The sequence below is a fragment of the Aquirufa sp. OSTEICH-129A genome, assembly GCF_054558355.1.
In genome coordinates, this window is sequence record NZ_JBPXKC010000004.1 from 172,045 (window position 1) to 229,715 (window position 57,671).

The following is a 57,671-nucleotide window of genomic DNA, read 5'->3' on the forward strand; positions in this document are numbered from 1 at the left end:
TCCCTTGGATAATCAATTACGTACATTACATTATTTTGTTTTTCTTAGGAATAACCACCTTTACAGTCATTAAAGGCTATTTAAAAATGAGGCAATAATGGAAGCTTTTGGATATGTCGCGGCCTTTTTGATTGCAGGAATTTTATTTTTGGCATTCATACTAACCTTAGCCAAATGGATAAGGCCCAACCGCCCCAATGTAGAAAAATTAAGTACCTATGAGTCGGGAGAAGCTCCCGTAGGAAATGCCAATATACGGTTCAATCCCCGCTTCTATTTAATTGCCCTTCTTTTTGTTTTGTTCGAAATAGAATTAATCTTTCTTTTTCCTTGGGCCTCGGTTTTCCATCATCCTGACTTAGAAAAAGCCAGTCCCCTTTGGTCTAGTTATGCCTTGGTAGAAATGTTTATTTTCATTGGAATTTTAGCATTAGGACTTGCCTTAGCTTGGGTAAAAGGCTATTTAAACTGGGAAAAACCTGTATCCCCCAACCATACAACCGAAAGCCCGATTCCGGATCAAGCTTATCAAAAAATTCGAGATAAATATTCTGCTAAAAACGCTTAATGTGGCGTAGGAACTCCAATCTTATTATTTAAAGTAATTCCCAATACCAATTCATGAGAACCCATGGATTGATTTGCGAGGCCATTCAGATGCAAATCATAAGAATAAGACATGTGCATATTATGCCGCAGTTGTACTCCAAACATGGCAGAATATGATTCTTTATGACGATATCCCAAGCCCATCCAGAATTGTTGATTGAAATCAGCTTTAATATTGCCCTCAATCGACATGGTGCCAGCTTTATAAAATTTAACGATAGCTGCTGGAGAAATCGTGAACACTTTGGAAGTTCTAAAATGATAACCCACCATGGCAAACATATTGGGCTTCATGGTTCCAGAATATAAGGCCCTTGTCAAAACCTTATTATCGTCAAATTCTGAATTATTGGGCCAATAATACCTCCTACTTAGCGTATCCAAGGCAGAAGGATCTGAACGCTCGTAGGTAAAATTTTCGAATATCAATTGATTGGCAGATAGACCTAAGAAAAACTCACGATTATAATATAGCACACCAACATTAGCTAGCAATTGGCCCGCCGTAAGTGATCCGTAAGGAGTAGGAGCACTGGTAATGGGCGTTCCAGCTGGCGGATCTAAATATAAAATCAGTGGGTCTCCCCCGTCTTTGACATCGAAATTATTCATATTTAAACCCCGCGAATAATAACCCGCCGTAGCTCCTACTGATAATTTATCTTCCCCACCCAAGGAAACATGATACGCATAGGAGCCCCCCACAGAAAACGTAGACATGGGGCCAAACTGGTCAGCTTGAATCTGAAGGCCTAAACCTTGATGAAACTCCCAACGATAATCCTTCTTTCTTCTTCTGGTTGGATTAAAAGACCGACGAATCGTCTTGGACATATAAGGCGTGGGTCCAGTAGAAGTTCTATCCGATTTATCTATGGCCCAGTTGGCCGTCGCATAAAAGGTTTTCATTCCCTCGGCTAAACCTACCCATTGCTGCCTATACCCTACTTTTATATCATTATAATCCTCAAATCCTGCAAAAGCAGGATTATACAGATAACGATTCATCATGAATTGAGTAACTTGAGGTGTTTGTTGAGCTAGGCCCAATTGTGCAACTAGAAATAATAAAAGAAAGACGAAAAATCTCATTAGAAAAATTAGTACCTCAAAAATCTGTTAAATATATTTAATTTCGTTCGAACTTTCTGGAAAACAGTTGGGTTTTTATATATTAACGGCCCTTTCTATTCAACCATATGCCTACCCAAAGCTACCCGCTATCTCATCTTTCTGGTTTCAATTCCTTACTGATTGACTATTTAGAAGAGAAATCTAATTTAAAAAACTTATATCAAAATAGTCCGACCATCTCGGGCTTTAAAAATCAATTAGAAGATAAAAAGCCTTTCCCTTTAGAGCATCGGAAAATATTGGTAAAAGTGTTGGAAGATCAATATCAAGGTCTTGATAACGTTCCAGCTTTGGGAAAATTATTGGATGAAAAAACCTTTACTGTTACCACGGGTCACCAATTAAATTTAATGACAGGGCCCTTGTACGTCATTTATAAAATCGTGTCAACGATTAATCTGGCAAAAAAATTGAAGGCCGAATATCCAAGCTACCACTTTATTCCGGTGTATTGGATGGCGACGGAAGACCATGATTGGGATGAAATTAATCATGTACACCTTCAGGATGCTACTTACGCATGGAATACAGAACAAACAGGGGCAGTAGGAAGATTTTCATTGGAAGGAATGCAAGACTTCCTTCAATCTTTACCCTTTTCTTTACCTGTTTTCCAACAAGCCTATACCCAAAGCAAGACCTTAGCTGAGGCTGTTCGATGTTATATGCACGAACTATTTGGCCAGGAAGGTTTAGTATGTTTAGACGCGGATGATGCGCGATTAAAATCCTTATTTCTCCCTGTGATGGAAGCTGATTTAATGGACCATGTGCATGAATCTTTAGTAGAAAAGCAAAATCAACAGTTGAATAGTTTGGGGTACAAGACTCAAATTAATGCCCGCGGAATCAATTTATTTTATCTACATGATGGCATTAGGGAGCGCATTGAAAAGCAAGGTGATGTATACAAGGTACTAAATCAAGCTATCCAATTTAGTTCACAAGAATTAAAAAACGAGCTAAAGCTACATCCAGAGAGATTTAGCCCGAACGTGGTACTTAGACCTTTGTATCAAGAATATATTTTACCCAATTTGGCTTACTTAGGTGGCCCCGCCGAAGTGGCGTATTGGTTGCAATTAAAAGGCATTTTTGACCAGCATCAAATACCTTACCCCATTCTATTACCCAGAAATTTCGCCCTACTTCTTCCGGGTGTAGAGCAGAAGAGAGTCGAAAAATTAGGTATTTCTATCCCCGATTTATTCCTAGATGTGTCTTCCTTAATTCGGAAATATGTGCTGGACAATACCGTTTACAGCCTAGATTTTAAACAAGAAATTGAGGATGTTAATCCTATACTAGAACAAATGATCCAGAAAGCCATGCAGGTAGACCCCACCTTAGAAGGTCTGATTTTGGCAGAAAAACAACGTTGGCTTAATGGATTAAATCGAATGGAGAAAAAATTGAAGCGGGCGGAGGAAAAAAACCATGAAATGGCCATTCGACAAATCAAAGAAGTAAAAAATCGTTTATTCCCGCATGGCCAATGGCAGGAAAGGTATAATAATCTCCAAGATTTTTACCCAGAAAAACCTAGCCTCATTCAAGACCTTCTGGCCAGTTTTGACCCTTTGAATTTTGAACTTTACGTGATTCCCTTAAAAACTTCCAATGCCTGAGAAACTTAGCCCCGTGGATTTCATCTCCGCTTCTTCCGAAGGGGTTATTTTAGATGTGCGGTCACCTGGAGAGTACGAAAGAGCGCATATTCCAGGTGCCATATCCTTTCCTATGTTCAGTAATGAGGAAAGGGCAGCGGTAGGAACCTGCTATAAAAAAGAAGGAAAAGATAAAGCGGTAGAATTAGGTTTATCCATCGTAGGACCTAAACTTGCCACTTGGGTAAAAACAGCTAAAAAATTAGCTCAAGGAAAACCTTTGCTCGTTCATTGCTGGCGTGGTGGCATGCGCAGCGGTAGTATGGCATGGTTATTAGAAACAGCGGGCCTGCCGGTCAAATTATTGATTGGGGGTTATAAAGCATATCGACATTTGGTTTTAAAAACGTTTGAGGCCCCTATTCCCCTGCGAGTTTTGGGAGGAAAAACAGGAAGTGGTAAAACGGAAATTTTGATTGAAATGAAAAAACGAGGCATACAAGTCATTGATTTGGAAGGTCTCGCCCATCATCGTGGTTCAGCATTTGGGCATTTGGGATTGGCCCCGCAGCCCACCAGTGAGCAATTTGAAAATCTTTTGTTTCATGAATTACGTCAAATGGATTACCAGCAATCTATTTGGGTGGAAGACGAAAGTCGACACATTGGTAAAGTATTCATGAATTTAGAATTTTATAACCAACTTAGAGACGCTCCTGTGTTATTTTTGGACATTGATGCCCAATACCGACTACCTTATTTGGTAGAAGTATATGCCCAATATCCTAAAGAATTGTTAGCTGAGGCCATTGAGAAAATAAAAAAACGACTGGGGGGCCAACATTATCAGAGAGCCTTGGCTAGTTTGGAAATGGGTCAATTTGAAGAGGTGGCAGCAATCACCCTTCAATATTATGACAAAGCCTATTTACACGGATTAGAGCAAAGAGATAAGAATAAAATTCAACGATTAGAAATAGAATCATTAAATACGCAGAAACAAGTTGAGGCTATACTACCTCATTTATTGCAGGCCTAAAAAATTAAGAGCTTATGTTGCCTTCCAAATTCCTAGATACCATTTTAGCCAAGCACGAGCAAACTCGTGATTTTCCTGCTACTTCGGATGTAAAGAAACTATTTACAAAAATTATTCTGACCTTATTTCCAGAACAAACCCGTAAACATTTTTCACAAAAAGAGGAATTGGTAGCGGTATGGGAAAGTATTGAGAATGGATTAGAATCCATGTTACATTCCATGAAGAGTGAATTACCCACGGACCCTCATAGCCTTACTCAATCCTACATGGCTTGTATTCCTAAGGTCTATGAAACCTTATTGACTGATGTAGAGGCAATGGTCAACGGGGATCCTGCTGCCAACACAGATTTTGAGGTCATCCGAACCTATCCTGGATTTTATGCCATGGCATTTTACCGCCTAGCTCATGAGCTCTGTGCTCTGGGTGTTCCTTTAATTCCTCGTATATTGACTGAATATGCCCATTCAAAAACGGGTATTGATATTCATCCAGGGGCACGTATTGGTAGATATTTCTTTATGGATCATGGTACCGGAATTGTTATTGGTGAAACCTGTATCATTGGCGAACGCGTAAAAATCTACCAAGGTGTAACCTTAGGAGCATTGTCCGTGGACAAAAGTATGGCATCTACCAAAAGACATCCAACCATAGAGGATGATGTGGTAATATATTCAGGCGCCACAATTTTAGGAGGGGATACCATTGTAGGCAAAAACTCCGTTATTGGCGGAAATGTTTGGCTCACCAGAAGTGTTGCACCGAACACCAAAATATACCATCAAGAAAATACAAAAGTTATCCTAGACTAACATGAGCACGCTTTTAGACTTAGTAGGTAATACCCCTTTAGTCGAATTAAATAAATTGCACAACCATAGGAATGTGCAAATTTTTGGAAAACTAGAAGGCAATAATCCAGGTGGTTCTGTCAAAGATCGAGCTGCAAAAAACATGATTGAGTCTGCCTTAAATCGAGGAGATATCCAACCTGGTATGAAGCTCATCGAGGCTACTTCAGGAAATACGGGTATCGCACTAGCCATGATTGCCCGTTTATATAATTTAGAAATAGAATTGGCTATGCCAGCTAATTCCACGAGAGAACGTGTGCTTACCATGGAGGCTTTTGGTGCTAAAGTAACCTTAACCAAGAGTATTGAAGCCGCGCGCGATTATGCTGTTGAAAAAGCTGAAACAGGTGAATATATTTTACTCAATCAATTTGAAAACCCAGATAATTATCTGGCCCATTATAAAACCACAGGTCCTGAAATTTTTCGGGATACTCTAGGTAAAATAACCCATTTTGTAAGTTCCATGGGCACTACTGGAACCATTATGGGGACATCCATGTACTTGAAAGAACAAAATCCCAACATCCAAATTGTGGGTTGTCAGCCTACAGAGGGCTCTTCAATTCCAGGGATTCGCAGATGGCCTGAAGCTTACCGACCAAAAATATACCAACCTGAGCGCGTAGACCGCATCATGGATATTGCTGAGGAAGAGGCCGTGAATATGACTAGAAAACTAGCAAAAATAGAGGGGGTTTTTGGAGGAATGAGCAGTGGAGGTGCCGTTGCAGCGAGTCTCCGATTAGCCGAAGAATTAGAAGAAGGCGTGATTGTTTGTATCATTTGCGATCGAGGAGACCGCTATTTATCAAGTAACTTATTTGGAGAGTAATACCCCTAATAATTTATAGTGGGTAGCTTTGGCCCAGCGTAATTTTTGACTCCCTTCAATGTAATAGGTTTGTACATGTCCATCTGAAAATGTCATGTGCATATTTTTACTAGTTTCAAATAGAAAGTTCTTTTGAGATACTTCAATCTCCACCCTGGTAGGTCTATTCAAGTCATCTAAATGAACCATGAATTTTTTTACTGGTAAACTTTCTCCCAATTTCAAAGAGTACCAAATCATATCAGGCTCAGATAAATTATCGTAACTTTTTTCAAATGCTGGTTTATTCAAATCAGCCTCTAAAAACAAGGCCCATTCTTTGGACCAATCAATATCCGATACCACTTTTACCTCTTTGGCTCCATCCAAGAATACGGTTTTGTGTACCTTGGGCTTAGTGATTTCAAAAGACTTGATATGGGAATTAAGTAAATCTGCCCAAGCAAAATAGGTGTTTTTCGGACTTGTTTTACCCGATTCTGTACAAGAAATAAATAGTAAACCCATCAATAAATAGAATAAGGGGGCAAATTGACGGGTATATGAATTCGGATTTCTCAAAACAAGAAGATTGTTTGATGCAGGCATAAAGGTACGGATAATACCTAAATAAGAAATAGAAAAGCCGGCATTTGAAAAGCCGGCTTTCACTAGGTATGGTATCAACTGGCCATAACTTCTTCCAAAGGTATCTTAAGCACCTTGGTCAATTGAAAAATTTTTGTCGCATTGGGATAATGTTTACCAGATTCCCAATAATTATAAGCGCTTTGGCTTACTCCTACGGCACTGGCTACTTGTTGTTGGGTAAGTTGTAAAGATTGCCTTGATTTTATCAAAGCAACAGAAAATAAATGTTTGGTTTTCATACTTTTGGTTGGTTAGGTTACACTTAATAGGTCAAATGTTTCGAATTGATTGATAAATTACAAATGCAGATAAAAAAAATATCATATTTTATGATTTTTTTGATATTCACCCCACATCTAATGCAAAAAAATAGCCTGAAATGAGAATTTCAGGCTTATTAGTAAAATCAATAATTTGGTATTGATGCAATGTCACCACTACTTGATTTGATATTTATATTTATACCTTTCAAACAACTGGGTATGTTTGTTCTGTAAATCTATAGCTCTGCCTTGTATAAATGCATGAGTCAAAACACTGGATTTCATATCCAATAAATCCCCTTGACAAATCAAGATATTAGCATCTTTACCATTTTCAATACTTCCAGTTTTTTTATCTACTCCTAAAATCTTGGCTGGATTTAAGGTAATAACCTGCAATGCCTCCTCTTTCGTCAAGCCATAAGCTGCTAAAGTTCCTGCCATAAAGGGCAAATTTCTTTGCTGGGTATATCCATCACCTGAATCTTGGCTAATACTAACTAAAACACCAGCTTTATATAAAATAGCCCCTGTTTTATAAGGCTGATCTACGGCATCATCTTCTGTAGCTGGTAAACTGTGAGGCTCAGAAAGGATAACACTCACCTGGTTTTCCTTTAAAATATCTGCTATCATCCAACTATCCGCTCCACCTGCTATGACTAATTTGAAATTAAACTCTTTGTTTAATTCGATAGCCGCAAGCATTTCCTTCACTAAATCACAATGAATGTAGAGCGACTGGCTGCGATCAAATAATCCTTTTACTGCCTCAAACTTCAAATTAACCTCTGCATGGGATTTTTCACTCAAATAGGCTTTGGCTTCCCTAAAAAAGCCTTTTGCCTGCTCAATGCGTGCTAAACCCGCTCTGACAGGATCTCCGTTGGCCGCTCCCCTTCGGCTTATGGTATTACTAGGTCGATTAATCAAGGCTGGCATGGTCATATGTATTCCTTCATCTACCAAATAAGCCGCATCTTCCCAGTTCCAAGCATCCAATTGTACTACACTGGAGCTACCAGTTATCAATCCGCCTTGTGGTACAATTTGTGCCATTAAAATACCATTCGTTCGTAAGGTATTAATCACTTTACTATCTGTATTATACGCTACCAATGAGCGAACATTAGGATGAATATCTCCCAACTCGGCATAGTCTAGAGTAGCTCTAGTGGAGCTTACTTCTACCAAACCCAAGTTCGTATTGGGTGCTATGATACCAGGATAAATATGTCTACCTGTGGCATCAATATGCTCTACGTCATTTCCTAAGCTAGGAGTGCCGTTTTCTATTTTCAATTTCCCCTTCTCAATGATCACATTACCCGATTTAATCACCTGCCCATTTCCAACGTGGATGGAGGCTCCTGTAATCACTATTTTCTTTGATTGAGCAGGAGCTGGATTCATGGTTTCCTGTGCTTGAAGCCCCAAGGAAATCATACTTATTATAGCTATGAATATTTTTTTCATGTTGATGTCTATTAGTTTTCAGTCAAAACCATACGAGATTGAATACGCTCCCAAAGGCTTTTGTCGTGTTGATGATCTTCTTCGCAATTATTTAACTCTTTGAAGGTGGGTGCAGCCGGACGTGTACTGGCTCCTCCCTTTTTAGCATTTGCCATTTTTTGAACCAAGCGCTGTTTTTCTGCTTTCAAATTCGCTTGTAAAGTCGCGTCCAAGTCACGATCAAAAACAATCATTCCGTCTACAATCGTCTTTTCAGATTTGGCATAAATACTCAATGGATGCGCAGACCACAGCACTAAGTCGGCATCTTTTCCTTCTTTAATACTTCCCACTCGATCAGCCACATGCAACATCTTAGCTGGATTCAGAGTAACCATTTTTAAGGCATCCTCCTCACTCATTCCTGTGTATTTCACAGATTTAGCCGCTTCTTGATTCAATCGTCGAGCCATTTCAGCATCATCTGAATTGATGGCTACATTTACACCATTCTTTTGCATCAAATAAGCATTTTGAGGAATAGCGTCTAATACTTCCATTTTATAATTCCACCAATCACTGAAAGTCGAGGCATTGGCTCCATGCTGTTTCATTTTATCCGCAACTTTATACCCTTCTAAGATGTGAGTAAATGTGTTTACGGTAAAATTAAAGCTCTCTGCTACCTTCATCATGGAATTAATCTCACTCTGCACATAGGAGTGACATGTAATAAATCGCTTCTTATTTAGAATCTCCAACAAGGTTTCCAATTCCAAATCAATTCTTTTTCCTGGCCCTAATTTTTCATATTCCCTAGCCCGAGTAAATGCATCAATCAAGACTTGCTCTACCCCCATTCTAGTATCTGGGAATCGGTTATTAGCGGTATTGTAAGAACGTTTCACGTTTTCACCCAAGGCAAACTTGATAAATGGATCCCAATTAGCAAACTTCATTTGCTCGGCGTTTTGTCCCCAACGAAATTTGATTAATTGGGTTTGACCACCGATCGTATTACAACTTCCGTGTAAAATATGGCTGCTGGTCACACCCCCACTTAATTGCCTATAAATTTCTACATCTTCTGGATCAATCACATCGGCCACGCGCACTTCCGCAGTTACAGATTGTGAACATTCATTGATACCTCCGGTGGCTGCCACATGGGAGTGTTCATCAATGATACCCGCCGTTACGTGCTTATTGGTTCCATCAATTACCTTGGCACTTGCATCCTTTAAATTTTTACCAATCGAGACAATTTTTCCATTCTTTACCAATACGTCCGTCTCCTTTAAAATTCCTTGTTTTTCATTGGTCCAAACAGTGGTATTTTTTATTAATATATTTTCCTGTTTGGGCTTACTCTTTTGACCAAAACCATTAAATGGATAAACCAAAGCGCCTAAGGATTCATCTTCTGTTTTCTTTTCCTTTTTATCTGATTTTGCCTCTTCCATAGCCCCCTCACGAGTAGCTTTCCAACTAACCCAATCTCCTGAGGCTAATTGCCCTGTACCAAACCAATTAGCCCCTTGTTGAGTCCCAGTCAAACGAACCCTTTTGCCTGCGTCTGCTTTCTTGCTAAATACTAAATTGACTAATTGATCTTTTTGGCTTAATTCAACCTGGATGGTATCGGCACCTTGTAAAGTAGCTTTTAAATCCGATTTGACTACCAAAGTATATTTTTCAGGTCCTAATTGGAAGGCATATTTCCCACTTAAATTTGACCAGGCGTCGATCTGTACCCCATAGCCAATTCCTTGGACCCAGTTCTCGACCATTTGGGTTTTATCTTGAAATATTGGACCCGTTGTAATTAAGAAATTGGCCAATTTCCCTGATTCTAAAGTACCAACTTGGTCAGCAATTCCCAAGAGCTGTGCAGGTGTGGTAGTCAAGGCTTCCATTGCTTTTTGCTCCGAAAGGCCCATTTGAATTGCCTTTTTTAGGTTGGCAAGGAAAGAAGTTGTTTCCCTTAAACCGTGTGTTGTAAGGGCAAAAGGAATGCCTGCCTTTTCAAAAGCCGCTGGATTGGTTGGAGCTAACTCCCAATGCTTTAATTCAGCCACATTCACAAAACGAGCGTCGGTTGGATCTTCCAAATCCATCGCTTGAGGAAAAGCTAAAGGCAAAATGAAGCTCGCTTGGGTTGTTTTAATATCTTCCATGCGCTGGTACTCATCACCTGCCGCTTTGATGATATATTGTATACCAAATTCATCTCCAATCTTGTCTGCACGTAAAGCCGACCATTTATCACTTACTTCAAAAATTTGAGGTAAAGACAAATGCTCATTAAAAGAGGACAAACTCAGGTTTAAGCCTTCTTTTACCGGTTTGGATTTATACCATTGGGCATCTAAAAAATTCTGCCTTAATAAAGCCACGCTCCCCATCAAGGAAGTTGGATAATCTTGGGTAGATGAACCTTTGCTAAAAGAATAATGAGCCGAGGCCTTTTCTTTTAAAATAACCAAGTTTTCTTTCTGATTAGCCAAGCTCACAATCGCACCAGCTCCTCTAGAAATTCCATCCATTTGATGCGTCAGTACCACACCAAAACCTGCTTGTCGCAATTCATTTGCTTTGGCTTCATTGACATTAAATAATTTCACGTGGGCTACCTCCGACTTTAAAGCTTGATTCCAAGAATAAGGCCCTTTGGTATTGGATAACATTTGAGATGGAGCTCGGTAGCTTGCTCCTCCACTGGAAATGGCTGGAGTTCCATAATCGGTATACATATCGATAAAGGAAGGATAAATAAACTTACCTTGGCAATCTAGGACAACGGCTTCCTTGGGGATTGGTATATTAACTCCTACTTGCTCAATTTTCCCTTGACGAATGATTAGAGTGGCATCAGTTAAGGTAGTTTTAGTATCCTTCACAATGGTTGCATGAGTGAAAGCATAGTATCCTTTTCTTGGATTGGCCACATCATTGAGTGGATAGGTTGTTTGGCCAAATATGGGAATAATAATGAGCCAAAGGTAGGCTAAAGCCCCCCAGGTAAAAAGGTGTTTCATGTTAAGTTTATTAATGAATTTTAAAGGTATTGAATGCTTAGAGTTTTATTAACCTGTATTGACATTCAATTGTTTTTAAGTCGAACTTGTTTTTTGCCATAATATTTGGCTATGCATTTACACCACAAGTGACTTGAGTCGCTAGAAATTTCCTCATTAAATAAAAAGGCAGATTTAGTTTGAATAGCAGGTATCTCCACCTGAGCGTCAGTAGTTTGTTGGATTGCATCAAACCTTGCTTTTTGCTCTTTGGCAAATTGAAAAGCAGTCCCTGAACTAATTTCAGCGGCCATCAGTCGAGCACTTTTACTGTAATGCATGTTGGGCAAAATTAGTAGCATGATCAAAACTTGGACGGGGAATTTAAACTTTTCTGGAAGTGTCCATGCTATTTTTTGGTGTAGGATAAAACTAGAATATCCTGAAGCCATCAACAAATACATAAACAATAGACTCAAAGTACGGTTAGGAATTCCTGATTCATCTAAAGCTAAAGAAATAGGCAAAAAGCTCAAATAATACCCCAAAGCAAATATACCCATCAAACCTAGAAAGCTAGTCCAAGAGATCACAGATGCCTTTTTTTGACCTGTACCGAATAAGATAATCCAAAGATTCATTAGCCAAAAAAGAGGCTCTTTTGAAAATAAAATAAGCTGTTTTCCTGCACTTTTAGCCGCCTCCAACAGGCCGTCAATGAGGGCAATATGTTTAGTAGCACGTATGGCATTCCCTGGAGCCAAAATGACCAATGCCAAACCAATGACCCAGACGATTCCCAAAAGCCAAAGTTCTGGTTCTATCTTTTTGATTTTTATCAGTCGATATAGCTGTAAACACCCAAATACAGTGGAAAAGAAAATCATGGTGATTTCACTACTACCAATTAGAAAAAATAGCACAAGGGGCAAAAGGAAAAAACGAATCACTTTCGCTTTTTCAAAATAATAAAGGTTGAAAAACAGGATGACCAGCTGAAAAGAAAGTGGGTAAAAGAGCCCAGAAAACCAAAAATACCATTCATAAAAGCCTGGAATGGTATACCATCCTATGGCTTGAAAAACCAAAGCACTCCAAAGTACCTTGGAACTCTGCCAAGATTGCTGATAGATGTTTTTAAATAAATATAGTGCATTGGCCAATCCCAGCACCATGAGCAGCCAAGTTCCCCATTTGAAATAGCCGAAATCTGGACTAAAAATTAATGGATTGAGATGTAACATGATGTTGCCAAAATAGCGGCCACTCCACCCGATATAATATTGATAGGCACCTCCAAAAACTCCATATTCTTTCCCAACCCAGGCAAAACAAAAATCGTCGGTAATATTGGGGCCGTTAGCTAATGCCATAGTCCCCATCAGATAGACCATCATTCCCCAAAAAATAAAGCCTAAGGAAAGAAGAGTAAGGGATTTAATCCGAGCTTTGGATAGGTTAGTTTGGGACATGTTTGAAAATATAGAACCCTGTAAAAGACAGGTATGTGGTAAAAATACGGATAAAAATCAAAAAAATTAAACCCTTGAAGAGTTTGAATCAGGATCTCATAATAAGAAAATGAACCACACCGGGGAATAAATTAATGGCGTATTGCACGGAAAGGAATGAATAAATTTAAAAATATTGATACCTTGTACAGGGTTTCCTAAATATATTTGTCAGAAGTTTTCAGCTAGGGAAAGAAAAGCATATCCATGATTCATCGAATTTTAATTTTTTGTTGCCTCTTAAGTTTTTGTATTAAAACAGAGTTGAGTGCCCAAAAAATTGGTGATTTTGTATTCAATAAATTACCTCAGAATTATCACTTTTATCCTAGGGACGATAAAAACAAAGCTGATATTCCTATCGTAGCCGATATTACTAATAAATCCATCACGGCGGTTTCAGTGAAGATTTTCAGAAATGGAAACTTATTTAAATACGATAAAACAGCCTTAACAGCCGGCAATCCTTATAAAAACAAATTTAGTATCAATGCGGAATTAGCAGAATATGACGTTGAGGTCTATCAGTTCATTGGCTTAGATTCTAGCTTGGTTGTCAAAAGGAAAAACATAGTCGCAGGAGATGCCTTTTTAGTGAGTGGGCAGTCCAATGCCTGGATTGGTCCCATTGATGATAAAGTATTTCAAGGAGAATATTTAAGGTCCTTTGGGGCGGTTCAAGCTCCGGATAATTATGGACCATATAAATTAGCCGATACCTTGTGGTCTTTGGCAACCGATCAAGCCAGAGTAGGCCCATGGGTTTCTGAAATTGCTAAATACTTAATCGAGTCCGAAAAAATCCCTTTTTGTTTTATTAATTCTGCTGCTGGTGGCTCCAACATCGATTTCCATTTAATCCTAGATGGTGATTTAAAAGCTCCTTATGGTGGAAATATCATGCTTTATAAAGCCATAAAAGCAGGGGTAATTGATAAGGTGCAGGCCATTATTTACCGACAAGGTGAAGCAGAATCTACCCTTCCGGCGGGCAGCCCTTTCGACTGGTGGTGGAAATTTGATCAGTTAAAAACGAAGTATAAGAAGTATTTCCCCAGTGCTAAGTATGTTTTTTGTCCTCAGACTAACGTTTATGAATTCCAATATTCACCCGCTGCTTTAGTAAGAGAAAACCAACGTGCCCAATATACGAACGACCTATATGTTAAGTCATTTGCTACCGTTGGAACCAAGCAATTTGATGGTTTACACTATGGAAATGAAGGTTATCGCCAAAGTGGATTTGAACAATTCCGAATCATTTCTGCGGAAATTTATAAGCGCCCTTGGGATAAGCAGGTCTATAGTCCGAATGTGGTTAAAGCCTATTTCAAATCAAAATCCGAAACAAGGAAGTTGTACTTGGAATTTGAGCAAGGTCAAATAATGGTGGCTCCTACTGATACCACCTTTATAGATCCAACAGGAAAAACTCAAAAGCGCATCATGAAAGATAATTTCTTTTATGATGGTATTAATGCGGTAAGTGCCGCCAAATACATTGACAATATCGAAGTGGAAGGGAATAAGGTCATTCTTAACTTAAACCAAGAATACCCAAGCGAGATTATCAGTTATCTACCAGATTATTTTAGGGAGTTTTATAATTTCAATAAAGCACCATTCCCGGGGCCTTTTCTTAGAAATAAGGCTGGTATGAGAGCTTTTGCTTTCTCTGGAATTCCCATTGTGCGCCTAGATCAAAACTTTGATTTTAGTATAGGACCTAATCCAGCAGTAGATAACATTACCATCCGCTGGCAAAATATGTCGACTGGTACTTTAAAAATCTATGACATGAAAGGTAATATAGTTTTTGAAGACACCTACCTAGCTGTTTTTTTCAAGGTGGTGGATTTATCCAAATTACCTGCGGCTAATTACTTTTTGAGTACCACGGGGCTTGATGGCTCAACTATCACCAAGCGCTTAGCGATAGTTAAATAGAGCTTTATCGAATTTCATTGACATCATCAATGAAAAAGCAATGCTCATGTCTTTGCATGCCAATTTTAGGATAATAGCCTTGAGCTGCAGGAGCCGCTAACAATATTAATTTGGCCCTAGGGTGTAATTTTTTCACTCGAATCAGTAATTCTTTTCCAATCCCTCGATGTTGATAGTCAACATCAACGGCTAAATCTGCCAAATAGATGGTGTAAACAAAATCCGTCATTCCTCTGGCTAAGCCAACTAATTTATCTCCATCATAAGCCCCCACATAAACGTTAGCATGATCTAGCATGGTTTGCATGGCTGCGAAATCGTGCATAGGTCTTCTTTGTCCTAAAGTAGACCTTTCCAAAATGTCCATAAAATCCTTTAGTTCAATTATTGGATTTTCTCGGTAGCTAATTTCCATTTGATATACATTTTATTCATTCAAATCTAGTTTCGGCCTTTGTGTAGCATTTTACCAAATCATTAAAAAATGATTTCAGGATTCATTTATTTAAAAATGCTTGTAAATTGAACAATCAAAACCTTTCACTATGAAAATACATTTTTCTAAAAGCCTTTTTTTAGGCTTAGCCTGCTCATTCTTGATGGGTCACCCAATGCTGGGCCAAGGTAGCAGCAAATTACAACAAGATTTACAAAAAAAGAGGGTAAGACTACCTAATGGCTGGAAATTATCCCCCCATGGAAAATCTCTTTCCCTAGGTGATTTGCCACTAAATTTAGCGGTAACGGCCAACAAACAATGGATGGTGGCGACTAATAATGGCCAAAGCATACAAAGTTTACAATTAATCGATACTCAATCGAACGAGGTAGTACATAGTGTAGAAGTAGCCAAATCTTGGTACGGCTTAGCTATTTCAAAAGACAATAAAACTGTTTATGCCTCCGGTGGGAATGACAATAAAGTGTTAAAGTTTGAAATAAGTAATAAACAACTCGTTGCGAAGGGTTCTATTTCATTAACGGATAAAGCAAAAGACATCATTTCTCCAACAGGCATGGCTTTGGATGATGAACGTGGAATATTATATGTTGTATCCAAAGACAATAATAAACTCTATTTGGTGGATGTTCGTCAGAATAAGGTAAGCGAATCATTTGCCTTACCTGCTGAAGGATTTACGTGTATATTAAGTCCCAATAGAGAAAAATTGTATATCTCCATTTGGGGAGGTGCTCAAGTGCTACCTTTTAATTGCCAGTCAAAAAGCTTTGACAAAGGCATAGCCGTAGGCGATCACCCAAATGAGATTTTATTGACCAAAGATGGTAAAACTTTGTTTGTAGCAAATGCCAACGATAATTCAGTTTCTGTAATCAATACAAGCAATCATCAAGTAATAGAAGTATTAAATGCTGCCTTATTTCCAAATGCTTTAGAAGGTTCTTCTACTAACGGATTGGCCCTGTCAGAGGATGAGGAAAGGCTATATATATCAAATGCAGACAATAACTGCTTGGCAGTATTTGAAGTGGAAAAGCCTGGAAAATCTAAATCATTAGGCTTTATTCCTGTAGGATGGTATCCTACCGCCGTAAAGGTAATTGGAAAAACAGTCTACGTAGCCAATGGAAAAGGATTTTCTTCCTTTGCCAACCCCAAAGGACCAAATCCATTAGCTAAAATTCAAAAAGTAACCTACCAGCAAGCAGATAATGAGAGAAAGGCAAAAGTAGAATACATTGGAGGCTTAATGAAAGGTACAATGTCTTTATTTCAAGAGCCAACAGGTGCTGAATTAGCTATACTTTCCCGTGCTGTGTATACCAATACACCCTACAATAAGCAGATTGAACTTCAAGCCAAAGGGGAAAAAGGAAACCCCATACCTTCCCGAGTTGGAGGAAAGTCACCCATAAAATATGTGTTTTATATTTTAAAAGAAAACCGCACTTACGATCAGGTGTTAGCTGATGTAAAGGGTGGTAATGGCGATTTATCTTTGCTTTTATTTGGAGAGAAAGTTACTCCTAACCAACATAAATTAGTGAAAGACTTTGTCTTACTCGATAATTTTTATGTAGATGGAGAAGTGAGTTCGGACGGTCACAACTGGTCTACTTCAGCTCATGCGACGGATTATTTAGAAAAAACATGGCCAACGGGTTATGGCGGAAGAGGAGGAAAATATGACGGAGAGGGGAATCGCAGCATTGCTAATCCTAAAAATGGATTTATTTGGGATTACTGCAAAAGAGCAGGTGTTTCATATAGAACTTATGGAGAATTTGCAGATGATTTCAAACCCAATATCCAGTCTATTGCTGGGCATTTTTGTCCAGATTTTCCTTCTTTCGACCAGAAAATCATGGATACGCTTCGTTTCCATCGTTGGAAAAAGGATTTTGATGCCTTATTAGCCAAAAACCAGGTTCCTCAATTTAATTCATTGAGATTCCCGAATGACCATACCGAAGGTCAAAAACTGGGTTCTTATACACCTACGGCCTTTGTGGCAGAAAATGACTATGCCATTGGTTTATTCGTAGAGCATCTATCAAAATCTAAAATTTGGAAAGAAACTGCCATTTTTATCGTGGAAGATGATGCTCAAAATGGATCAGATCACGTAGATGCACACCGAACTACGGCTTATGTTGCGGGAGGTTTTGTTAAAAGAGGTTTTGTAGATCATACTCCTTATTCTACTTCTTCTATGTTGAGAACCATGGAATTAATCTTAGGATTACCGCCAATGAGCCAGTATGATGCCGCAGCTACGCCGATGTATAGATGCTTTACTTCCAAAGCCGATCTTAGACCTTTCCAACATATAGCTCCTCAAGTAGATATTTTTGAAAAGAACAAAGCCGATACAGAAAGTGCTCGTTTAAGTGAAAAACTTGATTTCTCTAAGGAAGATGCTATTCCTGATTTAGTATTAAATCAAATTATTTGGAAATCAGTACATGGCGAGCATTCTGAAATGCCAGCTCCACGCCGAGCAGCCATTTTAAATACGAAAGAAGACGATGAGGATGAGGATTAAAATTTTCGTTTATATTTTTTTGATTTTAATGAGCCAAAGGGTGTCGCTATTTGCACAAAAAAATGCTAGCGACACCTTACAGAATATCGTTGTCAGTGCCAGTAGAAGCGCCCAAAACGCCCTAAAATCACCGTATTCCATTCAAGTTTGGACAGATTCTTCAATCCAACAAAAAAGTGCCAGGACTAGTCCTGAGCTTTTGATGAATATGCCAGGCATTTTCCTTCAAAAAACCAATCAAGGAGGAGGTTCTATGTTCGTGAGAGGACTAACGGGGAATCAAACCCTTTTGATGCTTGATGGCATCAGATTTAATAATTCCACTTTTCGGTATGGGCCTAATCAATACCTTAATACCATTGACCCCTTCACGCTGGAAAAAGTAGAAAGTGTCATGGGTTCTGGTGCAGTGCAATATGGCTCAGATGCTTTAACGGGAGTTATTCATCTATATAGCCAAAGGCCACAATTTAGTCCGAATCCCTCTTTACAAGTTAACTTACAATCGCGTTGGGCAAGTAGTGACATGGAAAATTCCTATCAAGGAAAAATCATGTATAGTGAGAAAAAATGGGGATTATTGGTTGCTGGATCTAGTAAAAAATTTGGTGATTTAATCCGCGGAAATCAATTAGGAGCACAAAGTCCAAGTGCTTATCGAGAGGGTTCATACATGTTAAAGTTTAGGCATCAAGCAAGCAGATTTTTTGAATGGGAGATCGGTCACCAACAATTGGTTCAATCCAATGTGCCCGTTTATCATAAAATAGTCTTGGAAAACTTTGCCATTAATGAGATGGAAAAGCAAAAATATGAACGTGTCTATTGGAAAGGAATTGTTACGACCCAACAAGCTTGGGCAAAAAAAATTATAGGAACTTTAGCCTATCAGTCTAGTTTAGAAAACCGAAGAGCACAGAAAAATGGCAGTAGTATATTACGGGTTGAATCTGATCAAGTGAATACACAAAGTGTGAGTATCGATATTGAAAGCCAATGGAGCAAGTATTGGTCTTCTACCTCAGGTTTTGAAATATACCATGATGCAGTAGGAAGCTCAAGGGCCGACATCAATCAAAATACCCTAAAAAACACTCCTTTGAGAGGGCTTTATCCCGATCAATCGAAATATGAGCAGAGCTCCATTTTTTCTTTACATCATATCCGAATTCCCCATTACCAAATTGAGTTAGGCTTACGATGGCATCAAGTCAAAGCCACCTTACCAGATACCACCTTAGGCTTAAGCATTGTTCAAAACCAAGCTATGGTTTATACTGCGGGAATAAGTAGATTTTTAGGCCTTAATTCTTCCATTTTTATATCTAGTAGTTCTGGATTTCGTTCTCCTAATTTAGATGATTTAGGAAGCTTAGGAATTGTTGATTTTAGGTATGAAAAACCAGCTTACCAATTAAAACCTGAGTACTCTTTAAACTTGGAAATGGGTTATAAATTTGAAAATTATCGTTTTCGTCAACAAGTTTCTGTTTTTAGAACTAGCCTAAGCAATTTAATTACCCGTGTGAAAACATCTACCGTCATACAAGGATATCCTGTTTATGAAAAAAGGAATGTGGAAGAGAGTTATTTAGCAGGTGGAGAATGGTCGGGATTATATAAAATCAATCCAAAAAGTGCTTTACAAGGACAACTATCCTATGTCTTTGGTCAAAATTTGACACAAAATGAACCTATGCGCCGAATCCCCCCCTTGCATGGATCTATTCAATATTTGATTCAAACGGGTCGATTTACTTCCCAAATAGAACAGGTTTTTGCCCTTAGTCAAAACCGCTTAAGTAGCGGTGATAAATCGGATAATCGGATGAATCCTTTAGGTACTGCGGGCTGGGGGATTGTCAATTTACAAACAACCTATTCCCGTAAGCATTGGCAATTAAGCCTTCAGCTTCAAAATTTAGGTGATGTAGATTACCGCATGCATGGCTCTGGCATCAATGGCGTAGGTAGAAGCATCTGGGGACAGTTTCAGGTATTTCTTTAGAATGAAGAATGTGGAATGAAGAATGTAGAATGTAGAATGAAGAATTATTATGGGTATACATACTCTCTAGGTGTAGTACTTCTATTTTCCAGCTAATCCCAAAATATACATTCTACTAAATAAAGCCGCAACCGGAGAGAATCAACTATTGCTAGAACTGAACAATAGAGAAAAATCTTCATTCTTCATTCTACATTCCTCATTCTTCATTCTACATTCCTCATTCCTCATTCTTCATTCTACATTCTTCATTCTTCATTCTTCATTCCCTACAATATTCTCACTTTTTTCCCCTTCGCAATGTTTATTTCCTGAGATTTTCCATTGACGAATAATGAAGTTTTACCACCTGGAACACCTTTGATGAATAATTGTACTACTTTACCATTTTTCCAGGCCATATCAATTTCAAATCCACCTCTGGCTTTTAATCCTTTCACCTCTCCCTCTACTTTCCATTCGTCTGAAATAGCAGGCAAAAGATAAATTTTATTCATGTCGGATTGTACTAACATCTCTGCTACAGCGGCCGCTCCTCCAAAGTTTCCGTCTATTTGGAAAGGAGGATGAGCATCAAATAAATTCGGGTAGGTTCCACCTCCACGGCGATACTCAATTTTAACACCGTCGGGTTCAACATACTTCAACAACTCACGGTACATTTTATAGGCATGATTTCCGTCTTTTAATCTAGCCCATAAATTAATCCGCCATCCTTTAGACCAGCCCGTTGTTTCATCTCCTTTTATTTCCAAGGTTCTTTTAGCGGCATCGGTTAATTTAGGCGTATTTTCCACGGTAAGATGGGTTCCTGGAAATAGTCCAAATAAGTGACTTTGATGTCTGTGAGTAGGTTCAACATCTTCCCAGTCAAAATACCATTCTTGCAAGTTTCCTTTTTTACCCACTTGATAAGGGTACAATTTCTTGATGGCATCCTGAAGCTGTTGACTGAAAGCCGCGTCTTGTTTTAAAATTTTATCTGCCTCAATCAGGTCTTGAAAAAGCTCACGAATCATGGCCAAATCAGCAGCTCCTCCATAAACTGTTTCTCCTTGGTATCCGCTAGGTGTGATGTAGCGGTTTTCTGGAGAAGTGGATGGAGAGGTAATTAAGTTTCCATTCTTATCTTGAATTAGCATGGCCAAACAAAATTCGGCTGCACCTTTCATTAGGGGATAAGCCTTCTCTTTCAAGAACTTTTGATCTTTAGTAAAACTATAATGTTCCCATAAATGGGTTGCTGCCCAAGCACCACCCATGTACCAGTTAGCCCAACTAGGGGAACCGTTTCCAAAATCTCCTACAGGATTTGTCATCGCCCAGATGTCAGAATTATGGTGCACTGTCCAGCCTGGAGCATCATAAAATGTTTTGGCCGTGATTTTTCCCGTTTTTTCTAGGTTCTCAATGAAACTTAAGAAAGGAACATGCATCTCCGATAAATTCGTATTCTCGGCAAGCCAATAATTCTCTTCTGCGTTAATGTTCATGGTGTAATTACTACTCCATGGTGGTTGGATGTGTGGATTCCATAAACCTTGTAAATTAGCTGGAACACCAGGAGTTCTGGAACTAGATATCAACAAATAGCGACCAAATTGAAAATACAAAGTCTCTAAATATGGGTCTTTTTCACCTTTGGCATACCTTTTTAATCGGTCATCGGTAGGTAGTTCGGGGGCTTGTTCTCCACCCAAGCGGAGATTCACTCGATTGAAAAATTGTTGGTAATCTTGAATATGTCGAGCGCGCATTTCCACGACTGTTTTTCGACTGGCCACTTGCAATTGTTCTTGGGCAATCGCGTCATCATTTAAACCTTGGCTATTAGGGTTTTTATCAAAGCCATTGAAGCTGGTAGCCAAAGAAACTAAAATGGTGGCTTCTGTGGCATTAGCTAGGCTGACAGTACTATCCGTTTTTGATACTTGTCCATCTGTGGATTGTAATAAGACATCAGCGGAGAAACGGGTCCCTTGATTTTCTTTAAAAATGATGGGATTCCCTTTTTTTCTGACATAATTAGGTTCTGCTCGAACAGGAGCCACACCTTGAAAATGCAAATGGTTGATCGTAGATTTCGACTTATATTTTAATTGCGAACCAAATCGAACACTAAAGTTGAGTCCTTTGGCTTGAGAACTTTTCAAGTGAATGACTAAAATTTTGTCAGGAGAGGACACAAAATACTCCTTAGAAATAGTTTGATTTCCTGCTTCATATTTCACGGAGGCAATTGCCTTTTCTAAATCCAATTCTCGATAATAATTCTTTACTGGACTTGATTTGAAATCAATGTATAAGTCGCCAAGCGGGGCATAAGACTCAGAAAATTTACCTTGTAATTTTCGAACCAAAGAATCTGCCAATTTATAGTTTTCATTTTTCAGCGCCTCTCGAACAGCAGGAAGATGTTTATAAGCTTGCGGATTCATATAAGGATCCATGGGCTCGCCTGACCAAAGAGTGATATCATTTAGATGAATCTTATCGGTTTCTGTGCCACCGTATACAGTTGCACCAATTCGACCATTTCCTAAAACCAGGGCTTCTTCAAAATATTGGGCAGGTTTATTATACCAAAGCTTGAGTTTTTTTGCGGGGGCAAGGTTAGCGGGTTTTAGCGCAATGGATCCAAAGGTAATTCCGCACAAGAGCGCTAGCAGTAAACTTAATTTTTTCATGAATTTGATTAAACTTTATATTGGGCATTAACTCGTTGAACCACGGCCTTCATTTTCTCTAGGCCTGTTTTTGCCACAACTAATGGATCTTGAGCGTAAAGCTGTTTATTAAATAATTCTAAGGAGAGTACTACGGGCTGAGCACTAGGTTTTAGAGCATGTACAATTTTATCAATTGGCGCTTCTCCATCACCCGCATAAATACGATCTGCATCTTTTATTTGTTCAGGCTTGATGGTAGTGACATAGTCATTGATATGAAAAATCTCAATGGAATTTTCTCCAACCAAATGAAGACTTTCATGGCTAGATCCTCCTTTATAAATATGAAATACGTCTAACAATAAACGTGCTTTAGCGTGTCCACTTTCTGCTGCAACGAATAGTACATCAGCTACCCGATGCAAATTTTTGGAATGGCCCCACATTTCTAATTGAGGGATTACATTCATTTGTTCTCCCAATTCTAATATCCTTCGGTAACGTTCTGCGGCAGCTTTTAAGTTTAAACCTGCTTCTAAAGTGGCTCCCATTGGAGGAGCAGCAGTACGTTTACAACCTAAATCAGCCAATATAGCCATTTCTCTTTTTAATTGCTCTATTCCCTTATTACGGGTTGTTGAATCATCCACTATCCATTGAGCAAAGCCAATTGCATTTTCAATGCTTAACCCTAGGTCGGAAATACGTTTTTTGGCATCCGCGATGGTTCCTCCTCCGGCTAAGTATTTTTCTAGGGTCGGCATCCAAATTTCCACGGATCGGAAGCCTGCTTGAGATGCCACTTCTAATTCTTTGATAAAACCTAAATTTTGACCCATGATGGTACTTAGGTTTAAACTCAAACGAAAGGTTTTCTTGTTTGGGGTGTTTTGGACAGAAGAAAGCTGAGGCAATAGCCCCAAACTAGCTGTAGCACTTGAGGCCTTCAATATGTCCCTTCGACTCATTTTCATAGTAATTATCAGGTTAAAATCAGTTTAGTGATATTATTTGCGCACCTATTTGACAAATGAATGGTAGATTTGTCTACTCAGGTTTATCGATTAAAGTTTGTTTGTTAGGGTTGTCAATCAAGGTTATCAATTAGGTTATCAATTAAGATTTGTCAATTAAGATTTGTCAACTTTTTAAAAGTTGACAAATCTGGGTTAACAAATCTGAGTTGACAAATCTCTAAAGCCTAAAATAAATAGCTAATCTAACAGAAACAAATCTAATCCAATATGTAGATAAAAAAAAGACCCCAACTTTCGTCAGGGTCTTTCTAAAATTGAAGTGGTAGAGCCCGGACTCGAACCGGGGACACACGGATTTTCAGTCCGATGCTCTACCAACTGAGCTACTCCACCTCAATTGCCCGATTGCTTTCGGGATTGCAAAAGTAGGAATATTTTTTAAAAATGGCAATCTCGCAAATAAAAAAAATGAAAAAGCTTGGAATGAGCAATCTGCTTGCTGACCCCAACTCTTTTCCCTATTTTTGAAATATGATCCTAAGAACAGAAAATCTGGTAAAAAAATATGGCCAACGTTTGGTCAATGACCACATTAGCTATCAGGTTGCACAAGGAGAAATCGTTGGACTTTTGGGGCCAAATGGTGCAGGGAAAACCACTTCATTTTATATAGCCACTGGATTGGTAAAGCCCAATGAGGGAAAAGTCTATTTGGATGATTTAGATGTTACCCACCTACCCATGTACAAGCGGGCAAGGCTAGGCATAGGCTATTTAGCTCAGGAAGCGTCTGTGTTCAGAACACTTACTGTGGAAGAAAACATTCTAGCCGTCCTAGAAATGACTTCTTTAAGTAAAAGCGAGCAAAAAGAAAAAACAGAGGTGCTTTTAGAAGAGTTCTCTTTGACCCATGTGAGAAAAAGTTTAGGACAAGTCTTATCAGGGGGAGAACGTAGACGTACTGAAATTGCACGAGCCTTAGCTGTAGATCCCAAGTTTATCCTTTTGGACGAACCCTTTGCTGGTGTAGACCCCATCGCAGTAGAAGAAATCCAAAGTATAGTTGCTAAGTTAAAATATCGAAATATTGGCATCTTAATTACCGATCATAATGTGGATGAAACTCTATCCATCACTGACCGTGCCTATTTGTTATTTGAAGGCAGAATCCTAAAAGCGGGAACACCACAAGAATTAGCCGATGATGAGCAAGTTCGTCGCCTGTATTTGGGTAAGAATTTCGAATTAAGAAAGAAAAACTAATCAGTTGTTAGGTATATTGAATGAAGTATGTAGAATGAAGAATGTAGAATTTCAATATTTATGAAAAAAGAAACCCTTGCCATACACAGTACCCATTTAAAAGATGAAACAGCGGCTTCTATAGCTGCTCCCATCTTTTTAAGCACCACTTTTGAGCGTTCTGAAGACGGGACTTATCCCAAAGGGCACATGTATTCAAGAAACTCAAGCCCCAACAGAGAAGTATTAGAAAAAGGTTTAGCTGCATTGGAAGGTGGCAGTCGAGCATTTGCTTTTAGTTCGGGTTTAGCAGCAGTCAATGCCGTATTTCAATGCTTAAAATCAGGTGATCATATTTTAATGCCTTCTGTAGGCTATTATGCCAGCTATAAACTGGCCGAAGAAATTTTAGGACCATGGGGATTACAAGTTTCACAGGTCGACATGACGGACCTGGTCGCTATTAAAAATGCTATTCAATCAAATACCAAGCTGATTTGGGTAGAGTCACCAGCTAACCCTTTATTAAGTTTGAGCGATATTGAGGGAATCTGCCAAATTGCCGGAAAATTGGGCATCAAAGTGGGGGTTGACAATACCTTAGCTAGCCCTATTTTACAGAACCCAATTGCCTTCGGAGCCGATATCGTCATGCATGCTACTACCAAATATATAGGCGGACACTCTGACATATTAGGAGGAGCCATTATCCTCAAAAATGATGATGATTGGGCGCACAGAATCCAGCGAGTTCAGATTTTAATGGGTGCTACGCCAAATCCGCTTGATTGTTACTTACTAGCCCGTGGCTTAAAAACACTCGCTTTGAGGATGAGAGAACACAGCAGAAATGCCGCCATTTTGGCAGAAAAACTAGAAAATCATCCTGCTGTAGAAAAAGTTCATTACCCAGGGCTACCAAGTCACCCACAGTTTGAATTAGCTAGAAAACAAATGCCCATCGGACAAAGTGGCATGATTGCTATTCAACTCAAAGCCACCGAAAGTACTACACAACATTTCGCTTCAACACTACAATTATTCCAACAAGCCACCAGTTTAGGGGGAGTTGAAAGCCTAATTGAACACCGAAAATCCATTGAAGGACCGCAAAGTACTACACCTGGAAATTTATTGCGCATATCAGTGGGATTAGAACATGTGGATGATTTATGGGCAGATTTACAAGCTGCGTTAGATAAATTATAAAAAGAAGATGTTCTTTTTATCGAGCATATTAGTAAATTAAGGGAATAGATTATTTTACAGTTCAATCTATTGCTTATTCATTGTATACATGCTTCTTTCTCTTCTATTAAGTTCTTTTATTGGTTTTAGTAGTACCCCAGCAATCAAAGATACCCTGAATCATACTTCGGTAGATTTCTTGGCTGTCGGATCAAGCGATTCCATGAATCCTTTTTGGACAAGAAGTTTACAGTATGGAACTGTACCCGTAGAAAATCCTACGGGAATTATTCGAGCTAGAACGGGCAAATGGTATCATCCCAAAAAAGATGTTGATTGGACCTTCCGGGTTGAAACAACTGGCTGGTTAGGAAAAGAATCCAAATTTTTACTTTCAGAAGCTTATGTTGGCCTCAAAAAAGGAGCATTTGAAATTTGGGCTGGATCCAAAAGAGAAGTAATTGGATTGGGAGATACTACTTTGACAGGTGGATTTTTTATTTGGTCGGGTAATGCCTTACCCATGCCCAAAGTCCATATAGGCACTCGAAATTATGTAAATCTTTTACAAGATTGGTTAGGAGTCAATTTTCAATTGGCACATGGATGGTTCGATAATCAAGGAGCTATTGCCAACTCTTATTTACATCAAAAATCCCTTTACTTGCGTTTGGGGCAGCCTCAATCTACATTAAATGTTTACCTAGGTTATAATCATCAAGCCCAATGGGGAGGAAGTAGAAAAGATCCCAAAGGAAGTATTTATGACGTATATCCTTCCGATTTCAACACATTTACCAAGGTATTATTAGGTACAGGGGAAGGCATTTTGCCAGATGATGATGAGAATAATAAATACGGAAACCACTTAGGTAGTTTGGACGTGGGCCTTCGCTATCAAAATGACTTTGTAGAAATTTTACTATACCGCCAAAATCCCTATGAATCGGATAGGATTTGGTCATTAAACACAATAGACGATGGTCTGACGGGCCTTTCATTTAAGTTCAAAGAAGCTAAAATCATAGAAGGCTTAAGTTTGGAATACCTGTATACGGGTAATCAAGGAACTTACCAGAGCATTTTGGGAAAATTATGGAATAAGCAGGATCAGGATTATCCCAATATGGTTAATTATTTCAATGTTCGAGGAAGAGATGGATGGATATTTCAAGGCAGAGGTTTAGGAACTCCATTTATCATCATGGATCAAGAAAGTCAACAAGGTGGAGGGCTTTCATTTTCTTATAATGCCCTTAGATCCATTTATGTAGGTATCCGAGGTACCTTAGCGCAGCAAATTCATTGGATGGCAAGGCTTTCCTCCACATCTTATGATTATCCAGTTATTCCAGCCAATAGCCCAAATTCTTATTTAAAACAAATCTCCGCTTCATTAAGCCTACAAAAACAAGTCAATAAACGGGTAGGGATAAGTATTCAGTTAGCCACTGACCAAGGAGATCGCACTAAAAATACCTTCGGAGGCACGCTCGGACTGAAATATAGTTTCCGTTAGAGGGTTATTTCCAAGAATCTTCGTGGGCTTTGATGTATTTCACTAGGCCCTGAGAGTAAACATAGGCCCCTCTACTGTTCATGTGGTTTTTGTTTTCCAAATGAGTTATTTGAGCAATTTCCGTTAGAAATTGAGCACTATATTCCCACTTCGATTCTACAGGAATTTTTAAAAAAAAACAGTGGTTTTTATGCTTAAAATCTCCTCTTGAATTAGCCGTAACAGGAAGCAAAAAGATGAGTTAAGATTTTTTATAAGTGTCTTTAAACCCAAATTAAGAATTCAATATAATATTTTAAAAATAGGACCGACCATTTAATAAGTGATCGATGATTTGATTGAAAATGCTGATAATAATGGCTTAATTTAAGCAATATTTGGATTGTAAAATTATGCTCCTCAAATCAAATAAAAGGCTTTTATCCATTGTTGCTGTTTATCTCACCTTAGTAAATTATTCTACGGCTTGGGGAAAATTGGACACTAGCATTCATGCGAGCATTGAGGCCCAAGTTTTAGCTTCTGATGCTGGTGTAACTCCATTTTGGATACGAAGTCTACAATATGGTCAAGTTCCCCTTGAAAATACAAGTGCTGTGCTAAAAGCTTGGTCTGGCAAAAACTACCATTTAAAGAAAAAATACGATTGGAAATATGAAATGGAAGCTACTGGTTGGGGAGGTAAACAGAATGATTTTTGGCTAACCCAAGCTTATATAAGTGGTAGAAGGGGCAAATGGGAATTATGGGCCGGTAGGAGAAAAGAGGTTTATGGATTAGGAGATACTACTTTAACTGGCGGGTTTTACGCTTGGTCGGGGAATTCCGTACCTATACCCAAAGTTCAAATCGGAACCAGAGATTACCTCAATTTTGCTAAAGGCTGGCTAGGGGTTCATATGACCTTTTCTCATGGGTGGATGGATAATCAAGGCCCGACCATCCATGGTTTTTTACATCAAAAAAGTCTTTATGGCCGTTTTGGCAAGCCCGATAGTTTCATCAATGTATTTGCAGGACTAAACCACCAAGTGATGTGGGGCGGAGAAGCAAAAGTAAAAACAGGAGGAGATTATGATTACTACCCTAGTGGTTTAAATACGTATTTTTATGTGGTGACTGTGCTAAAGGATAGAGACATTATCTCTACTGATACCATAGCAAAATATGATGATTTAGGTAATCAATTTGGAAATCATTTGGGTTCATTTGATGTAGCCATAAAATTCCAGCCTACTTGGGGAAAAGTTCTAGTATATAAACAATCTGCCTATGAGACTGGCAGAGGCTTTGCATTAACTCAAATCAATGACGGACTGACTGGAATTTCCATAAAAAATAAAAGTGGAGGCATCATAGATCAAATCACATTGGAATACCTCTACACGGCAAATCAAGGTAATTATGTATCTGGATTAGCTGAATTCCTAAAAATCAAAGACCCCCATCAAATAGAAATTGAATCCTATTTCAATAATGGAAGGAGTGGTTGGCAATATTGGGGAAAAGGAATTGGGACACCTATCATGGTGATAGACAATGAAAGTCAAGGAAATAAAGGATTAGGATTTACCCTGAATGCGATTAAATCCTATCACTTAGGTATTTCAGGCCATATTAGCGATACCTTTTCCTGGAAAACCAGAATATCACAATCTTATTATGCTAGTCCTAGGAACCATTTAGCCCCAAGATTAAGTGACGCAGATTTTATATCCCAATTTTCAGGGATGATATCACTTCAGAAAATATTGAATGAAAAGTGTAGTTTAAACCTTCAATTTGGATATGATGAAGGAAGACGAGTGAAGAATACACTCGGTGCTAGTTTGGGAATAAAATATTTGTTGTTTTAAATTTTAGTAGTTATCGTTCCCTCTAAGTTTAATGTTTTGAAAATCTTAACACAAGATTTTTTTGTGAATAAATATACTCAGGGAAATAATACTTAAAATAAAAAATACATTTGGATGAGCTAATTATTCAATTTTGAAAGGAATTTAGCCCTATTCTTGAATTGTTCCTCTAAACTCCTCCATTGTCGCATGTCCATCAGCACTTATTCCTTTACGCTGGATAACATTCAAAAAGGTCATCCATAAAATTTTAATGTCCATTGCAAAAGATACTTTTTCAACATACTCGACATCTAACTTAAATTTGTCTTCCCAGCTTATTGCATTTCGACCATTTACTTGAGCCCATCCCGTAATTCCCGGTCTCACATTGTGTCTTCTAGTTTGTTCTGGTGTATATCTCGTCAAATATTGAGTTAGCAGTGGTCTTGGTCCAACTAGGCTCATATCGCCTTTTAAAACATTAATCAGTTGAAGTAATTCATCAATTGATAAGGCTCTAAATAATTTACCTATTCGGGTAAGTCTAACTTCATCTGGCAATAGATTGCCATTTTTATCTTTCCCATCATGCATTGTCTTAAACTTTAATATTGTAAATGGAACGCTTTGAAACCCAGGTCTCACTTGAAAAAATAAAGCATCTCCTTTATTGACAATTAGAAGAAAGATGAAACAAGTTATAATTATAGGAGAAAATATCGACAACAAAATTAATGCTGCGATAAAGTCAAAAATCCTTTTTAAAAAAAACTTGTACATTAACTTTTTTAATACCTAGCAAAGATATAATCCAAGCTTTCGAAGATTCGATCAAACTCTTCATCTGTTAAGTTTGACCCACTGGGCAAACATAATCCTTCCTCAAATAACTTATCTGAGACACCATTATTATAGCTTTTACAACTAGCAAATATAGGTTGCTGATGCATAGGCTTCCAAAGAGGCCTAGATTCAATATTGTCTTCGTCTAATGCTAATCTTATTATTTCTCTTGTCAAACCTTTATTCAGTTTAGAATCTACAAGAATACAAGTTAGCCAACGATTAGAATAATAGCCTTCAGGCTCCTCTTGGAATTTTATGTTAAACCCTTTATCATTCAAACGAGAAAAATAAGAAACATATCGATTGTAATTTCTTCTTCTTGCCTCAACGCGATCGTTTAATACTTCTAATTGACCTCTTCCAATTCCCGCTAATACATTTGACATTCTATAATTATAACCGATATGTGAATGCTGGTAATGGGGAGCTGCATCTCTAGCCTGAGTAGCTAAAAAACGAGCTTTTTCAATCATTTCTGCATTATTAGATAGCAACGCACCTCCACCTGAAGTAGTGATAATTTTATTCCCATTAAAACTTAGTACACCAAATTCCCCATAACTACCACAAGGTTTATTATTGATATTAGACCCTAAGGCCTCTGCTGCATCTTCAATAACAGGAACATTGAATTCTTTTGCAACTGAGAGTATTTCATTCATTTTAGCTGGCATTCCGTATAGATGTACTGGAATAATTGCTTTAGGTAACTTACTATTCTCTTTTGCCTCTGAAAGTGCTATTCTTAATACTTTTGGATCCATATTCCATGTTTCAGACTCCGAGTCTATAAAAACAGGATTAGCTCCTTGATATGCAATTGGATTAGCAGAGGCTGAAAAAGTCATCGATTGACAAAATACAGTGTCGCCTGACTTAACACCCAACAAAACTAAAGCTAAATGAATTGCAGAAGTCCCCGACGACAACGCTGCTGCATGTTTAGATTTCGTTTGAACTTGAAGACCTACTTCAAAAGCGTTTACATGAGGACCAAGAGGGGCAATCCAATTAGTATCAAATGCTTCTTTTACATATACCTCTTCTTTATCTCCCATGTGAGGGGAGGATAGCCAGATTTTACTATTCATTTTGAAATTTTATAGGTTTCGCAGGAAAACCTACTGCAGTACAATAAGAAGGTAAACTTTTATGGACAAGTGATCCCGCTCCAATTTTGGTATATTCACCAATATTAATTCTATTTACTATTTTTGCGCCAGTACCACAATAAACATGTGATCCTATATTAACTTCTCCTGAAATGTTAACTGCAGGCATAAAAGATGAAAATTCTCCAATATTAGTATCATGACCTACTGTACACCCTAAATTTAAGATTACATGATTACCTATTTTTACATTAACTGTAATTATTACAGATGCACAAATTATACTTCCTTCGCCAATAATGACATCAATGTCACTAATAATCGAACTAGGATGTATCAATACAGGAAAGGAAACATAATTATTTGATATTGAATCAACTATTTTATTTTTAACAATAGGATCAGATATAGAAATTACAAGTAATAGGTTATGAGAATACATATTTAAATCTATAATCCCCCCTAAAACTATATCACTCCCAATATTTGTGCCTTTAGAAATTCCGTCATCAAAGTACCCTATAAAGTCATACTTTTTACTATCAGAATTAATTTGATCTATTAATGATTTGACTTCCCTTCCAAATCCTCCACAACCATATATAGCGATACGTTTCATAAAATAGAGTTTGATTTAACAATTACACTCCCCCAGGAATAACCAACTCCAAATCCCGTCAACATTAAATTTTGATTAGTTTTAATATTTTTTTTATTAATTAGTTTCTCTAAAACTAATGGTATGGTTGAAGAAACAGTATTGCCTGTCATTTCCAGTTCAATAGGGAATTTTTCTTCAGGGATTCCAATTTTTTTTCTCAAATGTTGCAACATAAATGCATTAGCTTGGTGAAATACAAACCAATTAACATCATCAAATTTTAAATTATTTATTGTTAAAGTATTTTTTACGAGGCCAGGGATCGATTCCAACGTAAAATTAAAAATTTCGCTACCATTCATGTATAAGCAGTTATTATCCCTTAATATTCCATTAATATCAATATAAGATTTGCACTCGTCTTTTGGAAAACGACTTCCTCCATTTTTAATAATTAAATTATTGGCTCCTTTACCATCTGTTCCTAGTTTAAAGTTATTAATTTCTAATCCAGTACCCGTTCCTATCCAAGTTGCTGTAGCCGCATCTCCAAAAATTGCTCTATTACTTTTATCTTCTATATTAATATGTTTAGAATAAGCTTCAGATGTAATTAATAAAATATTCTTTGCTATTCCAGCAGCAATTAACCCTTTTGCTAAAGATAAACCATAAATAAATCCAGAACAGCCTTGGTTAAAATCTAAGGCTCCTGCAGTTATTGGTATATTAAGTTCATTTTGTAAAATACATGCACTTGTGGGTAAAATATAATCAGGGCTTTGCGTACATAATAATATGTAATCAACATCGACAGGCTTGAGTATAGATGATTCGAAAAGTTTAACAGAAGCCTTCACCGCCATTTCTGTAATTGATTCATTTCCAGATATATGTCTTTGCCTTATCCCAACTTTATTTAAAATTTTATCTACCTGCCATTCAGGGAATTCCTGTGCAAGATTTTCGTTTGTTAAAATGAATTCTGGTAGATAAGAAGCAATAGATTTTATTACAGCTTTCATAAGATTATTGGATTGTAAAACCTCCATCTAAAACTATTGTTGATCCAGTAATCCACTTAGATTCTGATGAAACTAAAAATGATACTAATGAAGCCACATCTGAGGGTTCTCCATAACCTAATGGATATTTTTTTGAGTCTTCCAATAATTGGTCCTTACTTATGTTTTTATTATTATTTTCCCACATTTCAGAATAAATCATACCAGCACTTATCGCATTTACCCGTATATTTTTTTCTGACAATTCTAATGCTAAAACTTTAACTATTCCGTTAATTGCACTTTTGCTCGCACTATACATTAAATTTCCTTTTGAGCCTATAATTGGACCACTTATGGATGAAATATAAATTACACTGCAGCCAAATAGTAATTTTTTCTTTTTAAATAGTGCTTGAGTTAAAAAAAATGGCGAAAAGAGATTGGTTTCCATAATCTTATCAAACTCTACTTTATTAATGAACTTAAAAGGCATAAGTTTAATAATTCCCGCACAATGAACTATTCCACTTAATTCACACACTTCGGTAGAGAGGTAATCGATAAATTTCTGCTCATTTAAGTCTCCTGAGAATATTAAATGATTACTCCCTGACATCATTGATAAAGTTTTATCTAATTCCTTTGAATTTCTACCCGTTAATATACAATCATATCCTATTAAGGATAATTTAATGGAAACCTCTCTTCCAATACCTGAGGATGCACCAGTAATTAAAATTTTAATACTCATTTAGATTTACTTTCTAAAAGAGTGTATAAATCTTCCAATGTATTAATTTTTGCCATTTCGTTAGCATTTATAGTTATACTGAATTCTTCATCAATCATTGAAATAACAGACATTCCGGTAAATGAATCCCATGATTCAAGTTCTTTAAAATTTGATTTAGATCCTAATTGAAGAATAGAATCGTCTTCAATTGCTTCAGAAAATTTTTGTTTAAATTCATCAAATGAAACATTCATGTATTTGTTGTTTAAAGTTATGTTTAATTTATATTATCAATTTGATTAGTAGATCCTCATTATTTTCAAAACCTATATTTTACTAATAATTTTATCATATGTAAACTCTACACTGTACTTGTTCTTCAAAAACTGAAATCCATTATTTCCCATTTCTACTCTTAAATCATTATTCAATAGTTTTACTACATAACCAAAAAAAGATTCATAATCTGATGTTAAGCATTTATAGCCAAAATTATTAACTACGGCAATTTCACCAATATCAGTAACTAAATCTGTGGCGCAAATAACTGGCAAGCGATTTTGCATATAAGTTAATATGCGAGAAGGAAAATTTGGGATAGTAAAATGCGGGTTCAAAAAAATTAATCCAACATGTGACAACTTTAAAATATCATCATATTCAGATTTAGGCAATTCTTTTATGAGTGATACATTAGTAATTTCTGAAAATCGTATCCAATTACTTATTTTATTATATTCTGTTCCATCTCCAATAATAAGAAAAAAAGCATCTTCAATAGATTTACAATTTTCAATATTAGATTTTAAATAATCAACGCCTTGTGGAATCCCTAAGTTCCCTCCAAAAATGAATATTATCTTATTTCTAGGGATATTATATTTTGTATAAATATCATAATTAAACTTTAAGAAATTCTCTTTTACATCAATCGAATTAGGATTTACTTCTAACTTATTCTTTTCAATCTCAGGATTATTTTCTAAAACATAATTCAGGTTGGCAGGTGACATACAACCAATATAGTCAGATATATTATAAAGTATTTTTTCCTGTTTTCTAAAATATTTATAAAGGATACCTCCAACCTTCAATAAATTTAAGTCAACAGCATTTTGAGGAAATATATCTTTTAGCAGTAAATATGTTTTTGCATTAGACGCCTTTTTTAATTGTTTTATTAAGTAAGTAAACGTAATTGGTGGAGTTGAATAAAGAATCAAATCAATATCCTTGTAATTTATGTATCTCAATATTGCTTTGTAAAAATAAAATTCTAGAAAAATAGTAGTAATCCCTTTTTCTATTAAATTGGTTTTTTGAATGTTAGTTGTCCAAACATTCAACATTCTTACTCCGCCTTCTTGAATATATTTAGTTTTATTCCCATACTTCCTTTCAGCTGGACTAACAATAGTCACTTCATGGCCATTATCTCTAAATTTTCTTAATAAATCAGGATAGATCCCTTGAGCTTCAATAGAGTCAATCCTTGCTAATGTCAAAAAAAGAATTTTCATTATTCAGACCAAACAACTCTCTTAATGTAGTCGACATAACTAATAATTATTCTAACAACCTTTTCTGAAACATTAGGCATTGAATAATCTGCGACACTTCTAAATGACCTTTCCTCTCCTCTTTTTTGGGACTCAAGTTGCAACAAACCTTGCAAAATCCTTTCTGGATTTAGTCCAACCATAATTACTGATGTTTCTTCCATGGCTTCAGGTCGTTCATGTGCTTGTCTAATATTTAAAGCCGGAAAGTTTAAAATAGACGACTCTTCCGATATGGTGCCACTATCAGAAAGTACAGCCTTTGAATGTACCTGTAACGCATTATAGTCATTAAATCCAAGTGGTTTTAAAAGTTGAATATTCTTATGTAAACTCAACCCTGCCACCTCAATCATTTTTCTTGTGCGCGGATGAGTACTAACAATTACTGGTAAATCAAACGTTTCAGAAACTAGATTTAATGAATTAATTAGCCCGTTGAAATTATCAGTATTATTGATATTTTCCTCTCTATGAGCAGATACAACAAAATACTGGTGTTTCTCTAAACCTAACCTTGACAATACATTAGAACGATTTATAGATGGTAAATAATGATTAAGTACCTCGTACATCGGTGATCCGGTTTTTATAATTCGATCAGCCGGCAAACCTTCCCTCAATAGATATTCTCTTGCAATATCACTATATGTCAAATTAATGTCAGAAATGTGATCTACAATTTTTCTATTTGTTTCCTCTGGAACTCTTTGGTCAAAACATCGATTACCCGCTTCCATATGAAATATGGGTATATGTCTTTTTTTTGCTGGAATTGCACATAAACAACTATTAGTATCTCCTAAAACTAAAAAGGCATCTGGGTTTAAATTTTCTAATATAGGATCTATTTTAATTAAAATATTTCCAATTGTTTCAGTGGCTGTTTGTCCAGCTGCATCCAAAAAATAATCTGGTTTACGGATTCCCAAATCATCAAAGAAAATTTGGTTTAATTCATAATCATAATTTTGCCCTGTATGAACAATAATATGTTCAACCGCAGAGCTAGCATCTAAAGCACACATAACGCGTGATAACCGGATTATTTCAGGTCTTGTCCCTACAACCGTAAGTACTTTTAATTTATTCATAATTATACTATTTCAAAATAAGTATCCGGATTATTTACATCAAATGCTTCATTAATCCAAAAGATTGTGTATAAAATATCTTCGCCAATATTCTTTATATTATGGGTGTACCAAATAGGCATGTCAACATAAGATGGCTCATTACCATCTAAATAAAAATTATGAACCTTGTCTGTACCAATTCTTCTTAGCTGAATTAGCGCTTTCCCTTTAATTACTGCAAAACGTTCAATTTTTCTTGTATGGAAGTGATTCCCTCTAGTTATATCAGGTAAGGTAGTAGAAAATGAAGTTTGGCCTGGAATTCCTTGCCTTGAAATTTCTACAAATCTTCCTCTCGCGTCTATATGTTGTATGAATATCTTAGGGAAATAAGAGCCAACATCCATGTAACACCTGAATGTATTGAAAAGCTTGTGCTCAAAATTATTTTTTAGAGCAGGGATTTCTCCGTTATCTTGGTATACTATTTTAAAATATTCTATTAAAGTACGTATTTCAGAAACTTTAGCTTCAGTATTGTGAGCAATTAATAATTCATGAGAATTATCTTTATTACGTATTAAGCCTAAAATCTGTTCTACTAAATCCCCAACATAAATTAATTTTAAATCTCCATCAATATCGATTTTTGGAGTTTCATTTCTAGCTATTTGATGGCAAAAAGTTGCAATTACAGAATTGTAATTAGGTTGACCAAAAGGTCCAAACACATTTGGAATTATTAAGCCAGAAAACCTACCACCACTTTGATTCGACCATGAAGAAAATAGTAATCTACCCTCTTTTTTAGATTTACCATAATGATTATTACGTTCTTCTTGTGTGGAGGACGAAATAATTATATGCGCTTTGCTAGCGGTTCTTTCTAATGACCCTATAAGTTTATTAACTAATGAAACATTTGTATGGTAGATTAATTCTGAGTCATTATGACGGTTTAAGGCAGCCAAATGTACAATTACGTCACATGAGGCAACAAACGAATCTAACTTTTGAAAATCCTCAAAGAAGGTCCTTTCAAAATTTATTAACAAGAATTCATCTTTTAATAAATTTATAGTTTGATATAAATGATATCCTACAAAACCATTTCTCCCCGTTATACCTATCTTAATCATTACAAAAGATTTTATTCGAATTCAATGAATGCTGATTAAACCAAAAAATCATCTACTTCCTCCAAGAATATCTCTTTTCTAACAATTGCCAATTTCGAAATAAGATTTTTAATCCCTTCTACATTCAGTCTTTCCGTATTATGAGAGTGATAATCCTCTAAATCACCTATACTTTTCTCTCCTTCTGAAAAATACATTGAATAATTTAAATCCCTGTTATCAGCAGGAATTCGATAAAAATCACCCATATCCTGAGCTTTAACCATCTCTTCTCTGGTACATAGTGTCTCATATAATTTTTCGCCATGACGTGTTCCAATGATATTAATTTCATTATCAACTTTTGCTAATTCTTTAATAGCTTTTGCCAAATCACCAATGGTTGCAGCAGGGGCTTTGTTAACAAATAAATCTCCTTGGTTGCCATTCTCAAAAGCAAATAAAACCAAATCTACGGCATCATTTAAACTCATTAAAAAACGAGACATTTTAGGATCAGTAATTGTCAATGGAACACCACTTTTAATTTGATTGATAAAAAGAGGAATAACTGACCCTCGAGACGCCATCACATTTCCATAGCGTGTTAAACAAATTATAGTGTTTTGTAGATTTCTAGATTCAGCAATTGCTACCTTTTCCATCATTGCTTTAGAAATACCCATAGCATTTATTGGATAAGCGGCCTTATCTGTACTCAGGCAAATCACTTTTTTTACTCCATTAAAACCTGCTGCTTTTATTACATTTTGCGTTCCTTCAACATTGGTTTTTACAGCCTGCATTGGAAAAAACTCACAAGATGGAACTTGCTTTAACGCTGCGGCATGAAAAATATAATCAACATCACGAGTTGCAGGTTCAACACTGTTGTAATCTCTAACATCACCAATGAAAAATTTTAATTTGGGATTCTTCAACTGATTTCGCATATCATCTTGTTTTTTCTCATCACGAGAAAAAATTCGGATTTCTTTAAAATGATCTGTAGCTAGAAAACGTTGCAACACGGCATTTCCAAAAGAACCAGTTCCGCCGGTTATAAGTAGGGTTTTATTTTCAAGCATAATATAATATCAAGTAGTAATTATTAATTTTTTTATACATTATTAATGATTTCAATATATTTAATAGAAGTATTATTTGAAGCAAATCTATTTTTAACGTACGTTTTTGTATTTATTTTTCTTGTTTCAAGATTGATCATTTTATCATATAATTCTTCAAAAGAATTTGGATTAAAAAAAAATGCATTATTTTCTGTAATCTCCCTAGTAATCTCTATGTCAGAAAGAATTAGTTGTGCATTAAAATACATGGCTTCTACGATTGGCATACCTAAACCTTCAAACAATGTTGCAGAAATAAAAGCTTCACATTCACAATATAATTTCCCCATTTCCTCATTTGAAATATTACTAAATATTTTAATACGATTTTTCACATTAGGTGATAATTGATTGTAGTAAATTGAGGCAGTAAGCTCAGAGATTGAACCAACGAAATATAAATATTTTTTATTATCAAATTGACAAAACTTGTTAAAAGCCTTTAATACAGTAATAGTATTTTTATGATATGCTGATGAAGAAACACTCAAAAAAAAGGGCACTAAATTATCTCTTTTTGTCGAATCATTAAAAACATATTTCTCAAAATTAAAATAATTATATATTTTAATAACTGAAGTCTGTGAAGGTATTTTGAAGTTTTTTAATATATCATTTCGCGTAAAATCAGAAATGGCAATAATTTTATCCGCAAGTGAAATTGATCTAGGAATAAATATTTTTCGTTGAAAACGGATTAAAAAATTTTTAAAAAGATTTTTACGTAAGTAAAGTAAATCATGTATAACTAAAATATTTTTTGATTGTTTAAATAAACCTGAATAATTGCATAAGTTTAAAATAACATCATTTCGCTTTAAATTCAATGAAAACGGGATAATTGATTGTAAAATAAATCTAAGGAAAATGTTTGAAATTTTATACCCCTTAATTTCTATTTTAGTACTGAATTTTTCAAAAAAGGTTACTTCTTTCTTATCACATAATAAAATAATCTTATTGAATAATAAATCTTCTCTGTTATCAAAAAAATAATTTAAAAGATTAAATAAATATTCTTGAAATCCAAAAGCTTTATTTTGTTCAAATACAAGAGCATCAATAATCAGAATTCTATTATTCATAAATTATCCAATTAATAATTTTCTAAGACTATTTTTAAAATCTACGTCCAATTCTTCCAAAATATAATTAGACTGATTATCATAAAAATGTTTCTTATCAATATTTGATATTTTTATTGCAAATTTTTCATAATCAAGCTCATTTACAAAATGAACCAAATTACTAACTTTTGAAAACCTTATACATTTAATATCAGTGCTTACGGTAATTAAATTATGTGATAAATAAAATAAAACCTTTGAAGGAAAAGTGAAATTTGAAAGCTCATCTTTTAATAGCCGCGATGAAATGCCAATATGAAATTTTCCTAAATAATTCGTTAAATCTTCTCCTGTTAAAAGTCCATCATATTTAATTCGTGCATCTTTATTTTTATCAATATATTTTTTTAAATTATTTAAATTATCTTCAGTTCCATAACCAACAATTCCTAATTCATAATTAGATGGTAAAAATTTCATTACATTAATTGCAAAAAAAACATCTGAGTTTTCGCCTCCAATTATACCGGCATAAACAATTTTTATTTTATTATCAATTAAATTAGATTTAAAAAAATTAATACGACTGTAATTCCCATAACAAACAACATAATCTTTATCATATCCAAAATAATCATTCATTAAGTCATTCACAAAAATATATTTATCAGCAAAATTTAGTTGGCTTATTTCATGATTTACTTCAGATTTATTTTTATTCCAAGCAGCTTTAAAAATTTCTTCAATTTCGTAAATCAATTCGAATTTTTTAAACAACCTTGTAAATTTCATTATTTTAATGAAATAGTAAGAATGATAAAAAATTATTTTAGGATTTTTTTCTGTCTTAAAAAAAACAAAATAAATCACCTGTATAAATAACCATATTCTAGAAATTAATTTAAATAATAGATTTGATGTGTAAAATGTGCTTGTAAAACAGTAATTTTCTTGACAATCTACCTTAACTGATTTTGAAAATTGTAATTTGTTTGATTCCCCTAAAGCAAGAACATTTACATTAAATCCAATTGATTTTAAGGACGCAATAATATATGACATTTTATTAGTACAAGAGGGTAATTGGTAGAAATCATTAGGGTTTTTTAACCCTGAAAAAAAACCTATGTAATAAATGTTATTCATTAAATGATCTTCTAATTTGAAAAATTATTTGAAAAAATAAATTATTTTTTTGGCGTAAACTGATGAAAATAATAATATTTTCTAATTAATTAGCCCCCCGATAATATTGATTTTTTTTCTCACTAATCAATTGAAAAATAATTAAAGCAACCCCAAAAAGTCTATAATCATCAATTAATGAGTTAATTAAAAATGGTATTGAGATTATTAATAAAAAAAACCACTGGTTTTTTGATTTTGGTAAAAAAAAATACAAAATCAAAGGTAAAGCGAATATTCCGTAAGATAAATTCAATCTAATTAAATCAGAATGTGGTCTAAATTCAACTCCATCTTTATATAAATCATATCCTACACCAAAAGGAAGAAAATTAATATTTTTAATAAAATATATATACTTATCTATTCTCCCTCCCCCAACACTTTCCTCTTGTTCCGTTCTTGATTTCGCTATTTCAAAAAACTCATTTATGTATTCACTATAAAAATAAAAACCTGAAAAAATTAATAATGATATTAAAATTATGAATGCTATTTTAAATTTTGTCCTTCCATTTTGAAAAAAATGGAATCCTAAAACAATCAATAAACAAATTAATCCTCCTCTAGATTGTGTGAATAAAATAGCTAATGAAGCAATAAAAAAAAACATAGAAAGCAAATAATTATTTTTTTCAATTATGACATATAATTGTAATGCCATAACAGTTAAATAAGCCGCTGAATTGGGATCACTAAATGCATAACCAAATCTCAATGATGCTATATTCCACTCTAAAAATTCTAGTGTTTCAGGATATAAAATTGAAACTAACGAAGCATAAATATCATTTCTGTAAAAAAAGATTGTAATTAAAAATAAAAGCCAAAAAAAATAAATTCTTAAAATCTTTAAAACTAATGTTTTTATTTTATCGAAATCAATTCTCAATTGCGAGTATGATAAAATAATTAATAACTGAAAACCTCTTTGGAGGTTTTTTGTTAAATTATGTTTGTCTTGAAAAATTGTTCCAAACAATATACTTAAAATTATTATTATTGAAATAATGAAAATAACAAGCCCTTTTTTTTTGTTAAATTTAATGGGGACGTATATCAAAACAAAAAGCAATGAAATGGGCAATAGTACAGAAAAATTAACCCTAGGTAAAATTAAAAGGTCAAATAAAGCAAATGACGCCAAATAAGAAGATAGTTTTAGATGTAGTTTATCACTTAACATCACTACTTGTATTTTTAATAAATTTTAGATCATTAACTAAAATTTCATTTATTTTTTCGCCTCTTTTACTCCAAGTATTTTCTGCTGCAAATAATATACGATTTTTATAATTATCCTCATTATCATTTTTCAAAGCCATTGACACCATATTAACAAAATCCTCCCCTGAGTTTGCCTGATAAACGAAATATGAAGGTAACTTGATTAAATTCGGTAATTTGTTAGAAATAATAGGTTTACCACATGCTAAATATTGAAATAATTTTGCTGGAACAGAAGAAACAGTATTTACCTGAAGATTTTTATAAGGCATCAAAAAAGCGTCTGCTTTTTGAAGAAAATGCTGAAGTTCGACACCCACAAGAGCGTCATAAAATTTAATATTTTCAAACTTCTCAAATCTCAATTTGATGTAAGGGTTCTCAACAGGTCCAATTAATCTAATTTCATAAAAATTTGTCTTAGCTAAAGATTCTAACCACTCAAATTCCAAATTGTCATGGATAAATCCCATAAAACATAAAATAGGTTTTGAGTTACTTTTGATTAAAATACTATTATTTATTTCAAAATCATGCCCTGAATAAATAACAGATATTTCCTTATTATCTTCTTCAATAAGACTAGCTAAGGCATCAGCACTTAAAAATATACGAGATGATTTACTAATAGTTTTGTATTGTTGTTTTCTTCTATGATTTTTTTGTCTAGAACTAGAAGACATACTAATAAAATCATCATTCATGAAATAATACTTTAAATCCCAACTAAAAGCAAAATAAATTTGATGAAAATCAAATTTGAAATTTAAAATTACTTTGTTGGGAGAATCAATTTTATCGACAACATTTTTAATTTTACGAGCTTGATATAAATCAAATATTGATTTTAAAAAATAAAATCTATTTAAGCCCCTTATGTAGCCCCCCAAGTTTAAAATAGCAATTGAATCTGAAAAAATATTCAAAGATTTCTTCTTTGAAGAATCTAACTCTACAAATAATATATTATTTTGTTTTGCGAGCTGCAAAGCAACATGATGTCTCATTCTGGGAATTTCATTCCAAGAAGTTTCAGTTGTTATTACTACTAAAGTCTTGGTATGGTCCTTAAAAATATCCATTAATACAATTTTGGAATTCTATTAATAGTTTTGATTACATCAGTAAAATCTAACCCTACCGCATCTAAATACCATTTAATATTTTGATATCTGGGTTGGTTCTCATCTGATACTAGAGCCAATGCTTCTTCTCTTGTAATTTGACCTTCTCTTATTTGATTACTACGAAATGTATCATGTTCTGTAAAACCAGCCACAATAAAATAAATATAATTATAAAATGCAGCTGTGCCGTCTCCGATTCTCCATGTTGTAGATGTATCGGGTGCTAACTCCCAATCATATTGTTTCAATGTTTCGTTACAAATAATTTCATCCCATCTCCAATAATCAAAAATATGAAAGTAATCTTCCTTTGTAGTAAAACTTCTATAGTACTCTCCTGATAATGTATCCCAGATTGATTTGTTAAAATATCCCGGACTTTGAAGCATCGCCATAAATCTTTTACTTTGATAATTTAATTGTTTTATGGCTCCATTAGAATAAACCTTCTTTTCTTCAAAATCTGGTGGTACACCCAAGAAACCAGCTTTAAAATGTGTGACTTCTAAAGGATTGACTCCCCATAAATTCAATTTAAGACCTGTTTGTTTTTTAACGGTTTCAATATATCTAAAAAAATGCTTATCTCCCGCAGTTAATATACTAATCATACCAAGATGAGGTGATTTCAACCAAGCCTTCAGGTTTAATGCAATATTCCTTCTTTTCTTAGAGATATCATCTGCAATAATTATGTTTTCCACCCCTAATTCAGAACACATCCTACTAATATTTCTGCGACCTAAATCAGTAACCATACCCCAATCATAAGTATAAGTTATTGCTTTTAAACCTAATTCCTTAGTCACCAAATGTAAACCCCAACAACTATCTCTCCCTCCAGAGAATGGGACTATACACTCTGGACCATTTGATTTTCTATAAGGTTCTACTATATCCAATAATTCCTTTTTTGGTTTTGGGTTATTTCTTGGTATATAATTATTACAATAGTTACAGACTCCTATTTCATCGAAATAAATAAATGGCATTGTTTCAGGCAAAATACACTTTGTGCATCTCTTAAGATTTATTGGCCTATATTCAAGTAATGCTTCTTCTTGTGAAATATTCTTGAAAGTAGGAATCAAATTCTCAATTCTTAGATTTATTTCATTAATCTCAATGTGATTTGATGGTATAATATCAAAGACCAAACCTTTAGAATCAACTTGTTGGATTTCTTCACATTTAACTTGTTCCAAAGCATATTTTTCCGAAGAAAAATAAATAGAACCACTAGTTTTTCCAACAAACAAACTACCATTGTTGGAAAATAAAATTACCTTACCTAAACTGGGTAGTGCTAAAGCTGCTGACACTGTACCTTTACAGTCAGATAGAATTTTTGCAGCCAAATTTTCAATTTCTATGTTTTTGTCTAAATAATATTTCGCTAACCCAACTATAGCTTCTGTGTCTATTTCAAATTTTCTTTCTAATTCTATTTTAGACCAAATAACATCTTCATTAACAACAATCCCATTATGAATTACAACTATTTCATCCCTAACAACCGGTTGATTATCACTTTGTCCATTTGTAATTAATCGACTATGTCCAAAAACAAAGTCTGAATTAATTTTATCTTGACTATTTAATAATTTCGATATGTCGAAATCTGCCCGAAAAATAACATACTTTTTCTTGCTATTATTATAATACATTAACCCACTAGAATCTTTACCACGTTGTCTTGCATGATTTGCTAATTCTTTTAAATGCTTTCTATTAATGCTAGTATTAGATAGGATACCAAAAATTCCACACATAATTTAATTATTTTGAATTAATTTATTATATATTATACTGGCCATATTATTTTCAAATGATGAATTATGCCACAATAATGTAAATTGACCGGAAATTCTCATAGAATCTTCTTTGAACTTAAGCATATACCTTAGCGCTGCTTCGGAATACCCTAACCCTAAATATTCATTTGAAATCACAGTTGTTTCCATAATTATCAATGGTTCTTGAAGCGTTTTTAATGCTTTCCTTCGTAAAATATTATACATGGGATATGTACGAGATGTCCCGGATCGATAACCTGAATTGTCAGCAAATGCCAAAGTTGAATCTGAATACACATTATTAGCATCAAGGATTCCAGGAGTATTTCGCGTAGACCATCTCAAGTAATGTTGACGACTTCTTAAATTATTAATTTTTATACCTTCCTCTCGTAACACTTTAAGAAAACGAACTACTTCTGATTCAAATAATTTTTCATTATTTAATGTGTCATAACTTGGATGAATTCCTATAATATGTCCTCTTGAGTGTATTTCTCTTAAAAGCAAACGCATATATTTACTACCAAAATCATAATTAGAATCAAGTTTATTTTTCCCGCCAGACAAAAAATAAAAACACATTACATTTCCTGCCTTTTCATTTACTTCCATCATCCAAATGATATTACTGTAATGTTGACTTAACAAAAAATTTCCTTTCAAACCTAAACATCTCTTCTTAAAATTTCGCAATGCAACCTTAATACTCTTTCTCTTTAATAAATCTGCAGAAACTCCTTTTATAATAGAAAGCATTGATGAGTTTAAATCGAACAAACTATCAACATCACAGGTAATATTGAGTTTGTTACTCTTCTCTTTTCTTTTAAGGTTGGGCCATAATCTATTAATTGCGACCCACAATACCTCAATATATTCATCAATTATTGGCCTATCTAAAAATTTAGCTTTGGAAGAAATTGAATTAAATGAACTATATCTCTGATGCAGATCTAAATTATCTCCTTTAATAAGTTCTTCATACCTTGATAACATAAAAAATGCCGAGCCAAAAATATCTATTGGTAAACAAATTTTAGTATTTTCTATAATTACTGAAGTCCTTATTTTTCCGTAGATAATAGGTAATTTATCATTTATTAACGGTATTTTACCTGATAACTCATTTGTATCCCAAATTTCCAAGGGCAAACTAGGTAAACTTGATTCGGTCAGCCAATTTTCATTCAAATTTTTAAAAAAAATATTTGGTAATTCAATCTGCTCAAATCCATAATTGGAAGTAATCATTATATCATCACAAAACGTGTTTTCTATTCTATATTCCAATCCAAATACATCGTTAAAAATAAAACTAGTTATATAATTTAATTCTGATTCAAAGGTTTCAAAATTGCATTTAATTATAATCATTATTTTTTTTGTAAACGATTTATAAATCTTCTTATGGAAATCAATTTTGATGGTGTTCTAGATATTGCAAAATATGGTACCTGAATTGCACCAAATGAGCGAAAATATTTTTCAATTGATTCAATCATGGACCCTTCAAAATCAAAAGTCCTACTTACTTTGGACGAGAACTTAATAGCTTCCCATATACATAAACTCATTGCACCACTTGTTCGAAGTTTAGGATCAGCCCCCCCCATTAAATAATAAGCACAATCATTATCCCAAATTATATATGCACCTGCATGATGTCGACCCTGTTCATCCTCAGCAATAAAAATTTGTCTAGAATTATTATTTTTACATGCCTCATCTAACCGCATTATAAAATCTCTTGAATATGGTAATTTAACCCCCTGCCTTTCGAAAGTTTGTGAATTGAGTACCAAAAAATCCTCAACTCTTAAATCTGTTCGAATAGAAAGGTTGAATCTATTAGTTGCCTTTCTTATATCACTTTGAATATTACTTTTAAAACCGGACCAAACTTTCTCTAAATCGCTTAGATCATAAAGTTTATATGTATAATTTGTGGTTTGGTCAAATCCACGCCAATAAAAAGGCAACCAATTATTATTTTTATAATGCCATTTTTGTTCAAAATGTGAGTATTGGGGTAATTGGTTGATTAATTCATCAAAATACTTTTTTTCTAATGATATTTTTTTTGAACTCCCTAATTTCAATTCACTAATCCATGGACCTAAAAATTGCGATTCCGGAGCATTTAGCAGAGAAAGCATACCCAGCTTGTTATAAACTTTATAATAAGGCATACTTGCTACAATTTTTGAATCATCTTCAACCAAACAAACATCCCAATTATCGCCACATAATGCATCAAGCCACCAAGCTTTACTAAAAATTGGAATAGAAATCTCTGTTTTACAAAATTCTCTGTATTTCTCTTTATTGGTCATAAAATTTTTATTACATTTTTTAACAATACAATAAAATTTATTTTACGCGTAAGTGAAATAAATCCAGTTTTCGTTGCCAACATATGCCTTCCACCAATTTTATAAATTTTTCCAGTATTATAATCTGCAGTTTTAGATTTATAAAAACTCCCGATTATCCATCTTGTACCTTTATATAATCCGTTTGGTTGCGGTATTGCATCAAGCCAATCTTCTGTACCGCGTAAAATATGCCAAATCCTTTCCCCTTGCCATTCATTCCAATTTATCAAAGTAGAATGTTCACTTAGTTTAATATTTCTAGCGCGGAGAGAAGATTTTTCAAAACTCTGACTTACCCTTGGAGCAACTCCCATTTCTATTTCATTTAGCGAACGAATTAAAAGCTTAATACCAAGGTTACTAATTAATCTATCTAACCTATCTTTTGAACGCAATCCAGGTTCAATCTCAATCTTATCTTGATAAATAATATCACCATCATCTTCACCATCACCTATATAATGAACAGTAACACCTGGTTTTAAATCCATGTTATAATAATACCAAAAACAAGGATTGGGGCCTGGATAATGGGGTAGAAAAGAAGGATGAAGATTGATTGCCCCATATTTAGGTATAGAAAATATTTTCCTTTTTAACAAAGAAGACATACTATAGACTACAATAATATCAGGATTTAAATTTCGAATCCAATCCTCTAAGCCTATATCATTGCTATTATTCATAACTTTGTATGGAACAGAAAACTTTTTACATAAGAGTTCCAAAGTTTGAACATTTCGAAATTTTCTTATTACTGATTTTAATTTTTTTATAAAAAACGATTCAGGTAAGGATTCCTTAAAATTTCGAGGTAAATTATCTAAAACACCAACAATTTTAAAATTTGAGTTTAAAAGCGGTTCAACAATCCTAGAAATACCTTGTGTTATTATAATTATTCGCATTAAATTTTAATTTAACCCAACATAAAAAATATAAATATGAACGAAAAAATTAACAAGTATAAAAACCATTGAAAACCAACTTACATTTCTAAAATTTTCATTGCAAATATTTTGAAAATCTTATTTCTTTTTATCTCGCATTAGACTAAAATAGAGATTTCGATTTTTCAAAGTTAATTGCTTCCATCTTTCAGATGGCAATGATTTTTTTACAAGTAAAAAACCAACTTGCTCAGAAGAAATAGATTTTAAAAATGGCATTCTTGAACAATAAAAATTTATATCTACTACATCAAATCCGGCCATATTAACCAATTTTACAACACCGGTAGTAGACATTTCGCTTATGTGAGTATCTAAATAAACGTTTTCTCTTAATAAAAGCTTTGTTCTACAATTTTCGGTCCAAACATTTCTCCACCATCCAGAGTTGGGCATAGTTAGAAATAACTGACCTCCTATATTCAACATATTGTTTATATTAACTAAAGCAGTAAACGGACTCACAAGATGTTCTAAAACTTCTTGAAAAAAAATAAGATCATATACATTTTTAATTTCTGGTTTTTCTTGAAATTTCGTTATATCAAAACAAATAAAATCACGAATTTGAAAATTTTTTGCCTTGGTATTTTCAAGAAACCCCGAACTAAAATCCATTAAATCCAAATCACATTCTTTGTAATTAATTATAACTTCAGAGAGATGCTCTGTTATAAATCCACTACCTGGACCTATTTCTAGTATGCTACTTCTTTTCTCTTGATTTTTCAAAAAATTTTTTAACACTTTTTGAGAAATTACTGCTCGAGGAAAATCCGTGGTTCCTGGCAATTCCTTAAGTTGCTCATATTCTGAACTACTATTGTAAACATCGAGAATGAATTTATACATATTTTTGATTTTTTAAATCATTATATTTTTGATATGAAACAATTACAAATATCAAAAAACCTGAACCTAACAATAATGGGTCGTTATTAAAAAAAAATTTCAATACAATTAATGGCAAAACATAAAAAAATGTTTTAAAATTTTCATAAAATATCTTACGAAAAAGAATTTTTAAATCTATTTTTGAAATCAAAAAAACTTGTAATAACAAGTATGCATAAGCAACAATTCCACCAAGCGAGAATAATAAAATTGCTACTCTTGCATTTCCACAAAGCCCTCCTAGTAATAAAGAGATGATTCTCATAAAAAAAATCAAACCATGCATTTTCAATTCTTTCTTTTGCTTTTCTAGAATTGAATAAACGGGACTAAGTGGAGAAGACAAAAACCACAAAAAAGCCCAAGGAGCTAATATTTGAACATAAACGCCAGCCTCACGCCATTGTAACCCAAAAAAAAGCTCAAATAAATTTGCGCCTAAAGTCATTAGAATCAGACTGGGCATTAAACCCAAAGAAAAAAGTATAATAAAAAGTTTTTCAATATCGCTTCCTAAATTACCTTCATGTTTACTTTTTGAACCATGTTGCAAAAAAACTTGATTAATTGCATTTCCCAATAGTGACATTGGCATTTGAATCAATCGAAAACCTAAACCATAAAATCCAACTATTGAAACAGGAAAGTAAAAAGCTAAAATTATAATAGGTGACTGCCATGAGGCCGTGTTCAGTAATGCTCCCAAACTACTATATTTAGGAAAATCCTTGTATCTAATTGCCCCTTCAATTAAATTTTTAAATTTAACTGAAAAAAACATGAATTTTATTTCATTTAAATTTATGATTTTAGAAAGAAGTATTATTAAATTAATTAATTGACCGATTATGCCAACGACTATTAATGTAATTGAAACGTTAAAACCTAAAAAACCAATACTAATACCTCCAATTGTAACAACTAATTGAGTAATTATTTGTGCAACAGAAATGTGTGAAAAATATTTAAAGCGAGTACACCAATAATTACAAGATGATGTTATACCAGCGAGAAAAAAGGTAATTGGAATTAACCACTTATAGGGGATAAGATTTTTAATATTAAAAAAGGCAAATAATTCATTTCCCAAAAATAGAATTACCAGAAAAAATAAAACTGAAAAAAATAAGGTAATAACAATGCTAAGTATTAAAAGATTAGTGGCCTCAGATTTTTTTCTAGGCAAAACAATTGATAGCTCATATCTCATACTTGCAAGAGGGATGAAAATTGTTGAAATCGATGTAAAAATCAACACTATTCCATAATTTTCAGCACCATATAGTCTAGTAATTATAGGTGCAGCAAGCAAAGTGATTATTTGACTAATAAAAGTTCCAGATGCCAGTTTTACTACATTCTTTTTAAAAGCCTCTGACTCTAAAATTTGCATTTAATACAGATTTTATACATTTATTTTCAATAGATTAATACCTGTAATCACAAGGGGCAAGATTTATATCTACTTTGCATTATAAATTCTTTCAATAATATCTACAACTTTCATTCCTTCCAAAGCATTTGTGGTAATACTTTCATTTCCAGAAATTACATTAGCAATATTTTCATAGATATAATGATGGTTGGCAGCCGAGCCTTTGTAAAGTCCATAATCATTTGGAGGATTACTTGCAGCCAATTCAGGCATTTCATAATCCCTTATATGACAATATTCTACTTCATTCATATATTGCCCCCCTACTCTAACAGAGCCGTTTTCAGCCACTAGGGTAATAGAACTTTCTAAATTTTTATCCCAAACCGCAGTAGAATAATTTAAACTTCCCATACCTCCATTCACAAAATCAAAACTCACAATACCAGAGTCTTCAAAATCAGTGCTTTTTTGATGAGTAAAGTCATTTAATTTAGCATTAATATTAGTTACATCTCCAAAATACCAATACATTAAATCGATAAAATGTGAAAATTGTGTAAACAAAGTTCCGCCATCCAATTTCTTAGTACCATGCCATGTTGTTGGTTTTCCTGTTTTCTTATTTGGTTTGTAATAACGATCATCTCTATTCCAATAACAATTGATTTGTACCATAAAAATTTTACCTAAAATTCCTTGATTCAACACATCTTTCAACCAAACCGAAGGCGGAGAATACCTATTTTGCATGACACAAAAAACTTGTTTATGCTTTTGAAGTGCCTTGAATATTATTTGCTCACAACCTGCTTTAGTCAATGCCATAGGTTTTTCAACCACTACATGCCAGTCGTTTTCTAATACTTTAATAGCTTGTTCTTGATGATACCCATTTGGCGAGGCAATGGCGACAGCATCAACAGTAATACCAGCTTGAATCATTTCGTCCAAGGAATTAAAAAAACGGGCACTTGTAAAATTTTCCAACCCTAGCTCTTCTTTAGGTTTGGTATCACATAATGCAACTAATTCAAAATCATCATTACCTACTATCATACTCGCATGACGCTTACCAATATGACCACAGCCTACTACTGCAAATTTAATTTTACTCATAACTATTTAATTTTGCTCACTGTATTGTTTTCTAATTTATATTTTTGTTGGCTTTCTTGGCAAACAGCGATTCCTTTATCATCAAATATTAATCGATGGCCATACTCTCCAACCCAACCCAACCGTCGTGCTGGATTTCCAACTACTAAGGCAAATGCAGGTACTGTTTTAGTCACCACAGCACCAGCACCAATAAAGGCATATTCACCAATATTATGTCCGCAAACAATAGTTGCATTAGCTCCTATACTTGCGCCCTTACCTACATGTGTTTTGGTATATTGATCCCTTCTATTGATTGCACTTCTTGGGTTGATTACATTAGTAAATACCATAGAGGGACCTAAGAAAACGTCATCATCACATACCACACCAGTATAAATAGATACATTATTTTGCACTTTTACATTTTTCCCCAGCACAACTTGAGGTGAAATAACTACATTTTGGCCTATATTACATTTTTCGCCAATAATACAGTTCGACATTATGTGACTAAAGTGCCATATTTTTGTTCCTGCTCCAATAGTACAACCTTCATCAATTATTGCTGTTTCATGTGCGTAAAAATCTTTCATGCGTTAATTAAAAAAGGATTTAATAGTATTGCAAATAAAATTCAAATGCTCAATATTCATTTCCGTATGAATTGGTAAAGACAATACCTCATCACATAATCTCTCAGAAGTTGCAAGTGAAAATTCTCTGGTAACAAACTGCTGAAAGGCTTCTTGTTTATATAGTGGAAGTGGGTAATATATCATACTCGGAATTCCATTTTCTGAAAGATACTGTTGTAATTTATTTCTCTTGCTATTTTTTACTTTCAAAGTATATTGGTGAAATACATGGGAGCTATTGATTTGTCGAGCTGGAACCTCCAGCTCATCAACGGTTGACAATGCCTCATCATAAAAGGTTGCCATTGCATTTCTATCAGAATTATACTTATCTAAATAGCATAATTTGATATTTAAAATTGTAGCTTGAATAGTATCCAGTCTAGAATTACAACCTAAAATTTTGTGATGGTATTTTTTTTCTTGTCCATGATTCGCTATCATTCTCATTTTGTTTGCCAATTCATCATTATTTGTCATCAATGCCCCGCCATCTCCATAACACCCTAAATTTTTCGAAGGGAAAAATGAGGTGCTACCAATATGACCAATAGTACCGGTTTTGGCCACACTACCATTAGAATAGGTATAATCGGCACCAATAGCTTGGGCATTATCTTCAATTACATAAAGATTGTGCTTTTCTGCCAATTTCATAATTGGTTCCATATCACACGATTGGCCATACAAATGCACAGGTACAATAGCTTTGGTCTTTGAGGTAATTGCTTTTTCTATCGCGGAAGCGGTAAGATTAAAAGTATCTGGATCTACATCAACCATAACGGGAGTAAGCCCTAATAATCCTATTACTTCAGCAGTTGCAACGTATGTAAATGCAGGGCAAATTACTTCGTCTCCTGGCTTTAAATCTAAGGCCATCATAGCAATTTGTAATGAATCTGTTCCATTTGCACATGGAATAACATGTTTTACACCTAGATATTGTTCTAATTTTAATTGGAATTCTTTAACAGCTGGCCCATTAATAAAAGAGGCACTGGCCATACACGAAATAACAGCTTGATCGATTTCGTTCTTTATTTTAATATATTGACCTTTAAGGTCCACCATTTCTATTTGCATTATACTATAGTCTAGCGTCAATTAATGATCGATTTAAAAATGCTTTGGTATCGAAAATTACAGAAGAGTTTGATGATTTGAGCAGATCTAAATCGAGTCCCAAAAATTCTTTATGAGATACTGCTAAAATAATACCATCATAGGTTTTATTTATTTTATGAATTAGTGTTATGCCATATTCCTCCACAACTTCATGTTCATTAGCATGGGGGTCAAACACATCAACATTAATATTAAACTGTTGTAATTCGTTTACTATATCTATGACTTTAGAATTGCGTATATCAGGACAATCCTCTTTGAATGTAATTCCCAGCACTAATACATTTGATTTTGAAATCAAATGATTTTTAGCAATCAAGAGTTTTACTAATTTATTAGCTACAAACATTCCCATATTGTCATTTACCCTTCTTCCAGATAATATCACCTGTGGATGATAGCCTAAGCTTTCGGCTTTGTGTGCAAGGTAATAAGGGTCTACACCTATACAATGCCCCCCAACTAATCCAGGCTTGTATTTTAAAAAATTCCATTTGGTCCCTGCTGCATCCAAAACGTCATTAGTATCAATACCCATTCGGTCAAAAATCAAAGCCAATTCATTAACAAATGAAATATTGACATCACGTTGTGCATTTTCTATAGCTTTGGATGCCTCTGCAACTTTAATACTAGGGGCTTTGTGTGTTCCTGCCTCTATAATAGTTCTATATAGTCCGTCAACAATTTCAGTAATTTCAGGGGTTGATCCGGAGGTCACCTTTTTAATTTTAGTTAATGTGTTTATCTTGTCTCCGGGGTTAATTCGTTCTGGTGAATAACCACAGAAAAAATCTTGATTAAATTTCAATCCAGAATATTTTTCTAATACCGGAACACAGTCCTCTTCTGTACAACCTGGATACACAGTAGATTCATAAATGACGACATCTCCTTTTTTGATCACTCCACCTACCATCGCTGAAGCTTTCATTAATGGAGTTAAATCAGGCGCTTTAAATTGATCAATAGGAGTTGGAACCGTCACAATAAAAACATTATAATTTTTTAGGTCTTCAACTGTTGTAGAAAAATTCAAGCCCAAACCAGAATTTAATTTAGCCAATTCCAAAACACTTTTCATACCAAGAAGGTCTGCTTCATTGGTCCGGTCAGTTAGTAGGTTAAGCTCTTGAATTCTGGATTGATTGATATCAAAACCCAATACTTTAAATTTTTTACCAAATTCGATTGCTAAGGGTAGTCCAACGTAACCCAATCCAATAATTGCTATTTTTTTTTCGTTTAAATTCATTTGGAAAGTTTAATATTTTTTACGCACCAAACTGCACACCAACACCCCTGTTTTTACTAATTTTAATAGACTTATAAAAAATTATAAATGTATTTTTTGCTATAAATCAATGTATTATTGTTTTAGGAATATCTACAAATACCTTTTACAGGTCTGAACTACACAAATTTTTAGGACTTTCTAACACAGCTTAAGTTGTTAAATTAGGTCTAAGATAAATTTCTATATTATTAGGTTATTACCTTAACAACCAAGATGACGATTGAATCTTATGGCCAAGTCCATCTAATAACCCGATACCCAATTTCTCGCAAATTGGTCTTTCTGGAATAGTATCATTATTTTGATCCCCTCCATTGGCAAAGGTCAATTGAAAATCATTAGCAAATTGTTGATGAATCCACTTTAAAGTAGCTGAAACGGTTCGATCTTGATCAATGGATAAAAAACATTGATCAACCATTTTTAAATTCTTTACAATATATAGTCGCTCTTTTTCATCTTGAAACTCCTTGCTTCCTTTTAAAGCTCTTTGAAAATCATTATTAACAATGACAAAAAGTAAGTCGCCCTTTTCTTTGGCGTGTTCAAAATACTCAATATGTCCCTTATGAATTGGGTTAAAATATCCACTTACAATAATAACTTTTTTCTTCATCCCACTTTACTAATTCAACAAATGAAAATAAGACCCCTTAAAGTTTTCCAAGAAAGCATGTTGCTCTTGGCTGGCATACACCGCTACGCGTATTTTTTTCTGGGGAATAAGCCCCTCGGCTTTCTGAATTAATTGATATAGATAATCTTTGTCCACATCACCAATCAATACTAAATCTACAAAAGGAGAATCTTTCCCCTCGGCTAAATCCCCAGTGAGATAAACCTTTTCTACATTACCTAGTTTATCTATTACCTGCTCAATGATTTGATCCAGGCCTACAAATTGCATGATAATTCCACGCAAGGAGCTAAACATCGGATGCGAGGTATTAACTGTATAATGCTTCACTTTGGTATTGTCCGGATCTACCTGAACTTTGATTAGATGCATCTCATTCAGTTTGTTCAATTCCAAACGAACCGTGTTACTACTCACACCTAACTCCCTTTCTAAACCACGTAGGTATACTTTACTTGCCGGATTAAGGAGTAGTTTGGTCAAAAGTTTGACACGTATTTTACCAGAAAAAAGGGAATCTATTTGCAAAGAAAAGGGGTGTCTTGCTACGGCTTCGCCAACCTGACTCACATATTGTGTGAGCAGACTGATACAAAATTGAGTAACAAAAATAAACTTTTATAAGTAATTTTTAAAGTCTTATTTATTATGTGGTCATATATTTCAAAAAAACTTTTTGTCTTAAACTTGGCCCATTTTGAAATATTCATTTTAGATAACAGAATTCGCAAGAGTAGGACAACAATAAAATCTTGTTCCTGATAATCTTCATATCCAACAAATCATGTAAGGCTTTTTACCGATATTTAGCTGTTAAAATTTATTTATTCCCGGTTCCTTTTGCTGACCCAAAATGAAGCCCAAAATACTTCTAGAAATTTGCGTAATTTGTACCTTGACTCCCGAATAAGCTATGTTGCCTAAAAAGAAATGGGCGCTGTTGCCTCCGCCAGATAAAGAAGCATTTCAACAACTCTCCCTTGAATTAAGTACCGTTAAAAATCCTTATTTCTTATCCTTACTTTTATCCAGAGGAATAAGAAACTTTGAGCAAGCCAAAGCTTTTATGCTACCTGAAATAGCATCAATCCATGATCCATTTTTAATGAAGGACATGGACAAAGCCGTTGAAAGGTTAGGCTTAGCCTTGGAAACAGGTGAAAAAATCCTAATATATGGCGATTACGATGTTGATGGCACCACTTCAGTAGCTCTGGTTTATGGTTATTTAAGTGAGATTCTGGGAGCCGATTGCGATTATTACATTCCCGACCGTTATTCAGAAGGTTACGGAGTTTCTCAAGCTGGTGTTCAATATGCCAAGGACAATGATTATAGCCTCATTATTTCCCTTGATTGTGGAATCAAAGCCCATGAAAGGGTAGACTGGTGCTCCAAACAAGGTATTGATTTTATTGTTTGCGATCACCATTTACCAGATGATATACTGCCCAATGCTTTAGCTGTTTTGGATCCAAAACGAAAAGATTGTGCCTATCCTTTCAAAGAATTAACGGGATGTGGCGTGGGTTTCAAACTACTTCAAGCATTCATTGAAGCCAATTTTTTAGAACCAGAACCACTATGGGAACGCATCGATTTATTAGCTTGCAGTATTGCCGCTGATATGGTTCCAATTACGGGAGAAAACCGAATATTTACCTATTTTGGTTTAGAAAAACTAAGTAACAACCCTTCTCCAGGATTAGCCTATTTACTTCAAAATGCGGGGAGAACGGCTCCCATCCAAGTAACCGATATTGTTTTTTCTATTTCTCCGGTCATCAATGCTGCAGGCAGAATGGACCATGCACATGGTGCTGTTAAATTATTACTATCCTCCGACATGTTGGAAGCAAGCCAATTAGCCGAGGCTGTTTTGAAACAAAATCAAAGTCGGAAAGAAGTAGAAAAAGAAATTGTGCAACAAGCCTTGGAAATCTTCCAACAAGATTCCTTCCTTCCCAATGCCTTTTCAACAGTACTTTTTCATCCGTCCTGGCACAAAGGCGTAGTAGGGATTGTAGCAAGTAAAATGCAAGAACACTATTATCGCCCAACCATCATTCTGACCGAATCAAATGGTCACTTAGTAGGTTCGGCTCGCTCTGTCAAAGGTTTTGACATTCATGCGGCACTTGAGTCATGTGCTGATTTGTTAGTTCAATTTGGTGGACATACCCATGCAGCTGGTTTACATTTAGAACCAGAAAACTTAGCTGCGTTTATTCAGCGATTTGATGAATTGGTAAAAATTGGATTAACAGAAAATCCGCCACAAGCTGAATTATTAATTGATTTAGCATTGCCTCTATCCGCCCTAAATCTAGCTT

Annotated in this window: 49 protein-coding genes and 1 tRNA gene (2 of these 50 only partly in view); 14 read left to right on the forward strand and 36 right to left on the reverse strand. The window is 34.8% G+C overall.

The genetic code is table 11. From position 1 onward, the window contains the following. A protein-coding gene (locus tag SKC36_RS09340; protein ID WP_459453870.1) for a DedA family protein crosses the window boundary here: on the forward strand, nt 1-98 show its 3' portion. It extends 520 nt beyond the left edge of the window; the window shows 98 of its 618 coding nt (coding positions 521-618); its start codon lies off the left edge, out of view; its stop codon occupies nt 96-98. Continuing rightward, a complete protein-coding gene (locus SKC36_RS09345) occupies nt 98-568 on the forward strand; it encodes an NADH-quinone oxidoreductase subunit A (protein ID WP_459465676.1) in 471 nt (156 codons plus the stop codon). The genes SKC36_RS09340 and SKC36_RS09345 overlap by 1 nt, the downstream gene beginning before the upstream one ends. Here SKC36_RS09345 and SKC36_RS09350 read toward each other — a convergent pair. Then, entirely contained in the window at nt 565-1,701 is a 1,137-nt protein-coding gene (locus tag SKC36_RS09350) for a PorP/SprF family type IX secretion system membrane protein (RefSeq protein ID WP_459465677.1), read from the reverse strand. The genes SKC36_RS09345 and SKC36_RS09350 overlap by 4 nt on opposite strands. A gap of 107 nt (nt 1,702-1,808) precedes the next feature. Here SKC36_RS09350 and bshC point away from each other — a divergent pair, with 107 nt between their 5' ends. From bshC to cysM, 4 genes are read left to right on the forward strand one after another with little or no spacing between them, the layout of a single operon-like run. Next, a complete protein-coding gene (gene bshC, locus SKC36_RS09355) occupies nt 1,809-3,371 on the forward strand; it encodes a bacillithiol biosynthesis cysteine-adding enzyme BshC (RefSeq protein WP_459465678.1) in 1,563 nt (520 codons plus the stop codon). Continuing rightward, nucleotides 3,364-4,389 (forward strand): tRNA 2-selenouridine(34) synthase MnmH, encoded by a 1,026-nt coding sequence (gene mnmH / locus SKC36_RS09360; protein WP_459453866.1) that lies wholly within the window; start codon nt 3,364-3,366, stop codon nt 4,387-4,389. The genes bshC and mnmH overlap by 8 nt, the downstream gene beginning before the upstream one ends. Nucleotides 4,390-4,406: 17 nt before the next feature. Continuing rightward, on the forward strand, nt 4,407-5,207 hold the full coding sequence (locus tag SKC36_RS09365; RefSeq protein WP_459465771.1) for a serine O-acetyltransferase: 801 nt from the start codon (nt 4,407-4,409) through the stop codon (nt 5,205-5,207). Between the two features lies 1 nt (nt 5,208). Continuing rightward, nucleotides 5,209-6,084 (forward strand): cysteine synthase CysM, encoded by an 876-nt coding sequence (gene cysM, locus SKC36_RS09370; protein WP_459465679.1) that lies wholly within the window; start codon nt 5,209-5,211, stop codon nt 6,082-6,084. Here the strand turns inward: cysM and SKC36_RS09375 are convergent. The 5 genes from SKC36_RS09375 to SKC36_RS09395 form a co-directional block, all read right to left on the reverse strand. Then, on the reverse strand, nt 6,070-6,672 hold the full coding sequence (locus SKC36_RS09375; RefSeq protein WP_459465680.1) for a hypothetical protein: 603 nt from the start codon (nt 6,670-6,672) through the stop codon (nt 6,070-6,072). The two genes, cysM and SKC36_RS09375, sit on opposite strands and share 15 nt — an antisense overlap. Before the next feature lie 74 nt (nt 6,673-6,746). After that, nucleotides 6,747-6,953, reverse strand: a complete 207-nt coding sequence (locus tag SKC36_RS09380) for a helix-turn-helix transcriptional regulator (protein ID WP_109324460.1) — start codon at nt 6,951-6,953, stop codon at nt 6,747-6,749. A 198-nt stretch (nt 6,954-7,151) separates the two neighbouring features. Continuing rightward, nucleotides 7,152-8,453, reverse strand: coding sequence for an amidohydrolase family protein (locus SKC36_RS09385; RefSeq protein WP_459465681.1), 1,302 nt, complete (start codon nt 8,451-8,453; stop codon nt 7,152-7,154). An 11-nt stretch (nt 8,454-8,464) separates the two neighbouring features. Beyond that, nucleotides 8,465-11,470, reverse strand: a complete 3,006-nt coding sequence (locus SKC36_RS09390) for an amidohydrolase family protein (RefSeq protein ID WP_459465682.1) — start codon at nt 11,468-11,470, stop codon at nt 8,465-8,467. 65 nt (nt 11,471-11,535) lie between these two features. Further along, a complete protein-coding gene (locus tag SKC36_RS09395; protein WP_459465683.1) occupies nt 11,536-12,921 on the reverse strand; it encodes a DUF6056 family protein in 1,386 nt (461 codons plus the stop codon). Between the two features lie 246 nt (nt 12,922-13,167). Here SKC36_RS09395 and SKC36_RS09400 point away from each other — a divergent pair, with 246 nt between their 5' ends. Beyond that, complete coding sequence (locus tag SKC36_RS09400) at nt 13,168-14,907, forward strand: T9SS type A sorting domain-containing protein (protein WP_459453860.1); 1,740 nt, start codon at nt 13,168-13,170, stop codon at nt 14,905-14,907. Between the two features lie 4 nt (nt 14,908-14,911). Here SKC36_RS09400 and SKC36_RS09405 read toward each other — a convergent pair whose 3' ends face one another. Then, a complete protein-coding gene (locus SKC36_RS09405) occupies nt 14,912-15,322 on the reverse strand; it encodes a GNAT family N-acetyltransferase (protein ID WP_459465684.1) in 411 nt (136 codons plus the stop codon). A gap of 130 nt (nt 15,323-15,452) precedes the next feature. Here SKC36_RS09405 and SKC36_RS09410 point away from each other — a divergent pair, with 130 nt between their 5' ends. Both SKC36_RS09410 and SKC36_RS09415 read left to right on the forward strand, forming a co-directional pair. Then, entirely contained in the window at nt 15,453-17,915 is a 2,463-nt protein-coding gene (locus tag SKC36_RS09410) for a bifunctional YncE family protein/alkaline phosphatase family protein (RefSeq protein ID WP_459465685.1), read from the forward strand. Nucleotides 17,916-17,955: 40 nt separating this feature from the next. Continuing rightward, on the forward strand, nt 17,956-19,923 hold the full coding sequence (locus SKC36_RS09415) for a TonB-dependent receptor plug domain-containing protein (protein ID WP_459465686.1): 1,968 nt from the start codon (nt 17,956-17,958) through the stop codon (nt 19,921-19,923). A gap of 269 nt (nt 19,924-20,192) precedes the next feature. On the opposite strand, the gene SKC36_RS09420 is transcribed toward SKC36_RS09415, so the two are convergent. The 3 genes from SKC36_RS09420 to SKC36_RS09430 form a co-directional block, all read right to left on the reverse strand. Next, the gene (locus tag SKC36_RS09420; RefSeq protein ID WP_459465687.1) at nt 20,193-22,610 is read right to left on the reverse strand and encodes a glycoside hydrolase family 95 protein; all 2,418 of its coding nucleotides are present in this window, start codon (nt 22,608-22,610) and stop codon (nt 20,193-20,195) included. Nucleotides 22,611-22,618: 8 nt separating this feature from the next. Further along, complete coding sequence (locus SKC36_RS09425) at nt 22,619-23,560, reverse strand: sugar phosphate isomerase/epimerase family protein (RefSeq protein WP_459465688.1); 942 nt, start codon at nt 23,558-23,560, stop codon at nt 22,619-22,621. A 329-nt stretch (nt 23,561-23,889) separates the two neighbouring features. Then, nucleotides 23,890-23,962 (reverse strand) — tRNA-Phe (locus SKC36_RS09430). Nucleotides 23,963-24,100: 138 nt separating this feature from the next. Between SKC36_RS09430 and lptB the strand changes: the two genes are divergently transcribed. The 4 genes from lptB (at nt 24,101) to SKC36_RS09450 (ending at nt 29,374) form a co-directional block, all read left to right on the forward strand. Beyond that, nucleotides 24,101-24,832, forward strand: a complete 732-nt coding sequence (gene lptB, locus SKC36_RS09435) for an LPS export ABC transporter ATP-binding protein (RefSeq protein WP_459465689.1) — start codon at nt 24,101-24,103, stop codon at nt 24,830-24,832. Between the two features lie 60 nt (nt 24,833-24,892). Beyond that, nucleotides 24,893-26,020 (forward strand): trans-sulfuration enzyme family protein, encoded by a 1,128-nt coding sequence (locus tag SKC36_RS09440; protein ID WP_459465690.1) that lies wholly within the window; start codon nt 24,893-24,895, stop codon nt 26,018-26,020. A gap of 88 nt (nt 26,021-26,108) precedes the next feature. Beyond that, complete coding sequence (locus SKC36_RS09445; protein ID WP_459465691.1) at nt 26,109-27,518, forward strand: capsule assembly Wzi family protein; 1,410 nt, start codon at nt 26,109-26,111, stop codon at nt 27,516-27,518. Nucleotides 27,519-27,910: 392 nt separating this feature from the next. Then, a complete protein-coding gene (locus tag SKC36_RS09450; protein ID WP_459465692.1) occupies nt 27,911-29,374 on the forward strand; it encodes a capsule assembly Wzi family protein in 1,464 nt (487 codons plus the stop codon). Between the two features lie 150 nt (nt 29,375-29,524). Here the strand turns inward: SKC36_RS09450 and SKC36_RS09455 are convergent, their stop codons facing one another. The 26 genes from SKC36_RS09455 to SKC36_RS09580 all read right to left on the reverse strand — a co-directional run bounded on the left by SKC36_RS09455 (nt 29,525) and on the right by SKC36_RS09580 (nt 55,821). Continuing rightward, entirely contained in the window at nt 29,525-30,136 is a 612-nt protein-coding gene (locus SKC36_RS09455; protein ID WP_459465693.1) for a sugar transferase, read from the reverse strand. Between the two features lie 8 nt (nt 30,137-30,144). Continuing rightward, entirely contained in the window at nt 30,145-31,293 is a 1,149-nt protein-coding gene (locus SKC36_RS09460) for an aminotransferase class I/II-fold pyridoxal phosphate-dependent enzyme (RefSeq protein WP_459465694.1), read from the reverse strand. Beyond that, nucleotides 31,286-31,933 (reverse strand): NeuD/PglB/VioB family sugar acetyltransferase, encoded by a 648-nt coding sequence (locus SKC36_RS09465; RefSeq protein WP_459465695.1) that lies wholly within the window; start codon nt 31,931-31,933, stop codon nt 31,286-31,288. The genes SKC36_RS09460 and SKC36_RS09465 overlap by 8 nt, the downstream gene beginning before the upstream one ends. Next, nucleotides 31,930-32,940 (reverse strand): ketoacyl-ACP synthase III, encoded by a 1,011-nt coding sequence (locus tag SKC36_RS09470; RefSeq protein ID WP_459465696.1) that lies wholly within the window; start codon nt 32,938-32,940, stop codon nt 31,930-31,932. The genes SKC36_RS09465 and SKC36_RS09470 overlap by 4 nt, the downstream gene beginning before the upstream one ends. A 4-nt stretch (nt 32,941-32,944) precedes the next feature. Continuing rightward, nucleotides 32,945-33,673: an SDR family NAD(P)-dependent oxidoreductase gene (locus SKC36_RS09475; protein ID WP_459465697.1), complete on the reverse strand. Its 729-nt coding sequence runs from the start codon at nt 33,671-33,673 to the stop codon at nt 32,945-32,947. Next, the gene (locus tag SKC36_RS09480; RefSeq protein ID WP_459465698.1) at nt 33,670-33,909 is read right to left on the reverse strand and encodes an acyl carrier protein; all 240 of its coding nucleotides are present in this window, start codon (nt 33,907-33,909) and stop codon (nt 33,670-33,672) included. The genes SKC36_RS09475 and SKC36_RS09480 overlap by 4 nt, the downstream gene beginning before the upstream one ends. 72 nt (nt 33,910-33,981) lie before the next feature. Then, nucleotides 33,982-35,175, reverse strand: a complete 1,194-nt coding sequence (locus SKC36_RS09485; RefSeq protein WP_459465699.1) for a glycosyltransferase family 4 protein — start codon at nt 35,173-35,175, stop codon at nt 33,982-33,984. Continuing rightward, complete coding sequence (wecB, locus tag SKC36_RS09490; protein WP_459465700.1) at nt 35,175-36,308, reverse strand: non-hydrolyzing UDP-N-acetylglucosamine 2-epimerase; 1,134 nt, start codon at nt 36,306-36,308, stop codon at nt 35,175-35,177. Before wecB ends, SKC36_RS09485 begins: the two co-directional genes overlap by 1 nt. Nucleotides 36,309-36,310: 2 nt before the next feature. Further along, complete coding sequence (locus tag SKC36_RS09495) at nt 36,311-37,429, reverse strand: polysaccharide biosynthesis C-terminal domain-containing protein (RefSeq protein ID WP_459465701.1); 1,119 nt, start codon at nt 37,427-37,429, stop codon at nt 36,311-36,313. A 35-nt stretch (nt 37,430-37,464) separates the two neighbouring features. Continuing rightward, nucleotides 37,465-38,496, reverse strand: a complete 1,032-nt coding sequence (locus SKC36_RS09500) for a polysaccharide biosynthesis protein (protein WP_459465702.1) — start codon at nt 38,494-38,496, stop codon at nt 37,465-37,467. Nucleotides 38,497-38,528: 32 nt separating this feature from the next. Continuing rightward, entirely contained in the window at nt 38,529-39,623 is a 1,095-nt protein-coding gene (locus SKC36_RS09505; protein ID WP_459465703.1) for a glycosyltransferase family 4 protein, read from the reverse strand. 3 nt (nt 39,624-39,626) lie between these two features. Further along, nucleotides 39,627-40,667: a glycosyltransferase family protein gene (locus SKC36_RS09510; RefSeq protein WP_459465704.1), complete on the reverse strand. Its 1,041-nt coding sequence runs from the start codon at nt 40,665-40,667 to the stop codon at nt 39,627-39,629. Nucleotides 40,668-40,836: 169 nt separating this feature from the next. Next, nucleotides 40,837-41,976, reverse strand: a complete 1,140-nt coding sequence (locus SKC36_RS09515; protein WP_459465705.1) for an O-antigen ligase family protein — start codon at nt 41,974-41,976, stop codon at nt 40,837-40,839. Beyond that, nucleotides 41,966-43,099, reverse strand: a complete 1,134-nt coding sequence (locus SKC36_RS09520) for a glycosyltransferase family protein (RefSeq protein ID WP_459465706.1) — start codon at nt 43,097-43,099, stop codon at nt 41,966-41,968. The genes SKC36_RS09515 and SKC36_RS09520 overlap by 11 nt, the downstream gene beginning before the upstream one ends. Then, nucleotides 43,099-44,916 (reverse strand): hypothetical protein, encoded by a 1,818-nt coding sequence (locus tag SKC36_RS09525; protein WP_459465707.1) that lies wholly within the window; start codon nt 44,914-44,916, stop codon nt 43,099-43,101. The genes SKC36_RS09520 and SKC36_RS09525 overlap by 1 nt, the downstream gene beginning before the upstream one ends. Before the next feature lie 3 nt (nt 44,917-44,919). Then, nucleotides 44,920-46,317: a DUF7033 domain-containing protein gene (locus tag SKC36_RS09530; RefSeq protein WP_459465708.1), complete on the reverse strand. Its 1,398-nt coding sequence runs from the start codon at nt 46,315-46,317 to the stop codon at nt 44,920-44,922. Continuing rightward, entirely contained in the window at nt 46,317-47,276 is a 960-nt protein-coding gene (locus tag SKC36_RS09535) for a GNAT family N-acetyltransferase (protein ID WP_459465709.1), read from the reverse strand. The genes SKC36_RS09530 and SKC36_RS09535 overlap by 1 nt, the downstream gene beginning before the upstream one ends. Continuing rightward, nucleotides 47,273-48,226 (reverse strand): methionyl-tRNA formyltransferase, encoded by a 954-nt coding sequence (locus SKC36_RS09540; protein WP_459465710.1) that lies wholly within the window; start codon nt 48,224-48,226, stop codon nt 47,273-47,275. The genes SKC36_RS09535 and SKC36_RS09540 overlap by 4 nt, the downstream gene beginning before the upstream one ends. 120 nt (nt 48,227-48,346) lie before the next feature. Then, nucleotides 48,347-49,120: a class I SAM-dependent methyltransferase gene (locus SKC36_RS09545; protein WP_459465711.1), complete on the reverse strand. Its 774-nt coding sequence runs from the start codon at nt 49,118-49,120 to the stop codon at nt 48,347-48,349. Next, nucleotides 49,113-50,555 carry an oligosaccharide flippase family protein gene (locus SKC36_RS09550; protein WP_459465712.1) on the reverse strand — a complete coding sequence of 481 codons (1,443 nt, stop codon included), beginning with the start codon at nt 50,553-50,555 and terminating at the stop codon, nt 49,113-49,115. The genes SKC36_RS09545 and SKC36_RS09550 overlap by 8 nt, the downstream gene beginning before the upstream one ends. 69 nt (nt 50,556-50,624) lie before the next feature. Then, nucleotides 50,625-51,656 carry a Gfo/Idh/MocA family protein gene (locus tag SKC36_RS09555; protein ID WP_459465713.1) on the reverse strand — a complete coding sequence of 344 codons (1,032 nt, stop codon included), beginning with the start codon at nt 51,654-51,656 and terminating at the stop codon, nt 50,625-50,627. A 2-nt stretch (nt 51,657-51,658) separates the two neighbouring features. Beyond that, a complete protein-coding gene (locus SKC36_RS09560; protein WP_459465714.1) occupies nt 51,659-52,234 on the reverse strand; it encodes an acyltransferase in 576 nt (191 codons plus the stop codon). Nucleotides 52,235-52,237: 3 nt separating this feature from the next. After that, a complete protein-coding gene (locus tag SKC36_RS09565; protein ID WP_459465715.1) occupies nt 52,238-53,362 on the reverse strand; it encodes a DegT/DnrJ/EryC1/StrS family aminotransferase in 1,125 nt (374 codons plus the stop codon). A gap of 4 nt (nt 53,363-53,366) precedes the next feature. Beyond that, nucleotides 53,367-54,659 (reverse strand): nucleotide sugar dehydrogenase, encoded by a 1,293-nt coding sequence (locus SKC36_RS09570; RefSeq protein ID WP_459465716.1) that lies wholly within the window; start codon nt 54,657-54,659, stop codon nt 53,367-53,369. Between the two features lie 238 nt (nt 54,660-54,897). Continuing rightward, nucleotides 54,898-55,317 carry an adenylyltransferase/cytidyltransferase family protein gene (locus SKC36_RS09575; RefSeq protein ID WP_459465717.1) on the reverse strand — a complete coding sequence of 140 codons (420 nt, stop codon included), beginning with the start codon at nt 55,315-55,317 and terminating at the stop codon, nt 54,898-54,900. A gap of 9 nt (nt 55,318-55,326) precedes the next feature. Then, a complete protein-coding gene (locus SKC36_RS09580; RefSeq protein WP_459465718.1) occupies nt 55,327-55,821 on the reverse strand; it encodes an ArsR family transcriptional regulator in 495 nt (164 codons plus the stop codon). 430 nt (nt 55,822-56,251) lie between these two features. Between SKC36_RS09580 and recJ the strand changes: the two genes are divergently transcribed. Continuing rightward, nucleotides 56,252-57,671, forward strand: the 5' portion of a protein-coding gene (gene recJ, locus SKC36_RS09585; protein ID WP_459465719.1) for a single-stranded-DNA-specific exonuclease RecJ. 311 nt of this gene lie beyond the right edge of the window; only the first 1,420 of its 1,731 coding nucleotides appear in the window; it begins with the start codon at nt 56,252-56,254; the stop codon falls past the right edge of the window.

Coding starts and splice junctions, on each gene's coding strand:
- SKC36_RS09345 (WP_459465676.1), top strand. CDS start 98: ATGGAAGCTTTTGGATATGTCGCGGCCTTTTTGATTGCAGGAATTTTA.
- SKC36_RS09350 (WP_459465677.1), bottom strand. CDS start 1,701: ATGAGATTTTTCGTCTTTCTTTTATTATTTCTAGTTGCACAATTGGGC.
- bshC (WP_459465678.1), top strand. CDS start 1,809: ATGCCTACCCAAAGCTACCCGCTATCTCATCTTTCTGGTTTCAATTCC.
- mnmH (WP_459453866.1), top strand. CDS start 3,364: ATGCCTGAGAAACTTAGCCCCGTGGATTTCATCTCCGCTTCTTCCGAA.
- cysM (WP_459465679.1), top strand. CDS start 5,209: ATGAGCACGCTTTTAGACTTAGTAGGTAATACCCCTTTAGTCGAATTA.
- SKC36_RS09375 (WP_459465680.1), bottom strand. CDS start 6,672: ATGCCTGCATCAAACAATCTTCTTGTTTTGAGAAATCCGAATTCATAT.
- SKC36_RS09380 (WP_109324460.1), bottom strand. CDS start 6,953: ATGAAAACCAAACATTTATTTTCTGTTGCTTTGATAAAATCAAGGCAA.
- SKC36_RS09385 (WP_459465681.1), bottom strand. CDS start 8,453: ATGAAAAAAATATTCATAGCTATAATAAGTATGATTTCCTTGGGGCTT.
- SKC36_RS09390 (WP_459465682.1), bottom strand. CDS start 11,470: ATGAAACACCTTTTTACCTGGGGGGCTTTAGCCTACCTTTGGCTCATT.
- SKC36_RS09395 (WP_459465683.1), bottom strand. CDS start 12,921: ATGTCCCAAACTAACCTATCCAAAGCTCGGATTAAATCCCTTACTCTT.
- SKC36_RS09400 (WP_459453860.1), top strand. CDS start 13,168: ATGATTCATCGAATTTTAATTTTTTGTTGCCTCTTAAGTTTTTGTATT.
- SKC36_RS09405 (WP_459465684.1), bottom strand. CDS start 15,322: ATGGAAATTAGCTACCGAGAAAATCCAATAATTGAACTAAAGGATTTT.
- SKC36_RS09410 (WP_459465685.1), top strand. CDS start 15,453: ATGAAAATACATTTTTCTAAAAGCCTTTTTTTAGGCTTAGCCTGCTCA.
- SKC36_RS09420 (WP_459465687.1), bottom strand. CDS start 22,610: ATGAAAAAATTAAGTTTACTGCTAGCGCTCTTGTGCGGAATTACCTTT.
- SKC36_RS09425 (WP_459465688.1), bottom strand. CDS start 23,560: ATGAGTCGAAGGGACATATTGAAGGCCTCAAGTGCTACAGCTAGTTTG.
- lptB (WP_459465689.1), top strand. CDS start 24,101: ATGATCCTAAGAACAGAAAATCTGGTAAAAAAATATGGCCAACGTTTG.
- SKC36_RS09440 (WP_459465690.1), top strand. CDS start 24,893: ATGAAAAAAGAAACCCTTGCCATACACAGTACCCATTTAAAAGATGAA.
- SKC36_RS09445 (WP_459465691.1), top strand. CDS start 26,109: ATGCTTCTTTCTCTTCTATTAAGTTCTTTTATTGGTTTTAGTAGTACC.
- SKC36_RS09450 (WP_459465692.1), top strand. CDS start 27,911: ATGCTCCTCAAATCAAATAAAAGGCTTTTATCCATTGTTGCTGTTTAT.
- SKC36_RS09455 (WP_459465693.1), bottom strand. CDS start 30,136: ATGTACAAGTTTTTTTTAAAAAGGATTTTTGACTTTATCGCAGCATTA.
- SKC36_RS09460 (WP_459465694.1), bottom strand. CDS start 31,293: ATGAATAGTAAAATCTGGCTATCCTCCCCTCACATGGGAGATAAAGAA.
- SKC36_RS09465 (WP_459465695.1), bottom strand. CDS start 31,933: ATGAAACGTATCGCTATATATGGTTGTGGAGGATTTGGAAGGGAAGTC.
- SKC36_RS09470 (WP_459465696.1), bottom strand. CDS start 32,940: ATGAAAGCTGTAATAAAATCTATTGCTTCTTATCTACCAGAATTCATT.
- SKC36_RS09475 (WP_459465697.1), bottom strand. CDS start 33,673: ATGAGTATTAAAATTTTAATTACTGGTGCATCCTCAGGTATTGGAAGA.
- SKC36_RS09480 (WP_459465698.1), bottom strand. CDS start 33,909: ATGAATGTTTCATTTGATGAATTTAAACAAAAATTTTCTGAAGCAATT.
- SKC36_RS09485 (WP_459465699.1), bottom strand. CDS start 35,175: ATGAAAATTCTTTTTTTGACATTAGCAAGGATTGACTCTATTGAAGCT.
- wecB (WP_459465700.1), bottom strand. CDS start 36,308: ATGAATAAATTAAAAGTACTTACGGTTGTAGGGACAAGACCTGAAATA.
- SKC36_RS09495 (WP_459465701.1), bottom strand. CDS start 37,429: ATGATTAAGATAGGTATAACGGGGAGAAATGGTTTTGTAGGATATCAT.
- SKC36_RS09500 (WP_459465702.1), bottom strand. CDS start 38,496: ATGCTTGAAAATAAAACCCTACTTATAACCGGCGGAACTGGTTCTTTT.
- SKC36_RS09505 (WP_459465703.1), bottom strand. CDS start 39,623: ATGAATAATAGAATTCTGATTATTGATGCTCTTGTATTTGAACAAAAT.
- SKC36_RS09510 (WP_459465704.1), bottom strand. CDS start 40,667: ATGTCATATATTATTGCGTCCTTAAAATCAATTGGATTTAATGTAAAT.
- SKC36_RS09515 (WP_459465705.1), bottom strand. CDS start 41,976: ATGTTAAGTGATAAACTACATCTAAAACTATCTTCTTATTTGGCGTCA.
- SKC36_RS09520 (WP_459465706.1), bottom strand. CDS start 43,099: ATGGATATTTTTAAGGACCATACCAAGACTTTAGTAGTAATAACAACT.
- SKC36_RS09525 (WP_459465707.1), bottom strand. CDS start 44,916: ATGTGTGGAATTTTTGGTATCCTATCTAATACTAGCATTAATAGAAAG.
- SKC36_RS09530 (WP_459465708.1), bottom strand. CDS start 46,317: ATGATTATAATTAAATGCAATTTTGAAACCTTTGAATCAGAATTAAAT.
- SKC36_RS09535 (WP_459465709.1), bottom strand. CDS start 47,276: ATGACCAATAAAGAGAAATACAGAGAATTTTGTAAAACAGAGATTTCT.
- SKC36_RS09540 (WP_459465710.1), bottom strand. CDS start 48,226: ATGCGAATAATTATAATAACACAAGGTATTTCTAGGATTGTTGAACCG.
- SKC36_RS09545 (WP_459465711.1), bottom strand. CDS start 49,120: ATGTATAAATTCATTCTCGATGTTTACAATAGTAGTTCAGAATATGAG.
- SKC36_RS09550 (WP_459465712.1), bottom strand. CDS start 50,555: ATGCAAATTTTAGAGTCAGAGGCTTTTAAAAAGAATGTAGTAAAACTG.
- SKC36_RS09555 (WP_459465713.1), bottom strand. CDS start 51,656: ATGAGTAAAATTAAATTTGCAGTAGTAGGCTGTGGTCATATTGGTAAG.
- SKC36_RS09560 (WP_459465714.1), bottom strand. CDS start 52,234: ATGAAAGATTTTTACGCACATGAAACAGCAATAATTGATGAAGGTTGT.
- SKC36_RS09565 (WP_459465715.1), bottom strand. CDS start 53,362: ATGCAAATAGAAATGGTGGACCTTAAAGGTCAATATATTAAAATAAAG.
- SKC36_RS09570 (WP_459465716.1), bottom strand. CDS start 54,659: ATGAATTTAAACGAAAAAAAAATAGCAATTATTGGATTGGGTTACGTT.
- SKC36_RS09575 (WP_459465717.1), bottom strand. CDS start 55,317: ATGAAGAAAAAAGTTATTATTGTAAGTGGATATTTTAACCCAATTCAT.